The sequence below is a fragment of the Nonomuraea rosea genome, from assembly GCF_039539705.1.
Classification (GTDB): Bacteria; Actinomycetota; Actinomycetes; order Streptosporangiales; family Streptosporangiaceae; genus Nonomuraea; species Nonomuraea rosea.
In genome coordinates, this window is the sequence record NZ_BAABDQ010000007.1 from 1 (window position 1) to 54,755 (window position 54,755).

Here is a 54,755-nt window from a genome sequence, read left to right on the forward strand (position 1 = left end):
TGCCTGACCTGATGAGCGACCGGCCGCCGAGGGCATAGGCACACGACCCTCCCCGGCCCTACACGCATTCTCCCAGGTCAACATCCAAATCCGGGCTCACGTGTGACTACCAGCTGCGGAACCCCGGAGACATGCTGCATCAGTTTTGGCACCGGACAGGGTCGGCGAGGTGGGCAGCGAGGCGACTTACGCGCAGATCGCCGCCCACGCGTTCGGCTTGGAGGCGGGAGGGCAGGACTGATGCCCCGTAGAGGAGCGTTCACCAGGGATTGTCCGACCGTTGAAGCGGAGCCGGCCACGCTGGCTGGGACGATCGGTGAACGCGTCGTGCGCAGCCCTGGAGTTCGTAAGTGCAACAACAACACGTGCCGGCGTCACCCACTGCAAGGCTGCAGCCGACGCGGCTCACCAGGAACGGGACGGGATCGCTGCCGGCCCCTACGATCGGATCGTGTCCATGACGGGCGTCCGTCCGATACCGAATTCGTGGCTGGCGGCACTGCGGCCTGGCAGCCGGTTGGCGACCACGATCGCCGCGACGCCGCTCATTCTTTCGCGGTCAAGAACGCCAACGGCGGAGCGTGCGGCCAGATCGGATTCGATTGTGGAATGTTCACCGCGACCGAGGTGCCCGGCGAGGAACCGCACGGGCCGGTGCCGGCCGTCGCCGGGGATGCTGGTGGTGGAGAGGAGAGCGTGAGTCGCTACCCGGCGGCGCGCATTCGGCCGTTCAGCGACGTCGCTGCCATCCTGGAACTCGCTGCGCCAGGCATCCGGCACCCGTCTGAAGAACATCCGACGGGCGGGCCACCACGCACCTGATGCATCCGGACGGCTCATGATCTCGCGCCACCACCTGCGGCGATAAGCCGCCGCAGGTCATTCAGGGCAGCCCTCGATCGCCGCGCTCCATTTCGACGGCCGGGCGTGGACGATGAAAGGGAAAATGTCGCCTACCACAATTGCGCCCTCCATCGAGATCGCAAAGTTGTGAATCGAGGCATTGCCTCGACAATGATCTCCACTGTTTAATGTGGAGGCCCTGACGAAGTGACGGCCCAAGTTGGGCCGTTTTCGCATGCACTGGAGTGGATGTGCAGTTAGGATCATCGGGATTCCGGCTTTACCACCGCCAGCTATCCCGCACCGCGTCGGCCGGTCTCGTCGGCGTTATGCTTTTAGGTCTGATGGCGTCGCCATCGGCGGCGGAGCCGCCGGCGAAGTCGGCATCGGCGCCAATTCCCGCGAAGTTATCGGCCGAACCCCGGCCGGTGGTCGATCCGGCTCTGAAGGCCGCTTCCGAGAAGGCGCAGAAGACCGGCCAGCGAGTGGAAGTGCCTTCACGGTTCACCGAGACCATGAAGGTCTAGGCCAAACCAGATAGCGACCGGCTGCAAGCCGAAATCTACACCCAGCCCGTTCAGTTGAAGAACAAGGCCAGCGGCGCGTGGGAAGCCGTCGACACCAACATCGTCCTCCGCAACGGCGCACCTCAGGCGTCCCGCGTCAAGACACCACTCACCTTCGGCCACCGCGGCGACAAAGTCCTGGTCGCGGCCAGGAGCGAGCAGGGCGAAGCCGCGCTCGGCACCGTCAACGAGTTGCCTGAGCCGCGCATCTCCGGCAACACCATCACCTACCCGGACGCCATCGCCCCTGGAGCCGACCTGGTAGTGATCGCCCTGGCGGACGGGTTCGTCCAGCAGGCGGTCTTCCGGCAGCGGCCCGTCGGACCGGTTACCGTGCGACTGCCGGTCACCCTGCCCAAGGGGTACTCGTTCGGCAAGTCCTCCAAGGGCCTGCCGCAGCTCAAGAGCGCCGATGGTGCGGCGGCGTCCGCACCGATCGTGCTGACCGCGATGGACGCCAAGGTCGAGGTCTCTCCCGAGCAGGGGAAGACCAGCCCGGTGAGCGCCCGCATTGAGACCTCGGGCAAGAATTCCTCGCTGGTGTTCACTCCCGACGCGAAGTTCCTCGCTGACCCGGCCGTGACCTACCCGGTGACGGTCGCGGCCTCCTCCTGGTTCGGCGGCGGCAAGCCCGACGACGCCTGGGTGAACAGGAACGACCCCGCCGCCAATCACGCCTCGGCCGGGTGGCTGCGGGCGGGCACCACGCAGACCAGCGCCGACATCGCCCGTGTGTATCTGCGCTTCGATACCACGGCCGGAACTGGAAGGCGCGACGGTCCACCAAGCGGACCTGATCGTCTGGAACTACAAGTCCGGCGGTCCGAACGGCGATCTGTGCGGCGACCCGCTGGGGTCGGGCATCGTCGCTGAGCAGGTAACCTCCTCATGGAACACGACGACCCTCGACTGGGACACTCAGCCCTCCGCCGCCGGCTCCGAGGGACGCAACGTCGCGGGCTACAACTATGAGGCCACCGGCTGGTGCGGCAAGGAAGAGCAGCTCTGGCACCGGGTGACCACCATGGCCCGGGGCTGGATCGAAGGCGGTAAGTCCAACCACGGCATGCGGCTGCGCGCCTACAGCGAGACGGCGGCGATCAACTGGCGCCAGTACTACGCCACCGAATACGGCGGCACCTACCCCGGCTACCAGCATCCGCCCGCGCTGATGGTGGAGTACACCCCGGCGGAGGAGTTCGATCTCGCCTACGAGCGGGACGGGGTTCCCGACGACAGCCTGCCGACCTACGAGGAGGTGCTCGCCAACCAGATTCCGCTGAGCGACTTCCCGCCGTCCTACCAGGCGCGGACGCTCAACGAGGTGGCGGCGCTGGCCGAGGCGACCACACAGACGTACGACGTCGATCAGGACGACCTGCCCCCCGACATCGTGCCTCCCGACAACAGCGAGCCGGACACCGGCCCGCCCACGACCGTGGCGACGGCGCCGGTCGAGGACGCCCAGAACGTGTCGGGCATGTCCAAGGTCATGGCGTTCCTCGACGAGCCCGTCACCGGCGCGCAGGTGACGGTCCGGGACGCCTCGGGGCAGGTCGTCCCCGGCGTCACGACCGCGAACCCGCAAGGTGACATCCTCACCTTCAGCCCCGCCCAGCAACTGCCCACGGCCGCCACCTTCACCGCGGAGGTCAGCGGCGGCACGGACGCGGCCGGCAACACGATGGCCGCCCATACGTGGTCGTTCGCCACGGACGGGGCTCCGCCGGCAGTCACGAGCACGAGCCCGGCCAAGAACGCCACCAACGTGGCACTCGACTCCACGGTCAAGGCCGCCTTCAGCGAGAAGGTGTCCAGCGTCCAGCTCACGTTGAAGGACGGAGCCGATACTACGGTGGCGGGCACCGGGGTCCTCGACGGCACCGGCAAGGCGTGGACGTTCACGCCCGCCCAGCGCCTGGAGTGGAACGCCTCGTACACCGCGGAACTGACCGCCAAGGACACCTCCGGCAACACGATGGAGCCGCATACCTGGTCGTTCGCGACGGTGACGGACCACGAGGAGCCCATGGTCGCCTCGACCGTTCCCACCAAGGACGCCGTGGACGTGAAGGTGACCCAGACGGTCAACGCCACGTTCAGCGAGCCGGTCTCCGACGTGAAGGTGACCGTGACGGACGCCGCGGGCAAGGCGGTCGCCGGGGGTCTCACGCTGGGAGCCGACGGCAAGGGATTCACCTTCACGCCTGCCGCGCCACTGGCCGCCCTGACCGCCTACACGGTGACGGTCACGGATGCCAAGGACCAGGCGGGGAATGTGATGAGCGCCCACTCCTGGGTCTTCACCACCAAGCCGCCGGACGTCGTCCCGCCGACGGTCGGCTCCACGGTGCCGGTGAGCGACGCGACCGGCGTGCCGCCCACGGACGTCATCAAGGTCACCTTCAGCGAGGCCGTGACGGCCACGCAGCTCACCGTCGCGGATGCGGCGGGCGCCCAGGCGGCCGGGACGCTGAGCGTGGACTCGGCCACCGCGCTGTCCTGGCGGCCGACGGGTTCTCTGGCGGGGGAGACCCGCTACACGGTGACGGTCTCGGGGGCCAAGGACGAGGCCGGCAACACGATGGCCGCCCCCTACTCGTGGTCGTTCACCAGCGGCAGCCTCCCGCCGCCGCCCGACGCTCCCACGATCAGCAGCGAGTACGTGACGCCCACCAACAGCGCGGACGCCGCCACCTCGCTCACCCCCACCTTCCGGGGCTGGGTCACCGACCCCAACGCCGGCCAGAGCTCCATGACGGTGCAGGTGGAGCATGACCCGACGGCCACCGGGCAGGGCACCGGCCTGATCTGGTCGGGCACCGGTTCCAGTGTCGCCACCGACACCTATGCCTCGGTGGCCATGGCGAGCGGTAAGCTCACCGACGGCTGGAAGGTCCGCTGGCGCGCCCGCGCCGTCACCACCACCGGTATCACTGGCGCATGGACCGGCTGGAACACCCTCACCATCACCCTCAACAAACCATCGGTCAGCGACCAATACGTCACACCCACGAACGCGGCAGACGCCGCGACCTCCCTCACCCCCACCTTCCGAGGCTGGGTGACCGACCCCGAAAGCCGCTCCTCCTTCCTCGCCGTAGAGGTCGAACACGACCCCACCAGCACCGGGCAGGGCACCGGCCTGATCTGGTCGGCAACCGGCACCACCAGCGCCGCCTCCAGCGCCTATGCCTCGGTGGCCATGGCGAGCGGCAAGCTCACCGACGGCTGGAAGGTCCGCTGGCGCGCCCGCGCCGTCACCACCACTGGTATCACTGGCGCATGGACCGGCTGGAACACCCTCACCATCACCCTCAACAAACCATCGGTCAGCGACCAATACGTCACACCCACGAACACCACCGGTGTCATCACATCACTCACTCCGACGTTCCGAGGCTGGGTGACCGACCCCGAAAATCGCTCCTCCTTCCTGAGCGTGGAGGTGGAGCACGACCCCACGGCCACGGGACAGGGCACCGGCCTGATCTGGTCGGGCACCGGCACCACCAGCGCCGCCTCCAGCACCTACGCTGGCGTGGCCATACCGAGTGGCCGGCTGTCTCTCGGCTGGAAGCTCCGCTGGCGCGCCCGCGCCGTCACCAACAGCGGCATTATCGGCGCATGGACCGGCTGGAACAGCGAGACCCTGCACAATCCGGCCGCCGGGAGCCCAAGCAGCCGCGCGACCACAGGCGCCCAGGCCGCCGCGGCGGCGAACGGGAAGGGCTGGCCATGGGTCACCAAGCCCGACAAGCGTGTCGCGTTCTCCGACTGCTGGTCGAACTCGATGGCCAACAGCAAGCGCACCTATCCGCTCGGCTGGGTGCGGGACTCCTACAACTGGTGCGCGGTCCGCACGGTCGGCAAGACGCGCGTCAGGAAGCTGAAGGATCCGTGCGGTTGTAAGTACACGGTCCGCGGAAAGCTGGAATTCCTGTTCAGCGTCGCGGGGCACACCTTCACCGGAGACACGAAGATCGACGACAGCGGCAACCTCAACCCCATGCGCGAGAAGGCGATCGACAGCGGCAACAAAACCATCGACAGCCGTACGACCCAGGTCTGGGCACGGGTGGACAAGATCAAGGTCACCGGTACGTCCGGGTCCCTCCTGTGGCCGGAAACGTCCAGGCTGGACGTGGACATGGGGTTCTACGGCAACGGCTGCCGGCAGACCCAGGGAGGCAGCGCCCGTGGCAGCCTGGCCTACTGGAGAGCCAACCCGCAGGTCTACTTCGAGTACTTCTCGGACAAGAACGCCAGCAGGGGACCGCACAAACTGGCCACCTGCGACCTCAGCCCGATGATCGTCGCCGGTGACGGGCCGCTGCCGTACGTGCTGTCCAAAATGGCCAACATGACGGTGCGCTGCGACACCTCGGAGACGCTGACGCTCAGCTACGGCGGATGCGTCTTCGCCGATCACGTCCCCACCTTCAGTGTGCGGCCGGTGTGGGAGCACAACAACGGCAACCCCACGCCGAACCACTCGGCCATGCTCATCCAGAGCGCGCTCGACGACCCCGACGACACCTATCCCCGCACACCGAACGGAGCATCGAAGGTCATTCCCGGATCGTGTGCGAAGGGGCCGCTCTATCGCTCCAGCAACGCGACGCGGAACACGAAGAACCGCACCCAGTCGAAGAAGTTCTGCGCGCAACTGGTCAACGAGCCCGACTATCCATGGGACAAAGGCGCGGACGAGGACTGCGACGAGTATCCCTTCGCCGCAACCCATCAGGGCTCGGCCGGTCCGCAGGCGAATTCGATCAACTACAACGTGGCGGTCAACCTGATCCCGTACAGCCCGAACCGGAGCGTAGGCAGCCTCATGAACTGGTTCTGTCAGCACTACCGGGTTCTGGGCTCACATCCGGACACGGGAGCCGACACCCAGCACGCCTTCGGAAAGTTCTACATAAAGGTGGAAAATAGTTAATAGTTCATCAGAGACAGTCGATCGCCGCGAAGCGCCTGCTTCGCGGCGGTCGGCCGTGTCGAGACACGCAATACCGACGGAAGGGCCGGAGCGGTGCTCACTGACATCGAAACGCACCACAAGGACCTGGTCGAGCGGAATATCTTTCTCGGCGAGCTCTGTATGACGTGGTGCCGGGCGGGCTCGGCCGATGAGGTGATCCGGGCTCTCGATGTCGAAGTGCTCGACATCACCACGAGCGGCTTGAAAGGGCTGTATGCCGAATCGTACGAGGAGCAGAATGACGGCAAATTCGGCGGATTCCTGCTGCTGGGGAAAGAGCCCCCTTGGTTTCTCGCAATGGAGTACACCGGCGATCGGGCGTTCCGTGCGCTCGAACGGCTGTCCTCCGGCGGCGAGGCGATCTGCCTGATCGGGAGCGCGACCCTTTGCCGATTCTCGTTGTTCTACGCGCGCGATGGCCGGAAACTCTGCAGATTGGACTACGCGGGCGATGTCCGGGGCGAGACGGCGGTTATCGAGGAGCACCTCGCGGGCCTGTTCCATCTGCACGAGCGATACGCTGACGTCGAGGCGGGCCGTGTCCCGGGTGAAGGGCTGCTGGACGACTGGCGGATGCACGCGTTCGTGCTGATGGAGCGGATCACCGGTGTCCGCCTGTCCTTCGACTGGCTGGCACGCGGGCACGCCCTCCATCATTTCCGGGTCTGACGCTCAGGAAGAAGGCGGGCCGTCCCGAACCGCGCCCGGTTCGTCGACGCGTTCAGGCCGTAGTGGGCTGGCCCAGCATTTAAGGCGCAGGGCGGCCGCGACGACAAGGCAGGCCACGGCTGAGCTGGGCCGGCTTCCGGCCGTCGGCGTCACCCGCCGGCGTTCGCCCCGGCGAGATCGATCGCCAAGGGGCGGCAACGGCAAGGACCCTTCCCCCGGGGATCCGGGAGTCGGGACGTAGCCGGAGGCTGTTGATCGCGTGGTCGCGGAGCATTGCGCCTGCCGATAATTACATCCGTGCAGGTCATGACTCTGCAAGGGCTTCGCGTGGCATGCGCGAGTTCCGGTCACCAGGGAGGCGGAAGCGGTTACGGCAGGATGATCCGCTGCGCTCCTTCGCCTGGCCTACCTCACCGTTACGAATGCCTTCGCCGCGCTGCGGTTGCTCCCCATGAGCGATCGGGACAAGGACGTGGAGATTCTCGTCCTGCGTCACCAGATCGCCATCCTTGAACGCCAACTCGGCGCTGACACCAAAGTGCGATTCGCGCCCGAGGACCGGGCCTTCCTTGCTGCTCTCCTGACCTCGCTGCCGCGCAAGGTCCTGCGCCGGTTGCGGCTTCTCGTCCGGCCGGACACTGTCCTGCGCTGGCACCGCGACCCAATGCGACGGCGTCACGCCCGTATCTGCCGGCCGAAGCGCCCCGGGCGCCCACCCACCGTCCGCTCCATCCGCGCCCTCATTCGGCGCCTGGTTCGGGAGAAACCCCGGCTGGGGCTACCGGCGGATCCATGGAGAGCTCACCACGCTCGGCATTAAGGTCGCGCCGTCCACGGTCTGGGAGATCCTCAAGCAGGAGGGCCTTGACCCGGCACCCGAACGGGCGTCCACCACGTGGGCCGACTTCCTGCGCTCGCAAGCAGACGCCCTACTGGCCTGCGACTTCATCGAGACCGTCACTCTCAGCGGACAACGCCAGTACGTCCTGGCGGTCATCGAGCACGCCACCAGGCGCGTCCGTGTGCTCGGCACCACCGCTCACCCGAGCGCGAACTGGGTCATCCAGGCGATCAGGAATCTAGTGATGGACCTGGACGGTGCGGGTTGCCGGGCACGCTTTCTGCTCCGGGATCGGGATGGGAGTTCCCGGCCCTCATGGACGAGGTCTTCGCCGAGGCCGGCATCAAGACGGTGCTCACTGGAATTCGGATGCCGCGTATGAACTCGATCATGGAGCGGTGGGTGCAGTCGTGCCGCCACGAGCTTCTCGACCGCTGCCTCGTCTGGAACGAACACCACCTTCGGCACGCCCTGCGCGAGTACGAACACTTCTACAACCAGCACCGAGCCCATCAAGCCCTGAACCAAGCAGCGTCGCTGTGTACCGTCCCCGATCCGATCACGGAGTCAGAGCGAATCATCGACCTGAAGATACGCCGACGAGATCGGCTCGGCGGTGTCCTCCACGAGTACTCACACGCGGCTTGAACTGTACGGACATAATTTTCGGCAGGCGCAGAGTCCGCCATGGCCGTCAGCAAGGCCATACCACCACCTCCGGATCCGGTCGGCTGGGTCCTTGAGCCATATCCGGAAACGAGTACCCGTTCGGCGTCGGCCGACGGAGCCGCTCAAAGTTACATCGAGCGGGTGAAGGCTTACGACCATGCGCAGGACGCTGTCCTGGAAGGCCGGGCGAACACGATCTGGGACGCGCCCGGTGTCAACTCCGACGCGCCAAGCGCGGCCAAGCTCTCGCTGCTCAACGCCGCTCTGATCGAGGAACGGCAGGCGGAACAGCAGCTCGGTGTCCCACGCAGCGCGTCCGCCATCGAGATGACCGACTCCGTCGTGCAGGCGATGCCTGACGGGACCGTCCGCGTCACCAGCAAGGTGAAACGCACCTGGACGGTACCAACTCGGGCGGCCGCCGCATTTGGCCGGACAAGCGCGACGGCGACGGAGGGAATGATCGATCCCATCGAATCGACAATCTCCATATTCGTCTTCGACCGCTGTGGCGATATCACCATCATCGAAGCCGCGATGCCCAGGTATTCGGATTCCGGTGACCACGCCGACCCCTGCTCCGGATTCGTGAACCCCGACGGCGCGGTCGAAGAGGTCTGCGGCGTCTCAGCCGGCGGGAGTGCCGGAGGCAAGTGTGAGTGGTTTACTCCTCCCACGGGTTGCTGGGCGACCGAAAAGCCGGGATACAAGGTCTCCCGGGACTTTATGGCGAGCGAATATTCCCCGACCGGGCGAAACGTAAAGGTTGGGGCGTGACCGTGGACGCACGTTCCACATGGTTCATACATGCGGACAAGATGGGAGGCATAAGCGGAGTCGACGTCTGGGATCTAGCCGAGAACCGGGCCTTCCCTGCCGCCGATCCGGGAACATTCATAAATTACGTGAACGTCTGGTCGCGAAACGCCGAAACGAGCACCCAGGAGGCGAAGTACATAAAGAACAACCTCAGCATCAAGTCGACGGGAGAGGCCTGCTTCGTCAATGACCGAACCAGCGCTTCGGCCGGGGTCCAACTCGAGATCGACAACCAGAAGAACGGCACCGGAGGAGTTTCCGGTGGCATACAGGGCAGCGTGGAGACCGCGTGCAAGTCCTACGAGGCCACCGGCCCCGCCAAACCGCCGAACCCGGATCCGGGTGACGACTTCACCTTGTCTCCGGTGTGGAACAAGCGGCGGGTGAAGGCCGAATGCTTCCACGGATTCCCTGGCACCTGTAACATCAAGGCGTATAGCCACAGGTTCCGGGCAGAAGTGACCTTCTGTTACCATGTGGCCAAGTCAAAGACCACCTGTATTCCATGAGCCTCCAACGATTATCAGAGTTGGTGGCAAGAATACAACGGACGACGATACGGAACCTCTTAGGCGTCCGCATGCCGACGCTGTCGCCCGCGCCAACGCCGATTAGTGTCGAGCGGCAGCGTCGATATTGCCAGAACCACCTTGAGGAAACATGAATTCGAACAGTTGGCTGGATGGGCTTTTCGGTCTCGCGGAAATTTTTCTGCTCGCACCCAATACCCTCGTCGTGGCATTCCTTGCCGTGCCTGTGGTCACCGTGGTGACCTTATGGCTTCGCGGCGCGAGAGCGCACCTCGCACTGAAGACCGCACGCATCTCGCTCATCTCCGTGGGGACCCTGTTGCTCATGTACGCCGCCTATATCGCGTTGCGGCACGGAGGAGTCGCCCCGGTGCTGCAGATCGAGACCTTGGCGGGAGTAGGCCTAATGATCGGCGGGCTGGCCTGTTCGGTGGTGGAGCATGCGAGGCAGGAGCAGTCGCGTGGGCAGAGCGCGGGCGAGCACGTGACGCGGACCAGCCCTTAAGCGCAAGGACCTCACGACGGCATCTTTTAGGAGAGCCTGCGGAAACCGGCTCTTTTGAAGTTAGGAGTGTCCTGAAGATCTTAATGGGAGCTTCAGGCCGGGACGGGGGTTAAACCGCCTTCCTTGAGCCCGATCTGGACCTTGCGATGAAGCCCTTCGTTCCGGCAGGTCACGGTGAACGCGTAGCCTGTTCGTTTGATCATCTGCCTGGCGAGGGTGACGTGTGGGGCGAACAGCCACTCGACCCTCTTTCGGCGTCGATCGAGCTCCTGGTCGCGTTGTAGCCAGTAAGCCTTCGGGTTCCTCCGCAGAGCGTCGCGGAGAGCGACCGCGATCAGCAGACCCGCGGTGGTCTCGATGGTCATGCCTGTGCAGGTCCCGCCCTGGCGGGGCATCGTTCCTTCCAGCGTCACCGCCTTGACTCGATGACCGTGCCGTCTCAGCCATTCCATGAGTGCGCGCCTGATATAAAGATGATCCGCGCTCGCGTCGTCGTTGCTGGAGCGCCTGCAGTTGACGGGACCGTCTGAACCTTCTCGATGATGAGCGAAGTGGGGCATCCGCGTGGACCCGATCCGGGTGTAGAGCTCTCTTCCGCAACCTCCTAGCCATTCGCCGCAGAAGAACCGGCGTGTGCTGTAGTTCGACCGGAGAAGGATCGCGTCAGCCCGTTCGAAGGGCATCAGGATGGGCTCATGCGAATCGGGCGAGCCGAGCACAGCGGTTTGGACCTTGCGTTTATCCGTCATAAACACCAGCCCGGAGGAAGCCCTAACCTCGGGCTTTCGCGGTGAATTTCGCGAGGGTTGATCAACTACATGAGAAAAGTGCTTCTGAGCTGGGAGGATGGGGCTTGTCTAGAGTCCTGTCCGCGCCAGATCGAGAAGCACTTTCCACGTGAAGACTATCGCCTCCCACCGCACCATCACCGCCTCCGCTGATGGCATCGGGCTGCTGTCCCATGCCGGGAGCCTGCTGCTGCTCAAGACCCTGCACGTCACCGGCCTGGACCGGGCGCTGTCCACCCAGCTGGAGCGCTGGCGACCGGCCCGCGCGGTGCACGACCCCGGCAAGATCGTGGCTGATCTGGCCGTCGCCCTCGCCCTCGGCGGCGACTGCCTGGCCGACATCGCCCTGCTGCGCGCTCAGCCCGACCTGTTCGGACCCGTCGCCTCCGACCCGACCGTCTCCCGCCTGATCAACCACCTCGCCCGCGACGAGGCCAAGGCGCTCAAGGCCCTGCGTGCGGCGCGGGCCCTGGCCCGCGAGCGTGCCTGGGGCCTGGCCGGGCACGCGGCGCCGGGCAGCGACGGCGAGCTGATCCCGCTCGACCTCGACGCCACCATCGTCATCGCCCACTCCGACAAACAGCACGCCGCGCCGACCTGGAAACACACCTTCGGCTTCCACCCGATGACCGTCTTCGCCGACCACGGCGCCGGCGGGTCCGGTGAACCGCTGGCCATCGTGCTCAGGCCGGGCAACGCCGGCTCCAACACCGCCGCCGGCTCCAACACCGCCGCCGGCTCCAACACCGCCGCCGGCTCCAACACCGCCGCCGGCTCCAACACCGCCGCCGACCACATCGAAGCCACCCGGCTGGCCCTGGCCCAGCTGCCCCAGCACCGCAGGCGGCAGGTGCTGATCCGCACCGACTCCGGCGGCGGCACCCACGAGTTCCTGACCTGGCTCACCAAGCCCGGCCGCCGGCTGTCGTACTCGATCGGGTTCACCCTCACCGAGCAGATTCGGCAGGCCGTGCTGCGCCTGCCCAAGAGCGCTTGGACGCCCGCCTACAACGCTGACCGGCAGGTCCGGCCCGGCGCCTGGGTCGCCGAGCTGACCGGCCTGCTGGACCTGACCGGCTGTGCGCCTGCCGACAATTACATCCGCCCAGGTCATGGCTCTGAGATGGCTTCGAGTGCCGTACGCGAGTTCCGGTCACCCGGAGACGGAAACGCGTACGGCAGGATGATCCGCTGTGCTGCTTCGCCTGGCCTACCTGACCGTCACGAACGCTTTCGCCGCGCTGCGATTGCTACCCATGGGCGATCGGGACAAGGACGTGGAGATTCTCGTCCTGCGTCACCAGATCACCGTCCTTGAACGCCAGCTCGGCGCTGACATCAGGGTGAGATTCGCACCCGAGGATCGGGCCTTTCCCGCCGCGCTCCTGACCTCGCTGCCCCGCGAGGTCCTGCGCCGGCTGCGGCTTCTCATCCGGCCGGACACCGTCCTGCGCTGGTACCGCGATCTGATGAAACGACGTCACGCCCGTACCTGCAGGCCGAAGCGGGCCGACCGCCCGCCCACGGTCCGCTCCATCCGCACTCTCATCCTGCGCCTGGTTCGGGAGAACCCGAGCTGGGGCTACCGGAGGGTCCACGGCGAGCTCACCACGCTGGGTATCAAGGTGGCACCCTCCACGGTATGGGAGATCCTCAAGCAGGCAGGTCTTGATCCGGCACCCGAGCGGGCGTCCACCACCTGGGGCGACTTCCTGCACTCGCAAGCCGACGCCCTGCTGGCCGGCGATTTCATCGAGACCATCACCCTGAGCGGCCAGCGCCAGTACATCCTGGCCGTCATCGAGCACGCCGCCAGGCGCGTCCGTGTGCTCGGCGCCACCGCGCACCCCACCGCAAATTGGGTCACCCAGGCGATAAGGAACCTGGTGATGGACCTGGACGATGCGGGTTGTCGGGCGCGCTTTCTGCTCCGAGATCGGGATGGGAAGTTCCCAGCCCTCATGGACGAGATCCTCGCCGAGGCCGGCATCAAGACGGTGCTCACCGGTATCCGGATACCGCGGATGAACTCGATCATGGAGCGGTGGGTGCAGTCCTGCCGCCGTGAACTCCTCGACCGCTGCCTCGTATGGAACGAACACCACCTGCGACACGCCCTACGCGAGTACGAACGCTTCTACAACCACCACCGCGCCCATCAAGCCCTGGACCAAGCCGCGCCGCTGCGTTCCGTGCCGGACCCGATCACGGATCCAGAGCGAATCATCAACCTGAACGTACGCCGACGAGACCGGCTCGGCGGCGTCCTCCACGAGTACTCACATGCCGCTTGACCTGCATGGATGGAATTTTCGGCATGCGCAGACTTGACCGCACGCGAGGCCACCGTTGACCGGCGACGCCGCGCACACCTTCTGGCTTGATCTTCTGATGGGTGTCACCGGGGTCTGAACTGACGATGGCGGCCTAAATGATCTACCGTCGTACACGGTCCGTACACAAGAGTAACCATCGAGCAACCAACCATGATCAACATCGAGCTCAGAGACCGGCGAGAACTGAGAAACCCCAGGTCGAACGCGGTATTGAAGAGTAGGGCGGGTGGGACTTGAACCCACGACCCACGGATTATGAGTCCGATGCTCTGACCGTCTGAGCTACCGCCCCTGGATGAAGTTGTACGGCGGACGGCGGGCGTGGAGGGGATCATGCCGAGCCTTCGCGCATGCTAAGGCTAGAGCATCGGATCCGGTCGTGGCGCCCGGCCGAACGGGAGACGGGTCTCCGCGGACATCGTTCCATGCCTGGCGTGGTTGGTGGAGTCCAAGTGGATCATATTCGGGTCTCGGTTGGAGAGGGTGGAAAAGGAGGTGTGGACGGGGGAGGGGCGGGTTAGGGTGTGCGCAGGTGAGTGGGCTGTCGGGTCTGGTGTCGGCACGGGTCGAAGCGTGTCGGTTATCCACTTCTCATGGGGAGGTCGCGGGTTCGAATCCCGCCGCAGCTTCGGCTGTGTAGCTCAGTGGCCAGAGCGCCGAATGCCGGTATGCGGTCCCATATCCGTGTCGGCTCCAGACCTGGCAGATCCCTGCGGTGACGGGCACTCGCGGCGGTGATGGGCGGGGTAGCGTCTTGGCGTGGCCGTCAAACTGGTCTACGAGACCCACTCCATCACCGTGGACAACGAAACGGGTGTCGCCACCGGGTGGTTGCCCGGTGAGCTGTCCGCACGCGGGCGTGCCGCGGCCGTCGAGCTCGGCGTACGACGGCGCAAAGTGGATGTCGTCTACTCCTCCGACCTGCGGCGGGCTGTGCAGACGGCCGAGACCGCCTTCGGGGACGGCAAGGAGATCCGGCTCGATCGGCGGCTCAGGGAATGTGACTACGGGATCTACAACGGGCGGCCGGTCAGTGAGGTGGCGGCCCTGCGGAGCAGGCACATCGATACGCCGTGGCCGGGCGGGCAGAGCTATCGGCAGGTCGTGGCGGAGATGGCGGCGTTTCTCAAGGATGTGATGGAGGAGTGGCAGGGGTGCACCGTGCTGCTGGTGGGGCATTCGGCCAATCGGTGGGCGTTGCAGAATCTGCTTGATGGGGCGGTTCTGGAGGAGCTGGTCGACGCGCCGTTCGATTGGCGGCCGGGGTGGGAGTACGACCTCGCGTGATCCGTCGCCTGATCGGTGCGACGCCGGATGGATGAGGGTCAGCGAACGGAGGGGCTGCTCGGCATTCGCTGACCCTCGGGTCATCGGAGGTCAGGGGATCACGGGCGGTTCAGGCCCAGCGTGTAGGCGCCGGAGCCGCTGTACGCGTGCACGCGATACCGGTAATATCCCGCCGTCCCGTTGTAGCTGAGCGTCTCGTCGGGGTTCGGGGTGGTGGCGCTGGCGACGACGGCCCAGGCGGAGCCGTTCCAGCGCTGCAGGTAGACGTCGAAGTCCGTCCCGTTGGGCCCGTCCAGGCAGACGGCGTGCGTGCCCGACACCGTGGCCTGGTAGTAGGAGCCGTTCGGCTGGTACACGCTCTGGTTGGAGGTCAGCGACCCCGAGTAGGTCTCCTCGTAGTTCTGGCAGCCGGTCGGCGGCGGGTCCGTGCCGCCCGAGGTCACCAGCGTCAGGCCGCCGGCCGAGAGGATCTCGCCGAGTGGCTGGAAGAAGGTGACGCCGCCGCTGGTGCAGTTGCCCGAGCCGCCCGAGGTCATGCCCTGGGCCTGGTCGCCCGAGATGAACGAGCCGCCCGAGTCCCCGCCCTCCGCGCACACCGTGGTACGCGTCAGGCCCGAAACCGTGCCCTCCGGGTAGTTGACGGTCGCGTTGAGCGCGGTGACCGTGCCGCAGTGCCACTGGGTGGTCGAGCCGGAGCGGCAGACCGAGCCCTGGGGCTGCGTGACGGTCGCGCCGCGGACCGGGAGGATGCCGGCGCTGTAGCCGTTCACCACGCCGGGCGCGGTCCAGTTGGCGTTGGTGGCGACCCACGAGTAGTCGTTGCCGGGGAACGACGAGATCTGGAAGGTTCCCTGCGCGACCTGGTTGTAGCCGGTCGTGGTGACGCCCGTGGTGCCGCAGTGGCCGGCGCTGGTGAAGCCGAGCTGGGTGCCGCGCCTGGCCGCGAAGCCGACCGAGCAGCGGAAGCCCTGCGAGGTGTAGTACGCGTCGCCGCCGCGGATGTCGTAGAAGAGGCGGGGGCGTTCCGCGGACTGTTCGAGCTTCACGGCGGAGGCGTCCACGCCGCTGGAGGCGACCCACGACTGCGCCGCCGCGGTGTCGTCCGCCTGGACGACGACGGAGTTGTCCTGGGGCGAGATGGCCCAGCTGTGCACGGAGGCGGGCGGCGCCATCCGGTCCAGGCCGTTCTTGACGGTGGTGAGCTGGGCGAACGTACGGGGCACGACACGGGCCCTGGCGCCCGCGCGGGTGATCTCGGCGGTGTCGGCGGCGTCGACGGTGCCCACGACGAGGGCGGATTCGGCGCCTTCGTACCAGACTCCGGCATAGCGGTCGCCTAGCCTCTTGCGCAGGCCCGGTGCGGCGGTGTTGCCGCGGGCCTCGTTCGCCAGGCGGTTGGTCGCCTGGTCCTTGGTGATGCCGAGGTCGCGCTGCAGGGCGTCGACCACACCTGACGGTGGTTTGGCGGCGACGGCCGGGGTCGCCGTCATGACTAATGCGCCGATCGCGACCGCGATCAGCGCCGGGGTGCGGAGCATCGTCGTCTCCCTGCTGCTGGGGGTGCCGTCACGGTAACGGCGGGCCCAGAAGCGGAGGAGTACTACTTTGCCCCTATCACGATGTTATGGTGCGGTGCCATAACCGGGGTTTCGTACCAGCCAGTCGTAGTAGACCTGACTCCGGCGTACGGCCTCCTCGTGTGCCTGTTTGGCCTGTCCGACCACCCAGCCGGCGTCGGGTGCGGTGGGATGGCGGCCGAGCAGCTGCCGCCAGCGCAGCGGCGCGCCGGCCAGCGGCACCATGACCAGGCCCTGCGCGGCCTGGTGGGTGGCCTGGCAGAGCACGACCGCGCGGCCGACCTGGGCGAGGTGCGTGCAGGTCGGGACGTCCGTCTCGTAGATCGTTCCGGGGGTGAAGCCGGCCCGCGCGCACGCCATCGCGAAACAGTCCGCGAAGCAGCCGTCGCCCGGTGTGACCGCCCACTGCTCCTCCGCCAGGTCGGACAGCGTCACCTCCTTCTCCCTGGCGGCCGGGTGCTCGTCCCCGACGAGGCAGAAGACGGGATCGAGGCTGATCGTCTCCCACAGCAGAGTGCCGGTGGGGGTGCCGGAGTCGCCGCAGGCGCCGGTCAGCACGTAGTCGAGCCTGCCGAGCTCGACCATGCTGGTCAGCTCGTGCGTCGACCAGGACGTGTACGTGCTGACCGAGCGTTCGGCGGCCAGCCGGTCGACGAGGCCGCCGAGTATCGGGCCGTTGGTGGCGCCGATGCGGAATCCTGGTGAGGGGGCGTGGGCGAATCGTACGGCTTCGTCCTGCAGTTCCTTGGCCGCGGGGAGTAATACCCGGGCGCGGGCGAGCACCAGCTCTCCGAGGCGCGTTGGTCTGGCGCCGTGTCGGTCGCGTTCGAACAGGGCGCCGCCGAGCACCCTCTCGATACGCTTGAGCTGCGCGGTGAGGGCCGGTTGTGCCAGCCCGAGCAGGGACGCGGCCTTGCTCACACTTCCCGCGTCCGCGACTGCGCGGACGATCCTGAGGTGCCTGAGCTCGAGGTCCATAACGGGAAGGTAAGGCGGCGATCTCTTCCAAACAATGCCTATATGTCAGGAATTGTGACAGATATTGTCGGGGGTCTCTGGGGTAGGGGGAGCCCATGACGACGATGGGAATAGATCCTGCCCAGCTCAGCGACGATGATCTGGTACGCGAGCTGCGGCAACTGCACACCACCCGCAGCGACACATTCTTCCACGGATCGGATGATGCGCTAGCCCGTCACACTTCCCGCACCAATGAGCTAGAGGCCGAATACCTCCGCCGCGTCCCGGATCGCGAAGTGGACCCGCTGCGGCTCCGCGAGGGAGCAAGGGAACGCCGATGAGCGAGGGCCATGATGTGCAGGCGCTGTCGGACGTCGACATCCACGTGTACGAGGCGGTGGCGTCCCAGACCGTGGAGACGGGCGGCGCGGGGCTCGGCGGCCTGATCAGGGCGACCGGGCTGACCGAGGACGAGGTACGCCGGAGCCTCACGAAGCTGGTCGAGCACGGGTACGTCGTCCCGCAGGGCGACGGTTACGCGCTGGGGCCGCACACGTTCGAGGTCGAATACTGACATCCCCACGCCCCGGCGCGCCGCCCGGACGGTGACGGCGCGCGAGGCGGATCTTCAGGGCTCCAGTACGAGCTTGCCGACGAAGTCGCCGCTCTCCATCAGCGCGTGCGCGGCGGCGGCGTCCGCCAGCGGGAAGACCCGGTCCACGTGCGCCGCCAGCTTCCCGGCCGCCGCCAGCCGGGCGATCTCCTCCAGCGCCGCGTGATCGGGCTCCACGCTGAACCGTCCCCACCGCACCCCGGCCCGCTCGAAGGCGGCCTCGTCGGCGGGCGTCGCCCCGGCGCCCGCGATGAACGTGCCGCCGGGCTTGAGCACGGGGATCGACCGGATCGGGTAGTCCCCGCCCACCATGTCCAGGACGAGGTCCACGCCGGAGACGGCCTCGGCGAAGTCCACGCCGGTGTAGTCGATCACCTCGTCGGCCCCCAGCTTCCTGACGAACTCGTGCTTGGCCGCCCGGGTGGTGCCGATCACGTACGCGCCGCGCAGCTTGGCGAGCTGCACGGCCAGGTGCCCGATCCCGCCGGCGGCCGCGTGGACCAGCACCCGCTGCCCGGGTGAGACGCCGGCGATGTCGGAGAAGGCCTGCCAGGCGGTCAGCGCGGCCATGGGCAGCGCCGCGGCCTGCACGTGATCGACGCCGTCCGGCTTGCGGGCGAACTGCCGCGGCCTGGCCACCACATAGTCGGCGTAGGCACGGGCGGCGTACGGGAAGTTGAGCATGCCGAAGACCTCGTCGCCGGGCTTGAAGCGGCCGGTGTACTCGCCGATCTCCTCCACGACGCCCGACACGTCCCAGCCGGGGGTCAGCGGCAGCTCGGTGTAGTCCGGCGGGAACGGGGTGCGCCGCAGCTTCCAGTCGGGCGGGTTGACGCCCGCGGCCCGCACCCGCACCAGCACCTCGTGCCGCTGCGGAACCGGCCGCGGGACCTCGGCGAGCTCCAGCACCTCGGGGTCGCCGAAGGCACGGTAAACGATTGCGCGCATGTTTTCTGACATGCCTCATATGCTGGTCAACTCAGGTATCTCTTGTGAAGAAGGCACCTGTTTGGTATTCAGGTACCTGATGGATACCAACTTTCCCGATCTCAGAGCCTACGGCGGCGCCGACGCGTTCCTGCAGGCGTGCAAGCCCCGCACCGTGCTCGGCATGTTCACCAACAAGTGGACGGGCCTGGTCATGGGCGCGCTCCTCGACGGGCCCAGGCGGTTCGGCGAGCTGCGCAGGATGCTCGACGGCATCACCCAGAAGATGCTGTCGCAGACCCTGCGCACCCTCGAACGCGACGGCCTGGCCACCCGCACCGTCTACCCGACGATCCCGCCACGGGTCGAGTACGAGCTCACCGGCCTCGGCCACAGCGCGATCGGCGTCCTGCGCTCCATCGGCGAGTGGGCGAGCGTGTACGCCGACGACGTGATCGCCGCCCGCGACGCCTACGACGAGAAGGCCAAGGAACCGGTCAGATCCGTTTGACCCGGGCCCACACCAGGAAGGCGCCGCCGAAGACGGCCATGGCCAGGCCGGTCCACAGATTGACGGGCTCGCCGAAGACGCCGGCGACGATCAGGATCACGCCGTACACCAGGAAGAGCCCGCCGATCACCATGCGGATGTCACTCACAGGATCACTCCGTACATCAGTGCGGCCAGGATGATCGCGCCGGTGCCGAGCACCACGGGCGAGCGGTACCACTTCGCGTCACCGGCCAGCGCGTCGTCCTCCAGGTCCACGGCGCTGAGCCCCCACACCAGCCCGCGCAGCTCCTCGGCGGGCTTGGCGGTGGTGACCAGCGTGACGACCACGGTCACGATCGCGTCCACGACGAAGGCCACGCCCGCGCCCCAGAAGCTGGCGTTCAGCTCGGTGCCGAAGTCCAGCAGACCGGCCTTGAACCCGATGTAGGAGGCGAAGCCGGACAGCGTGCCGGCCAGCAGCCCCCAGAACCCGGCCCACGGCGTCATCCGCCGCCAGAACAGGCCGATGATGAACGTCGCGAAGAGCGGCGCGTTGAAGAACGAGAACAGCGCCTGCAGGTAGTTCATGATGTTGGAGTAACCGGCCGCGATGAACGCGGTCCCGACCCCCATCGCCACGCCCGCCACGGTCGCGATCCGGCCCACCCGCACGTAGTAGCCGTCCTCGCGGTCCTTGCGCACGTGCGACTGCCAGATGTCGTTCGTGAACACGGTGTTGAACCCGCTGATGTTCGCCGCCATCCCCGCCATGAACGAGGCCAGCAGCCCGGTCACCGCGACCCCCAGCACGCCGTTCGGCAGCAGCTCGCGCATGAGCAGCGGGATCGCGTTGTTGTAGTCCTGGCCCTCGCCCCAGCCGCCGAACAGCACGAGCGCGATCATCCCCGGCAGCACCGTGATCAGCGGGATGAACAGCTTCGGGTACGCGGCGATGATCGGCGTGAGCCTGGACGCGTTCGTGTTCCTGGCCGACAGGGCGCGCTGGACCTCGGCGAAGTTGGTGGTCCAGTAGCCGAACGACAGCACGAAACCGAGCCCGAACACGATCCCGATCCAGTGGGCGTGCATCGGGTTGTCGCCCGCCGAGTTCACCCAGGTGTGCAGGCCGCCCTCGCCGAGCGTGCTCTGCCGGACCTTGTCGGCCAGGCCGGAGACCCCGCCCACCCGCATCAGCCCGAGCACGGTCAGCGGGATCAGCCCGGCGAGGATCACGAAGAACTGCAGGACCTCGTTGTAGATCGCGGAGGACAGGCCGCCGAGCGTGATGTACGACAGCACGATCACCGCCGACACCACCACCGAGACCGGCAGCGGCCAGCCCAGCAGCGCCTCCATGACCAGGGCCAGCGCGTACAGGTTCACACCGGCGATGAGGATCTGCGCCACCGCGAAGGTGATCGCGTTCAGCAGCTGCGTGGCCCCGTTGAAGCGCCTGCGCAGGAACTCGGGAACGGTGCGGACCTTCGAGCGGTAGTAGAACGGCATCATCACGATGCCGAGGAAGACCATCGCGGGAACCGCGCCGATCCAGTAGTAGTGCACGGTCATCGCGCCGTACTGGACGCCGTTGGCCGCCATGCCGAGGATCTCGATCGCGCCCAGGTTCGCCGAGACGAACGCCAGCCCGGTGATCCACGCGGGCAGCCCGCGTCCGGCCAGGAAGAAGTCGAGGCTGGAGCTGATGTGTTTTCGGGCGGCGAACCCGATCGCGAGCACGGTGGCGAAGTAGATCGCGATGAGAACGTAGTCGAGGAGGTTCACGTCGAGACGCACGGCGCTCCCGCTACCCCGTAAAACCAGGACATCACGCGCCGATCCGACGCGGCCCGGCGAGCCGGTGGTGGACCGCTGAACGCCGGCCGCCCTACTGTCAAGGGGTGGACGTCGCCGATCTGAGCCCCGCGCAGGCGCGGGAGCGCTTCCGCGCCGGCGAACGCGTGCCCACCGCCGGCTGGTGCCGGGGCTGGGCGCAGGCCAATCTGATCGCCGTCCCCAAGGGGCTGCGCTATGACCTGCTGCTGTTCGCCCATCACAACCCCCAGGCGTGCCCCGTGCTCGACGTGGGGGAGCCCGGTGCCTGGTCGACCGCGCTGTTCGCCGGTGACCTGCGTACGGACCTGCCCGGATACCGGCTCTACCGCGACGGCGCGCCGGTCGCCGACCTCAACGAGGTGGTGGCTGACTGGCGGGCGGACCTCGTGCCGTTCCTCATCGGCTGCAGCTTCACCTTCGAACGGGCGCTGCTGGCCGCCGGGGTGCCGGTCCGGCATCTGGAGCTGGGGACGAACGTGCCGATGTACGTCACGAACGTCCCCTGCGCCACGGCCGGGAGCTTGTCGGGGCCGCTGGTGGTGTCGATGCGGCCGGTCCCCGAGGAGCTGGTGGCGACGGCCGTCGCGGTGAGCGGCCGCTATCCGCTGGTGCACGGCGCGCCGGTGCAGGTCGGCGACCCCGGGGCGATCGGCGTCCGCGACCTGGCGCGGCCCGACTTCGGTGACCCGGTGGAGGTGCGGGAGGGGGAGGTGCCGCTGTTCTGGGCCTGCGGGGTGACGCCGCAGGCGGTGATCATGGCCAGCGGCGTCGAGTACGCGATCGGCCACCTGCCGGGTCACATGGCGATCATGGACGCGCGCGATGACGACTATCTAGTGACTTAACGAGATATTTCGCCGTATAGGTCGAAGCTTCCGTCATGTCGGCCGGCGTGCCCTCGAAGATCACCCGGCCTCCGTGCTGCCCCGCCTCCGGCCCCAGGTCGATGACCCAGTCGGCGTGCTTGACCACGTCCAGGTCGTGCTCCACGACGACGACCGTGTTGCCGTCGTCCACCAGCCGGTCGAGCAGCGCCAGCAGCGTGTCCACGTCCGCCATGTGCAGCCCGGTGGTCGGCTCGTCGAAGACGTACAGCTTGCCGTGCTCGCGCAGCCGATGCGCCAGCTTGAGCCGCTGCCGCTCCCCGCCGGACAGCGTGCTCAGCGGCTGCCCGAGCGTCAGGTAGCCGAGCCCCAGCCCGCCCAGCCGGGCGATGCCCGGCAGCTCGAACGCGCCCGCCGCCTCGTCCGCCGTCATCGCCAGCACGTCCGCGATCGTCCGGCCCGCCACCGTGTACGACAACGCCTCGTCGCTGTACCTGCTGCCCCCGCACGCGTCGCACACCCTGGTCACCGGGTCCATGAACGCCAGGTCGGTCGTGATCTCGCCGCGCCCCTTGCACACCGGGCACGCGCCGGCCGAGTTGAAGCTGAACAGCCCGGCCGCCACCCCGGCGGCCCCGGCGAACAGCTTCCGCAGCGGATCCATGGCGTTCAGGTACGTGGCCGGCGTCGAGCGGACGGAGGCGGCGATGGCCGACTGGTCGATGAGGATCGCCTCGGGGTGCTGGGCGACGAGCTCCCGCCGCATGAGCGTGCTCTTGCCCGACCCCGCCACCCCGGTGACGGCGCTCAGCACGCCGAGCGGGAGGCGTACCGTGACGTTCTTGAGGTTGTGGGCGTTCGCGTCCGCGACGGTCAGCCAGCCGGACGGCTCGCGCACGCGGTCCTTGAGCCCGGTCGTGCGCCTGAGCATGCGCCCGGTGGGCGTGTCACCGGCGGTCAGCCCGGCCACCGTGCCCTCGAACACCACGTGCCCGCCCGCCGCGCCCGCGCCCGGCCCCAGGTCCACGACATGGTCGGCGAGCGCGATCAGGTCGCGGTCGTGCTCGACCACGAGCACCGTGTTGCCCTTGTCGCGCAGGTCGGCCAGCAGGTCGCCGAGCCGGTGCACGTCACGCGGGTGCAGGCCCACGCTGGGCTCGTCGAAGATGTAGGTCATGCCGGTCAGGCTGCTGCCCAGGTTGCGCACGGTCTTGAGCCGCTGCGCCTCGCCGCCCGACAGCGTCGGCGTCTCGCGGTCGAGGCTGAGGTAGCCGAGCCCGATGGCCTCGATCCTGCGCAGCGACTCCACGGCCGCGTCGGCGACCGGGTCGGCCAGGCGGCCGAGCACGTCGATGAGGTCGGTGACCTCCATCGCGGCGTAGTCGGCGAGGTTGCGGCCGCCGATCCTGGAGGCCAGCGCGGCGGCGTTGAGCCTGGCCCCGCCGCACGCCGGGCAGGTGCTCTCGCGCACGTACGGCTGGGCCTCCGGATCGATCCGATCGCGGGCGCGCTTGAGGTAGAGGCGGTCGAAGCGGACCACCACGCCTTCGTAGGTGTTGTCGTACTTGCCGCGCTTGACCTTGAATCCGCTGCCGTACAGCAGCAGCTCGCGCTCCTTCGCGGTGAAGTCGCGCAGCGGCTTGTCCGGGTCGAACAGGCCCGAGGTCGCGTAGATCTGCCAGGGCGCGGTGTCGATCGGGTGCAGGGCCAGCGCGCCCTCGTTGAGCGTCAGGTCCGGGTCGATGATCCGGTCGAGGTCCAGCTCGATCCGCTTGCCCAGGCCGTCGCACTGCGGGCACATGCCCTGCGGGTCGTTGAAGCTGTAGGCGGTGGCGGGCCCGGCCGACGGCTCGCCGCGCCGCGAGAACAGCACCCGCAGCATGGGATGGACCTCGGTCATCGTGCCCACGGTCGAGCGCGCGCCGCCGCCGACCGGCTTCTGGTCGACGACGACGGCGGCCGTCAGGTTCGACATGCGCTCGGCTTTGGGGCGCTCGTGCTTGGGCAGCCGGTTCCTCACGAACGCGCTGAAGGTCTCGTTGAGCTGGCGCTGCGACTCCGTGGCGATGGTGCCGAACACGATCGACGACTTGCCCGATCCGGACACGCCGGTGAACACGGTCAGCCGCTCCTTGGGCAGGCGCAGCGAGACGTTCTTGAGGTTGTTCTGCCGCAGGCCGGTCAGTTCGATGTCGCCCGGCATCGTCTCCTCCTAGCTTTAGCTAACACCTATAGCATAAGCTACATGGCGTGAAAGATATTCCCGACCGCCGGGCCCGCAGGAGGGCCGAGACGCAGGCCGAGATCCTCGGCATCGCGCTCGGCGTGATGGCGGAGGAGGGGGTCGCGGGGCTGAGCCTGGCGGCCGTGGCCAGGCGGCTGGGCATCCGGCCGCCCTCGCTGTACAAGTACTTCCCGTCCAGGAACGCGGTCTACGACGCGCTGTTCAAGCTGGGGCAGGAGGGATATCTGGCCGCCGTCACGGGCCCCTCCACCCCGGGGCTGGCGGGCATGGGGGCGGCGCTGGAGGCGGGGGCCCGCTGGATCATGGGCAACCAGGTGCTGGCGCAGCTGCTGTTCTGGCGGCCGGTGCCGGGGTTCGCGCCGTCGCCCGGGTCGTACGCGCCCGCGCTGGCCGTCCACGAGCACTTCGCCACGCTGATCGGGCAGGCCGTCGGACGCGGCGAGCTGCATCCGGACGCGGCGAGCGAGGAAGGGCTCGACCTGGCCGCCGCCCTGATCGCCGGGCTGATCTCCCAGCAGCTCAGCAACCAGCCCGAGGCCGGCTACGAGGACGGGCGCTTCACCCGGTGGGTGCCGCGCCTGCCGGAGGTGTTCGCGGGAGTATACCCGCCGCCGTGAGCTGCTCCGCGACAGGCGGCGCGCCGCACCGGTTGTCGATCTCCAGATACGGTACGGCCGGCGGCTCGTCCACCCGGATGTTCCGCAGATAGTCCTCGAACGCCGCCAGCTTGCCCGCGTCCCTCCCCAGCCCCCTGGCCCGGAGGCGCTCGCGCAGCGTCGGGCTGTCGGAGCGGACCCACAGCAGGCGCACCGGCGGGCCGCCCAGCTCCGCCGCCCACCGCGCCCACCTGGCCGGGTCGTGCACCTGGGCGGTGAACGGGCCGTCGAGCAGCACCGGGCAGCCGTGCGCGCGGATCTGCCCGGCGAGCCTGGTCAGGCCGGCGTATTCGTGCCGTTTGACGTGTTCGTCGTACCAGGGGCCCTCGCGCTCGCCCGGCGGCCTGCCGTGCGCGTCCAGGACCGCCGCCACGAAGTCGCCGTACACGGTGTCCTTGTCCAGCAGGGCCGGCGCGGGGGAGAGGCGGGCGAGCAGGGCCGCCGCGACCGTGGACTTGCCCGCGCCCGGCGGACCGCTGATCACCCACACTGTGCTCACGCGCTCCACCCTAGGGAGCGTGTACGCGGATCTGCGTACACGGGTGCCTCGTCTGAGCGGACGACCCGCGCGCCGCCGGCGGCCAGACTCCTGCCCATGCTGACCGTGTTGACCAGGGCGTTCCGGGTGCCGGAGCTCCGCAGGAAATTGCTGTTCACGCTGGGCATGATCGGCCTGTTCCGGCTGGGGCAGGTCATGCCCGCGCCCGGGGTGGACGTCGTGGCGGTACGGGAGTGCGTCGGCTCGGCCAGCGGCGGGCTGTTCGACATGGCGCAGATGCTCAGCGGCGGCGCGATGCTGCAGCTGTCGGTGTTCGCGCTGGGCGTCATGCCGTACATCACGGCGAGCATCGTCATGCAGCTCCTCGCCGTGACGGTGCCCCGGCTGGAGCGGCTCAGGAAGGAGGGCCAGGAGGGCCAGGCGAAGATCACCCAGTACACGCGCTATCTGACCGTCGGGCTCTCCCTGCTCAACGCCGGCACGGTCGTCGCGCTGGCCCGCGCCGGCCAGCTGCTGCCGGGGTGCGCCCGGCCGCTGCTGCGCGACGACGGCCTGCTGGCCGTGACGGTGATCGTGGTGACCATGGTCGCGGGGGCGTGCGTGGTCATGTGGCTGGGGGAGCAGATCACCGACCGGGGGATCGGGAACGGCATGTCGATCCTGATGTTCACGCAGGTCGTGGCCGTCTTTCCGTCGTACATGTCCAAGATTTTCGTGCTGAGTCCGGCCAGTTTCGTGGTGATGCTCGTGGCCGGGCTGTTCCTGGTGGCGGCCGTGGTGTTCGTGGAGCAGGCGCAGCGGCGCATCCCCGTGCAGTACGCCAAGCGGATGGTGGGCGGGCGGACGTACGGAAGCAGCACGTACATCCCGCTGAAGGTGAACCAGGCGGGGATCGTGCCGGTCATCTTCACCAGCTCGCTGCTCTACCTGCCGACGGTGGTGTCGCCGATGCTCGGGGACGAGGCAGGGGGATGGGTCGCGCGCAACCTCACCACGGGGACGCATCCGCTCTACATGACGGTGTACGTGCTCATGATCGTCGCCTTCGCCTACTTCTACGTGTCGATCACCTTCAATCCGGTGGAGGTGGCGGACGGCCTGCGGCGTTACGGCGGGTTCGTCCCGGGGATGCGGCCTGGGCGGGCCACGGCTGCCTACCTGGCGTTCGTGCTGTCCCGGCTGACCGCTTCCGGGGCCCTCTACCTGGGGGCGCTGGCGCTGCTGCCGCTGGTGGCGTTCGCGATCCTGCGTGATCCCGGCACCCAGCAGAACTTCCCGTTCGGGGGGACCAGCGTGCTGATCATGGTGGGGGTCGGGCTCGACACCGTGAAGCAGATCGAGGCCCAGCTGCAGCAGCGCAACTACGAGGGGTTCCTCAAGTAGGCGCGCTCAAAGGGTGTCTCGATCCCCTTGGCGAACTTGCGGGGACGTCAGGACGGGACGCCGAGCGCCGCGCCGAAGACCCGCCGCGGACCTCGGGCAGGCGCGGTCAGGAGGGCACGCTCAGCCCGGCTCTCATGGCGAACACCACGAGCTGGGCCCGGTCCCTGGCACGCAGCTTGACCATGGCGCGGCTGACGTGGGTGCGCACCGTGTCGGGGCTGATCACCAGCTCTTTGGCGATCTCCTCGTTGGACCTGCCGGTGGCCACCCACGCCACCAGCTCCCGCTCGCGCGGGGTGAGGGTCTCGATGCCCTCGACCGGCTCGGTGCCGTGCCGGCCGAACATCCCGATGACCTTCCTGGTGATCGACGGCGACAGCAGGGCCTCGCCCGCGGCCACCACGCGCACGGCGTTGACCAGCTCGTCGGGGGCGCTGTCCTTGAGCACGAAGCCGCTGGCCCCGGCTTGGAGGGCGGCGAAGACGTACTCGTCCACGGCGAATGTCGTCACCACGACGATGCGGGTGCCGCGCAGCCCGGAGTCGTCGGCGATGGCCCGCAGCGTGGCCAGGCCGTCCATGCCGGGCATGCGGATGTCGAGCAGGAGCACGTCGGGGCGGGTGCGGCGGATCAACGCGAGCGCCGCCGCGCCGTCGGCCGCCTCGCCGACGCACTCCATGCCCCGCTCCCGCTCCAGCAACGCCCGCAGCCCCATCCGCACGACCGCCTGATCGTCGGCGATGGCCACCCTGATCGCACCTTCCGCCGACAGCCCACCGTCGGATGGAGCCGGCTCATCGCCGGGCACGTCCGGCCTGCGGGCACCGGTCGCGACTGTGCCAGGATCGCCGAGGGTGCTGGGCCTGCGGGTGCCGGACGCGGCCGGGCCGGGGTCACCGGGCGCGGTCACGCCGGGGCCTGCGGGAATGTGGCCACCACCCGGAAGCCGCCGCCTTCGCGTGGCCCGGCGGTGAGGTGGCCGCCGGCTTCGGTGACTCGGGCGCGCATCCCGGTCAGGCCGCGCCCTTCGCCGGCGCCCGTCCAGCCCGCGCCGCGGTCGGCGATCTCCAGCACGAACGCGCGGGGATCGCCGCCCACGCGTACGAGGGCTCGCGTCGGGCCGGCATGCCGCAGCACATTGGTGAGCGACTCGCGCACCACGCGGTAGACGGCGCCCTGGAGATGGGCGGGCACGACGAGGGCGGGGGGCTCGACGTCCACCGGCAGGCCGGCCGCCCGCACGCCGTCGATGAGGCTCGGCAGGTCGCCGCCCGGCGGGTCGATGCCGTCGAGCGCCGCCCTGAGGTGGGCGAGCGCCGTCGTGCTGGTCTCCCTGATCGCCCGCAGCGAGGCCCGCGTCTGCTCGGGGTCGTCGTCGAAGGTGACCAGCGCGATCCCGGCCTGCATGGCGATGGCCGCCAGCCCATGCCCGGCCGCGTCGTGCACCTCACCGGCGATCCTGGCCCGCTCCACCGCGACCACGTCCACCGCAACCGGACCCGGCCGCGACGCGACGGCGTCTGCGGCGATCGGCTCCCACCGCGGTGCGACGGCGTCTGCGGTGACGGGGTCCACTCGCGGTGCGTCCGCGTCTGTGGCCCCGAGGTCCCGCGAAGCTGGGGCCGGGTCGAGGGTCGGGGTGGGGTGGTGGGCGGTGTCCGGGTGTGCGGGGCGGACGGTCGTGAGCCGGGCGGGCCGGCCGGCCGGGATGCCCCAGGCTGCGGGCGGTGCCCAGCGCGCACCGGGATCAGCGGACTCCGCCGGGAGGCGCGCAGCCGGTGCCGGGAAGCCCGTGGATTCCGCGGAGCGGCCTGCAGGCGGTGCCAGGAAGGCCGTGGATTCGGCTGAGCGGCTCGCAGGCGGAGCCAGGAGGCTTGCGGACTCGGCGGCGACGGCGACCTGTGGGGGCTCGGCGTCCGCGGCGGCCGCTGCCGCGGCGGCGCGGGCCTGGGCGAGGCCGTTGAACGACCACGGGACGGCCAGCCAGCCGGCCCAGGCCAGCATCAGGACGACGGGTACGTCGCCCAGCCGGGTCAGGCGCGTCAGCGTGGCGCGCGACCGGCGCAGGCGACCGCGGGGAGACGTGTCCCCATGAGGGTGCCCATGACGGTCCTCATGCATCTCTCCATGACCGTGCCCATGCGCATGAAGGTGCCCATGCGTGTCCCCGGGTGTTTCCCGGCGCGTGTGCTGCGTGCCCATCCCTACCCGCTCAGGCTCGTGTAGCCCCGATCCTAGCGAGCTTTCACACGCTGCGGCTCGACCGCGTCCCGTCCAGTCCCCAAGAGATGATCTTGGAAGGCGTGACGATCTCTCTTGAGAAGAACGGCACCGGCGGCTCGGCGTCGGTCAGGGCCACCGCAGTGCCGCGGATCTCGATCCCCCGCGCGACCCAGGGATCGACCGAGGCCAGGTCGTCCACGACGAACGAGACCGTGCTCCCCGCCTGGACGTTCCGGAACTTCTTCGACGCGCCCATGGCGTGCCCGCCGATGGTGAGCACGCCGGTGTCCGCGTCGACGAAGAAGGCGGTCGGGTTGTTCTGCGCCTGCCCGTCGGGCGAGACCGTGGCCAGGCGCCCGAGGCGTTGCGTAGCCAGATAGTCCAGTTCGGCCGCTGTGAAGGTCATGCGCCCGATTCTGCAACCTCGACCGCGGTTGAGGTCAAGCGAGACCGGCGGTCAGCCAGCGCAGCGGGTTGCCGTTCGTGAGCAGGCGGATCACGTCCTCGCCGGTGCCCGCCTCGCGCAGGCGCGGCAGCAGCGCGTGGAAGAGCCGGGCGTAGCCGGGCCCGCCGTACCGCTGGACCTGCGCCACCCGGCTCAGCCCCGTGCTGATCAGCAGGCGCTCGGCGTGGCCGTCCTCGATGAGTCCGAGCGCGAGCTTGGCCGCCTGCTCGGCGCCGAGGCCGAGGACGTTCAGGTTCACGTACGCGCCCGCTTCGGCGATCTTCCTGGCGGCGCCCAGGTCGGTGCCCGCGTAGCTGACGGCCACCCGGGAGCCCGGCAGGTTCTCGCCGAGCACGATCTCCAGGACGGCCAGGGCGTTCGCGCCGTGGGTGGCGACGGGCAGACGGGAGCTCAGGCCGGCGCGGGCGGCGGCGACCAGGCAGCGCTCCTCGCGTGCCGTGGGCTCGGCGCCCCAGCAGCCGACCTCGCCGATCACACCGGGGAACACCCCCGTGCCGTCCACGCCGCTGAGGATCTCCTCCATCAGCCGGGCGGTGAGGGTGTCGGCGTCCTCGTCGCCGAGGTTCGTGAACGGCTCGGCGTACAGGCCGGTCGAGGCCATCACCGGCACCCGGCTGCCCGCGGCGATGCGGGCCAGGGCGGCGGCGTCACGGCCCATGCCGAGACAGGTCAGATCGACCACCAGGCCGAGCTCGTCGGACTTGCGGAGCTCACGCAGCTCGGCGGCGACGGTGAATTCCTCGTCGAGCCACCGGTACGGGTCGGAGTCGATGCCGACCGCCCAGCGCATGTCGGTGCGCAGGTGCTCGTGGGGGAGAATGGCACCGGTGATGGCGGCCGCGCGTACGGGACCGGTTACGGTGCGGAGCAGGACCTCGGGCATAACAGACATTAACCGATGTTTGCCGGAAGAAGCCTACTCCAGCGTTAAATTTTACCGTTTGGGCGGTTTGGTGATTTGCTAGTCGTCTGCAAGTGAGCGCAGAGAGCTGCGCCGTATCCTGGGTGGCACACCGACTGCCGGGGGGAATTGTGCAGGTTCAGAGCTCCGACACCGGCGACGCCGACATGATCAAGGGGGAGGCCGCCGGGCGCTCCGACATGCCCGAGCGCCGCACGGGCATCCATGGCTGGCTCGACGGCATCAGGTCCACGCGCACGGGCGCGCTCACCTTGAAGATCGTGATCGGCGCGATCGGCGCCATCATGGTCGTGGGCGGCCTGATCATGGTGCCGTTCCCGGGTCCCGGGTGGCTGGTGGTGTTCGCGGGGCTGGCGGTGCTGGCCACGGAGTTCCACTGGGCGCGCAGGGCGCTGGAGTTCGGCAAGCAGACGCTGCACGCCTGGACGGAGTGGTACAAGCGGCAGGGCTGGACCGTCCGCATCATCGTGCTCGTCGTGACCGTGGCCGCCGCGGCCGTGATCGTCTACTTCGGGCTGCGCACGCTCGGCGTGGACGTCATCGAGATCGTCCAGCGGTTCATCTAGACCTGGTCGGTATCGCGGCCGGAATTTCGCGTTTTACTTGTCTATTCTGCGGGGCGTGATCGCCGAAATCGTCATCGCGCTGTCCTTAACGCTCTCCGCTCCGGCGGCGGTCCTCTCCACCTCGGCCGCCGCCCCGGTGGACCTGGTCCTGCCCGGCATCGGTGGCGTGAAATATCACGAGAACACCGGCGATCCGGTACGCCTAGCCGCCTACGGCCTCGGCACCAAGCGCACCTACCTGCGCTCCGCGACCGGCAACGCCTTCGCCTGGGAGAAAACGCTGTCCGAAGTGTCCGTCGCGCCGGGCAACCGGCTGACCGCGGGCGTGCCGGCGTCGTACAAGTCGGGGTATGACACCCTCGTCGTCACCGACCGCACCACCGGCAAGTCCACGAGCATCCGCACGGTGAAGAAGCCGCTGGCCGCCTCCTACGCCTCGTGGTCGCGCGACGGCAAGCAGGTCGCGCTCACCGTCGAGCAGAAGGTGAGCGGCGCCTGGCGGGTGGCCGGCTTCACCGTCGTGGACGTGGCCGCCAAGCGTGCGCGCACGGTCAAGATCTCCGGACTGAGCAGGAACGCGGGCTTCTGGTGGAGCCCGGGCGGCAACCTCGTCTCCATGTACGGCACCGGCCTGCGCGCCTACCGGGCGACCGACGGCGCGGTCGTGCGCACGTACAAGGACGTCGGCCTGCCCACGGGGCCTGAAGACTCCTTCTCCCCGTCGGGCAAGAGCCTGGCCACGTGGTGCCCGTCGCGCTTCAAGGAGCAGCTCTGCGTCGTCGACGCGGCCGGCGGCAAGATCACCCGGCGGGTGAACGTCCGGCCGGAGGCGTTGTTCGGCTGGTGGGACGAAAGCCACGTCATCGCCGTCATGCCGCGCGGCACCGCCTACCGGCTGTCGGTGCTGGACCTCACGGGCAAGGTGACGCGCGTGCTCGCGGACCTGCCCGCCAAGACGTGGGCCGCCGAGCTCTGGGTCTCCTTCACCCGGACCGCGTCATAGGTAGAGGCCGGTGCCGTGGTCGGTCTCCTGGGTGGCCACGGCGTGCAGGTCGCGCTCGCGCATCACCAGATAGACCTGCGTGTGCAGCTCCACCTCGAACTGGTCCTCCGGGTTGAACAGCACCTTGTCGCCCACCTTGACCGAGCGCACGTTCGTGCCGACGCCGCAGACCTCGCCCCACGCCAGCCGGTTGGCCAGCTTGACCGTGGCCGGGATGACGATGCCGGAGCCGCTGCGCCGCTCCTCCGCCTCCTGCTCCAACCTGATCATGACCCGGTCGTGCAGCATCTGAATCTCGAACTTGGGCTCTACCACAGGCCCAAGTTTACGAGTAGCCAGACCCTCGTGACCCGCTTACCTCCGCGGGCCGGGCGTGACAGGATAAATCCATGATCATGGCTTTCGGCGAGACGGGCTGGCAGTGGCTGAACGCTCCCCGGGAGTGGACCGCCGACGACGGCCTGAGCCTGTTCTGCGACGCCGCCACCGACCTGTGGTGCACGACGCACTACGGCTACGACAAGGACTCCGCCCACCAGTTCGGCCGGACGCTGCCCGGCGACCTGCGGCTCACGGTCACCTTCTCCGGCGACTACGCCGAGCAGTACGACCAGGCCGGGGCCATCCTCAGGATCGACGAGGCGAACTGGATCAAGGCCGGGATCGAGTACGTCGACGGCGGCTACCACCTGAGCACGGTCGTGACCAGGGGGTTCTCGGACTGGTCGGTGCTGCCGCTGGGGCGGGTCGCCGAGCGGGTGACGATCGACCTGGAGCGCGCGGGCGACGCGGTCACCGTGCGTTACGGCCTGGACGGCGAGCCGCCGCAGACCCTGCTGCGCCTGGCCTACTTCCCGCCCGGCGGGGCCGCGCTGGCCGGCGCCATGGCCGCCGCCCCCGTCGGCAAGGGCTTCGCCGTGCGCTTCAGCGACGTACGCGTCTGCGAGCTCTGAGCCGGGCGTACGCGTCTGCGAGCCGTGAGCCGGGCGGTCACGGCAGTCTGAGCTCGGCGAACACCGGCCGGTGGTCGGTGCGCCCGAGCGAGAGCACCTCGAACCTGCGCACCGCCATCCGCGAGTCCGCCAGCACGTGGTCGATCGCCACGCCGGGCAGGTTCGTCTGCGAGCCCTCCTGCGGCCAGGTGGCCAGGTAGCCGAGCCCCCGCACGTCGGCCGCGTCCCGGTAGCCGGCCGCCAGCAGGTCGCGGATCGGCAGGTGGTCGAGCGTCGCGTTGAAGTCCCCCGCCAGCACCCGCAGCGCCTTGCCGCCGCGCGGCAGCGCCTCCAGCCCGGACTGCCAGCACGGCTGCCGCCCGATCCGCTTGGGCGCGCACGGGTGCACCGAGACGATCTCGACCCGCGCCCCGCCCGGATGCTTGAGCCAGGCCCTGGCCTGCCCGAACCCGCCGATGTTGATCGTCTCGCCGGCCGTGAGCGGATGCCGCGCGTACACGGCGGATCCGCCGACCCCCGGCAACGGCCGCGACACGGCGTACGGCAGCACCTTGGAAAGGCCCGCCTCGACCAGCCGTTCCTCGGCGTCCGGGGTGAACTCCTGCAGTGTCAGCACGTCCGGCCGCAGCTTCGTGACCAGGGCCATCAGCTCCGTCGTGCCCGCCCGCCCCACCAGTAGGTTCGCCGCGAGCACCCGCAGCACCGGCCCCCCGGCGTCGGGGTTGCCGTCGGTCAGCGCGCGGGGGAGCAGCGCGGGCACCAGCGCCAGCACCGACACGAGCGCCACGGTGCCCGCCGCCCACCGCTTCAGCAGCACGGCCAGCAACACCCCCAGAACGGCCCCGAACCCCGCGTACGGCGTGTACGCCACCATCGGCACCCACGGCCAGTCCGGCTCGAACCCGCTCAGCCGCACGACCGCCCACCCGGCGAACGGCACCACCACGATCCAGCTCATCCATGTGCGCACGCCCATGTATCACCACGAAGACCGATTCGAGTTCATGAGCCCGATTCGAGTTCATGAGAAGGTGTGCACCATGCACGACGCGGAAGCCAGAGTCCTCAACGCCATCGACGCGGCGGACACCGTGCGCCTGCTGGCCGAGACCGTCAGGACTCCCAGCGTCACGGGCACCGACGCCGAGTCCGAGCTGCAGCACCGGTTCGCCGGCCTGCTCACCGAGGCGGGCATGGACGTGGACGTCTGGCAGCTCGACCTGGCCGACCTGACCGCCCGTCCCGGCTTTCCCGGCTCCGAGGCGCCCAGGGTCGAGGGGTACGGCGTCGTGGCCGTGACCCCCGGCGAAGGGCCGCCCGCGCTGGCGCTCCAAGGGCACGTGGACGTGGTGCCGACCGGCGACCTGGCCAAATGGGCGGGCAGCGACCCGTTCGCCGCCCGGATCACCGGCGACGTGCTGCGCGGCGTCCTGCACGGCAGGGGCGCCTGCGACATGAAGGCCGGGCTCGTCGCGAACCTGGCCGTGGCCAGGGCGCTGCGCGTGTCCGGGGTGCGGCTGGCCAGGCCGCTGGCCGTGCACTGCGTGATCAGCGAGGAGGACGGCGGGCTCGGCGCGTTCGCGACCCTGGCCAGGGGGCATACGGCGGAGGCCGCGGTGATCACCGAGCCCACCAGCGGCACGGTCATCACGGCCAACGCGGGGGCGCTGACGTTCCGGCTGGAGATCGCCGGGCGGGCCGCCCACGGCGCGACGCGGCACGAGGGGGTCAACGCCGTCGAGGTGTTCTGGCCGGTGTTCGAGGCGATCAGGCGGCTGGAGGCCGGCCGCAACAGGGACGTCCCCGGGCTCTTCGGGCTCGCGACGCCGTACCCGATCGAGTTCGGGACCGTGCGCGCGGGGGACTGGGCCAGCACCGTGCCCGACCTGCTGATCGCCGAGGGGCGGCTGGGGGTGCGGCTGGATGAGGACCCGGCGGCGGCGCGGGCGGCGTTCGAGGAGGCGGTGGCGGACGTCGCGGATCCCTGGCTGCGCGCGAACCCGCCGGTGGTGACGTGGCCGGGCGGTCAGTTCGCCAGCGGCCGGCTGCCCGCTGGACACGCGCTGCTGTCCGAGGTCACCGGGGCGGTCGCCGACACGACCGGCCGGCGGCCCGCGGAGTCGGCGGCGCCGTACGGGAGCGACCTGCGGCTGTACGCGGCCGGCGGGATCCCGACGCTGCACTACGGCCCGGGAGACGTGCGGTTCGCGCACGCCCCCAGGGAGCAGGTCGAGCTGGCGGAGCTGCACGAGGTCACGCGGGCACTGGCTCTGCTCGCTGTGCGCCGCTGCGGAGCACTCTGAGCAGTGAGCCGGGGCTCATCAGCGACGGCGGCGGGTCGTACAGGTTCGCCACCCGCAGGAAGCGCATCGCCAGCTCGGGATCGTGCGCCGCGGCGGCGTGGAAGCGCTCCATGTACGCGTTCACCAGGCGGATCTTCGGCGTCAGGTTGCCCTTCACACCGGGCATCCGCAGATCGCCGCCGACGGTGATCTCCCACGGCGCGTCCACCACCTTCGCGATCCTCTTGAAGAACGGCAGTGCTCCGAGGTCCGTATCGAGCAGGTTGTGGGCCTCCAGCGCGGCGACGGTCATGCCCTGGCCGTACAGGGGGTTGAACGCGCAGACGGCGTCCCCCGTCACGAGCAGGCCCTCGGGGAAGCGGGTCAGCCGCTCGTAGTGCCGCCTGATGGCGGCCGGATTGCGGTACGTGCGCGGCTCCCCGATCGGCTCGGCGAACCTGACCAGGCCGTACAGGTCGGGGGCCGGGAGCGTGGCCGCGAAGTGGGCGAACTCGGACAGGCCCAGGCCGGGAGCCTCGCCGTACCCGGCCAGGGTGACGATCCAGCGGTCGTCCTCCAGCGCGAGCGCGACCCCGCCGCGCGGCGACTCGGGCGTGGGCGCGATGATGACGATCAGGTCCCCGTCGAGGTCTTCCGGCTTGCGGCGGAACTCGCGCGTGCCGTACCGCAGGTCGATCACCACCCGCTCCTCCTCCGGCTGCGGGTAGCCCAGCTCGCCGAGCCAGAACGGGGTGCGCGAGCCCCGTCCGCTCGCGTCCACGACGAGGTCGGCCGGAACGGGCTCTCCGTCGGCGAGCCGGATCCCCGTGACGCGGCCCTCCTGGGACAGCAGGCCGGTGGCGATCCTGTTCTGCATCAGCCGCACGCCGGGCAGGGCGCCGACCCGGCGCCGCACCTGGCCTTCGAGCAGCGGCCGGCTGACGAGCAGCCCGGCCAGGCCGCTTTCGCCGCGGGCCAGGCGCTGCCCGGCGTGGATGTGGCGGGCGTACCGCTGCATGTCGCCCCTGATCGCCCCCTGCGCGACCAGCTCGGCGGAGATGCCGGGCAGCAGCTCGTCCATGATCTCGCGGCCCTTGGCGAGCAGCCCGTGCGCGTGTCGGCTCTGCGCCACGCCCCTCCGATGGGCGTCCACGCTGGGCAGTGTGTCGCGGTCGAGCACCGTGACCCGGGCGAACCGGCGGTGCAGGGCGGCGGCGGACAACAGCCCGGACATGCTCGCGCCGATGATGACGGCGTGGTCCATGATGAATTTCCCCCTGTGAAGACGCTGTGAAGACGCTGTGAAGACGCTGTGCTGACCCCTGTGAAAAGTGACTCTTCGGCAGAGGGTCGCTGGGGGGCCGGGTTCCTTCCACGTCCTTTGGCACGCATCGCCCGCAGGGAATTGGACTATAGTCCGGATAATGCTGGAATCGCCGCTGGAGCTGCTGGTCGGACGCCCGGTGCAGGAGCGCGCCGACGCGGCGCGCAACAGGGAGAAGGTGCTGGCCGCCGCCGCCCGCCTGTTCGCGGAGAAGGGCGTGGAGGGGGTCTCGATGGACGCCATCGCCGCCGAGGCGGGCGTCGGCAAGGGCACGCTCTTCCGAAGATTCGGCGATAAATCAGGACTCGCGGTGGCGCTCCTGGACGCGCGCGAAAGCGAGCTGCAGCAGCGCATCCTGTCCGGCCCGCCGCCGCTCGGCCCGGGGGCCCCCGCGGCCGGGCGCCTGGCCGCGTTCACCGCCGCCTACCTGGACTACCTGTTCGCCCACCTCGACCTGGTACGCCTGTCGGAGACGGCCAGCCCGGGCGCCCGCTACCGCATCGGGGCCTACCGCTTCTGGCATCGGCACGTGGCCATCCTGCTCGCCGAGTCCTGCCCGGGCCGCGACGCCGACGTTCTCGCCCACACCCTGCTGGCCGCCATGGGGGCGGAGGCGGCGGGCGTGCTGAAGGAGCAGTACGGCCAGGCCAGAGCCGCCGCGGGCATCACGGCCCTGGTCGCCGCCCTGACGGGCTAGGCGGAGGCCGGCACGCGGCGGCGGGCCTCCGGGACGATGAGCGGCGTGCCCGACTGCGGATCCTGGATGATCTCGCAGCGCAGGTCGAACACCTGGCGCACCAGATCAGGGGTGACGATCTCGGTCGGGTCGCCCTCCGCCACGATCTCGCCGTCCCGCATCACGATCAGGTGGGTGGCGTACCTGCACGCCTGGTTCAGGTCGTGCAGCACGGCCACCATGGTCCGGCCGGCCTCGTGCAGGTCGGCGCAGAGGTCCAGCACCTCGATCTGGTGGGAGATGTCCAGGAACGTGGTCGGCTCGTCGAGCAGCAGGATCGGCGTCTCCTGCGCCAGCGCCATGGCCAGCCACACCCGCTGCCGCTGCCCTCCCGACAGCTCGTCCACGATCCGGTCGGCCAGCTCCGCCACGTCGGTCGCCCGCATGGCCTCGTCCACCGCCGCCTCGTCGGTCTTCGACCACTGCCGCATCAGCCGCTGGTGCGGGTAGCGGCCGCGGGCCACCAGGTCGGCCACGGTGATCCCGTCGGGCACGATCGAGCTCTGCGGGAGCAGGCCCAGCCGGCGCGCGACCTCCTTCGACGGCAGCGCGGTGATCACGCTGCCGTCCAGGTGCACGGCCCCCGTTCTGGGCTTGAGCATCCTGGCCAGGGCGCGCAGCAGGGTGGACTTGCCGCAGGCGTTCGGGCCGATGATCACGGTGAAGGACTCGTCCGGGATCGCCACGCTGAGGTCGGTGGCCACGACGCGCTGGTCGTAGGCGAGGGTCAGGTCGGTGCCTGACAGTCGGGCGGTGGCCATCAAAAGGGTCCTTTCACGGAGTTCTGGTCGTCAGTGTGGTCTGTGTCATCAGTGGCGGTCTTTCCTCAGCAGCAGGGCGAGGTACGTGCCGCCGATCGCGGCGGTCAGCACGCCGACGGGCAGCTGGGTGGGCGCGAGCAGCCGCTGCGCCGCCAGGTCGGCCCCGGTCAGCAGCACCGCGCCCATCAGCGCCGAGGCGCCCAGCGTCACGCCGGGCGAGCGGGTGAGCCGCCGCGCGAGCTGCGGCGCGGCCAGCGCGACGAAGACGACGGGCCCCGCGGCGGCCGTGGCCACCCCGGCCAGCAGCACACCGGCCGTGATGGCCGTCGCGCGCACGACCTCGACCTTGATGCCCATGGCCTTGGCCGAGTCGTTGCCCATCTCGATCATCCGCATCGGCCGCGCCACGTACGCGCACATCGGCAGCAGCACGGCCAGCGCCAGCCCGACGGGGATCGCGTGATCCCAGCCGCGCCCGCTGAGGCTGCCGGTGAGCCAGGCGCCCGCGGTGGCCGCGTCGTTGATGTTGGCCCTGGTCAGCAGGTACGAGTTGACCGCCAGCAGCAGCGCGTTCGCGCCGATGCCGACCAGGACCAGCCGGTAGCCCTGCACGCCGCCGCGGAAGGCCAGCGCGTAGACCAGCACGGCCGTGACGACGCACCCGGTCAGTGCGCCGCCGGCGATCATCATGGCCGAGCCGCCCGAGACCACGGCGATGATGCCGCCCGTCGAGGCGCCGGCGGTGAAGCCGATGAAGTCGGGGCTGCCCAGCGGGTTCCTCGTCAGGCTCTGGAAGATCGCGCCGCTCACCCCGAACGCGGCCCCGACCAGCAGCCCGGTGACCACGCGCGGGGCGCGGAGCTTGGTCACGATCAGCTCGGCGACCGGCGTGCCCTGGCCGAAGATGGCGGTGACGATGTCGGGCACGGGCACGGTCAGCTCGCCCGTGGACAGCGCCGCGACCGTCACCAGGCAGGCGGCCACGACGAGGACGGCGCCGATGAGCAGGGTGCGGGGCGCGAGGCGTACGGACCAGGAGCCGACCCGGATGGTCACAGCGCCGCCACCCGCTTCCGCCGCGCCAGCATGATGAAGACCGGCGCGCCGATCACCGCCCACACGATGCCCACCTGCACCTCTCCCGGCCGGGCGATGAGCCGCCCGGCGACGTCGGCGGCGAGCAGCAGCACCGGCGCGATCAGCGCCGAGTACGGCAGGACCCACCGCTGGTCCGGCCCCACGAGAGCGCGGACGGCGTGCGGCACGATCAGCCCGACGAACCACAGCGGCCCGGCGGCGGCGGTGGCCGCGCCGCACAGCAGCGTGACCGCCACCCCGGTGAGCAAGCGCGTGCGGTTGACGGCCACGCCGAGCGCCTTGCCCGCGTCGTCGCCGAGCGCGAGCATGTTGAGCGGCCTGGCCAGCAGCAGGCCGAGCACGAGCCCCGCCACCATGAACGGCGCCAGCCGCACGAGCGTGTCCGCCGTCTGCCCGGCCAGCGAGCCGGTCAGCCAGAACCGCATCCGGTCGAACGTCTGCGTGTCCATGCGCAGGATGGCCGAGGCCACCGCCGTGCACACCATGCCGAGGGCGACGCCGGCCAGCGCGAGGCGTACCGGGCTGGAGCCCGAGCGGCCCGCCGAGGCCAGCGCGTAGACCACGACGGAGGCCAGCGCCGCCCCGCCGAACGCGAACCACACGTAGACCGCCGGGTCGGAGAGCCCGAAGACGCCCAGCGCCAGCGTGACGCCCAGCGCGGCCCCCTCGTTGATGCCCAGCAGCCCCGGGTCGGCGAGCGGGTTACGGGTCAGGCTCTGCATGAGCGCGCCCGCCAGCCCCAGCGCGGCGCCCACGCCGAGGCCGAGCAGCGTGCGCGGGACGCGCAGCTCGCGGATGACCGTGTGGTCGCTGGAGCCGTCCGGCATGAGGAAGGCGTCGATCACCGTGGAGAAGGGCACGGACCGCGCGCCCAATGCCACGCTGGCCATCGCGGTCAGCACCAGCACGGCCAGCGCCACGACCAGCCCCGCGGCCAGCAGCGCGGCCCGGCTCCTGGGCGTCCGCTCGCTCGCCTCCGCACTCTCACCGGCGACTTCTGCGGCCAGGCGCACTCCGCCCCCTCTCCTAGCGGTCAAACTTAGGCAAGGCTAATCTAATGACCTAAGAATCAGGCAAGCCTAACCTTGGGAGACGGACATGTCGGGATCGCCACTGGCTCGTAGAGGGTTCCTGTCGGCGGCGGCAGGCCTCGCGGCGACCCTGACACTGGCGTCCTGCGGCGGCGGAGGCTCCGAGACGGCCCCCGCCGCCGCAGGCTCATCCGCGGCGACGGCCCAGAGCTGGACCTTCACCGACGACCGCGGCAGGAAGCTCGACCAGGCCAAGCGCCCGTCCAGGATCGTCGCCCAGGTCGGAGCCGCCGCCGCGCTCTGGGACTTCGGCGTGCGGCCCATCGCGGTCTTCGGCCCGCACAAGCTCAAGGACGGCGCCAAGGACCCGCAGGTGGGCAACGTGGACATCACCAAGGTGGAGTCCCTGGGCAACGTGTGGGACGAGTTCAACGTCGAGAAGTACATCTCACTGCAGCCGGACCTCCTGGTCAGCGGCATGTACACCAAGGAAGCCCTCTGGTACGTGCCCGAGAAGTCCAAGGACACCATCGAGCAGGTCGCCCCGACCGCGGGCATCATGCTGCTCGGCCGCAGCGCCACCGAGGTGCTCAGCAAGTACGAGGAGCTGGCGAAATCCCTCGGCGCGGACATGCGGGGCGTCCCCGAGGCCAAGGCCCGCATGGAGGCCGCCACCAAGGAGCTGGCGCGGTTCAAGGACCTCAAGATCCTCGTGATGTCCGGCAGCCCCGAGTCGATGTGGGTGTCGAACCCGCCGGACCACCCGGACCTCAAGCACGTCGCCGCCGCCGGACTGAACCTCGTCACGCCGTCAAAGGTGGACGAACAGGGCTTTTTCCAAACCCTGAGCTGGGAGAACGCGGACGAGTACGAGGCCGACGTGATTCTCTACGACACCCGCACCCAGTCGATCAAACCCGAGGAGATGCTGAAGATGCCCACCTTCGCCAAGCTCCCCGCGGTCAAGGCCGGCCAGCTCTACCCGTGGCGCGCGGAGATCCCGTTCAGCTATCAGACGTACGCGGCCTTCCTGGAGGAGCTGGTGGCCAACCTCGGGAAGGCTAATAAGCTCCCCTGACCTCCACGATCTCGGCGAGCGGGAACTCCAGGTAGTCGCCCGCCTCCTCGCACCAGGCGTCCAGCGCGCAGCCCTTGAGCTCGCCGTGGCTGATGGTGGCGGTCAGCCCGCCGGTCAGCGTGATGCCCGCGCGCACGCCGCGGTCGACCACGAAGCCGAGCAGCGACTGCTGCGCGGTCGGCAGCCTGGTCGCCATCCTGCCGATGATCGCCCAGGTGCGTCCGCTCTTGCCGTCTTCGGCCCGGTTGTCGGTGAGCAGGCGGCGGGCGTGCTCGTACGGGTCGGGTGTGGGCTCGGCCAGGATGTAGGGGGGCGCCTCCAGCTCCGCGATGTCCGGAAACTCGGCCAGCTCGGCCACCTGCCCGCCGGGCAGCAGGACCAGCTTGCCGTTGTGCGGCTCCTCGGCCCTGACCCGGTGGATGGTGATCTGGCCGGTGTCGGAGACGGGCACGGGGGAGTAGCCGTTCTCGCGCAGCAGGGCCAGGGTGCGTTCGGCGCCGGCCGCGCTGACCAGCACCGTGGGGGCGAGCAGCCGCAGGCCGAGCCGGCTCAGCCGCCGGTGCGCGGCGATCTCGGCCAGCAGCCCGGGGTCGCCGGCCTGGATGACGCAGCCGACCGTCGTCACGGTCACCTCGCCGTGCCTGCGGGCGGTGTCGCGGACGAGGTATTCGAGCGGCTGCGGGATCGTGCCGACGCCGGCCAGCTCGTCGAGCAGCGCGTCGGCCTCGTAGCCGTGGTCGAGGGCGCGGCGCACGCTCTCGGTGGTGAACCGCCACACCGAGGCCGCGCCGCGGGACTCGCGCTCGGCGGCCCGGTCGAGCAGCGCCGCCAGCTCCGCCGACGGGGGCCCCGTCACCACCGCGGTCAGGTCGGGCCCGAACAGGGCGCTCCTGCGCACGCTCGCCAGCGCCCGGGTGGACGCCGCGGCCAGCACGGGGTCGTGCTCGACCAGGGGAACGGAGTCGTCGTTCTCGTCGCCCGGCTTGGCGGTGAGCCCGGACAGCGCCCGGCCGAGGTCGGTGAGCGCGTCGTTGGCCAGCAGGCCCAGCAGCGTCGCCTCGGCCAGCACCGCGGGCGCGCACTCCCGCAGCAGCTCCTGGTCGAGCAGCGGCGCGTGCCAGTGCACGTTGGCCACCAGGCTGTCGCGGTCGGCGAAGCCCGTGCCCGCGGGTAGGTGGGCCAGCACCGCCAGCACGGCCCTGCGCACCCGGGCCACGGCGCTGCCGGCGGGGTCGTCGCCCAGCACGGTGCCGTACTTGCCGTCGATCTTGCGCAGCGAGGAGCGCTCCATGCGCCACCACGCCGACAGCAGCACCCGCAGCCTGGCCGAGCCCTCGTCGAGCCGCCACCGGTCGAAGCGCTCGGTGGGGATCATGCCGCCCGACTGCTCGTCCCAGGCCAGCAGCCTGGCCACCGCGCAGACCTCCAGCAGCAGCCGCGTCTCGTCCTCGTCGCAGCCGGTCTCCTTGGCCATCCTGCGGACCTCGCGCACGCCCACGCCGCCCGTCTTGAGCAGCGGCAGCGGCGTCTTGGAGGTGTTGTCCAGCAGGGCCGCGCAGCGCTCGACCACATGCGGCGCGGCCAGCGTCATCAGATGATCGACCTCTTCTGGATCGACCGGGATCGTCGCCACCTCGGGCGCCACGGGCCGGAAGGCCGGATGGTAGCCGGGGCCGCGCAGGCAGATCGCCACCTCGCGGGGGATCTCGGCGACGTGCCAGCTCGGGCGGAAAAGCAGGCCGTGGTCGGCGCACCACTTCTCCGGCGTGCCGGGCGTGACGAACCTGCCGCCGTCGATGTCGCGTGAAGGCCCGTCCCAGGCGAACCGGTCGAGCAGCGGCGCCGTGCCCTCGGGCGCGCCGCGCAGCAGCGCCTGCATCCGGCCGGCGTCGCTGAGCGCCTCGGTGACACGGGCGATCGTGCGGCGCTTGTTGCCCTGCGCGGGCAGGCCGACGTTACGGGCGAGCGCGTGCAGCGCGTCGTTGCTGATCGTCCAGGAGTTGAGGTAGTGGCCGAGCGGCTCGCCCAGGCCGAGCGGCGCGGCCCACCAGCGTGAGACGCCTTCCGCGAGCCGGATCACGCCGTCGTCGCCCGGCCAGGCCAGCGCGTGGTCATAGAGGTGCTCAAGCCAGGGGGTCACCTCGCCGGCCTGGGTGTCGACGAAGTCCGCCAGCCGCTCGGCCGTGGGGCGGCTCATGGCCAGCGCCGCCTCGGCCAGCTGCAGGCAGGGCAGCGGCAGGTCCCGCAGGGTCTCCATCACGGCGAACCCGTTGCCCAGCCGCTGGGCGAGGGTGTCGAGCCGGCGCGGCCAGGGCGCGGCGATGGCGTCAGGCCTGTTCGCGAGGATGCGGCCAAGCCTGTCTTCTTCTAGTGTTCGCAGCCAGCCGAGCAGGTGATCTTCCATCTGTCAGCACTCTCATGGGGTCGCGCGCGGGACTCACCGTGAGCCATGACCATCCACGGTAATGCAGATCACCCCCGGTCAGGAGAGGACTGCCCAGACGATCTTTCCGTGTGGTGCGAGTGCTGACCAGCCCCAGCGGAGGCTGAGCGATTCGACGATGTGGAGTCCGAGGCCACCGGTGTCAAGGGGGCCAGGGTATCGCAGCACGGGCACCGAGGAGCCGGGATCGGTGAAGGCGCTGGTGACGAGTGACCCCCGGCGCACCAGCGACATGTGGACAGGCCGCGCGCAGTGCGGCTCGGCCAGGTGCAGGCCGTGGCGCAGCGCGTTGGTGGCGAGCTCGGAGACCACGAGCTCCATGTTCTCGATCAGCTCGGCGAGCCCCCATCCCGACAGGGCGCCGGCCGCCAGGCTGCGGGCCGAGTGGGCCGAGGACGCGTTGGGCGGGAGCACGAACGTGGCACTCGCGGAGGGGCCGGGGGCCAGCAGATCGCGAGCCGCCTCCGGCCACCAGCCGACCGGAGGCCACCAGTCGAACGTGGTCCATTGGCCGTGCGCCGTGGTGGATTGCACGTAGATCATTCTGCGGCAAACTCTCGTGCAGGTGCAAGAGCGAATGCACGTGCAGACAAACCGTGCACGCGCTACGGTTGCCATCAAATGGTCAATATGGGGGAAAGGGGATCTTGTCCGCGGCCCATGATCTTTCGGCCGTGAAGTGACAGACTGTGTCGCAAGGAAACGACCAAGGAGCAGCACGTGTCGATTGATCCGCCCGGTTCCGGTTCGACCGTTCGGCGCATCATGCTTGGGGCGAGTCTCAGGCGCCTGCGTGAAGCCAGCGGGCTCGACCGTGGACAGGCCGGATTTCACATCCGGGCGTCCGAGTCCAAGATCAGCCGTATGGAGCTCGGTCGTGTCGGATTCAAGACACGTGACGTGGAAGACCTGCTGACCCTGTACGGCGTCGTCGACGATGCCGAGCGCCGTGCCCTGCTGGAGATGGTTCGCGAGGCCAACACCCCCGGGTGGTGGCACAAGTATTCATCCGAGTTGCCCACGTGGTTCACCACGTACGTGGGCCTGGAAGAGGCTGCCAGCGTGATCCGCACCTATGAGGTGCAGTTCGTGCCCGGCCTGTTGCAGACAGCCTCGTATGCGCGATCGGTCTATCAGCTTGGCAACCCCGATGCGAGTCCCGAGAAGATTGAGCGGCGCGTGCATATGCGCATGCAGCGCCAGGAGCGCTTCACCCAGAAAGATGGACCCCGGTTGTGGGCCGTCATCGACGAGGCGGCGCTCAAGCGGACCATCGGCGGGCGGGAGGTCATGTCCGAGCAGCTCCAGCATCTGCTGGAAGTCGCGGCTCTTCCCAACATCACCATCCAGGTGATGCCCTTCAAGTTCGGCAAGCATGCCGCTGAAGGGGGCGCGTTCAGCATCTTGCGGTTTCCCGAGTCCGACTTGTCGGACGTTGTCTACGTCGAGCAGCTCTGGGGTGCCCTGTACCTGGACAAGCGTGAGGACATCGACCCGTACCTCACCGCCATGGAGCAACTGTGCGTGGAAAGCACCACGCCAGGGGGCACCGTCGAGCTCATCGGCGGTCTTCTCAGAAAGATGTAGATGAACCAGACCTACAACGGCATGCCCGCGGCGGACCTGACGCAGGTCGCGTGGCGCAAGAGCCGCTACAGCAACTCGCAGGGCAACTGCGTGGAGCTCGCGCAGCTTCCCGACGGCGGCGTCGCGGTGCGCAACTCGCGCTTCCCCGACGGCCCTGCCCTCATCTATACCCGCGACGAGATCCGGGCTCTGGTGCTCGGGGTGAAGGACGGAGAGTTCGACGGCCTTCTCGTGTAACAGCGTGTTTACCTCCGGCGCGCCCGCTTAACGAGGGCGCGCCGGAGGCGTAACCGTCCGGCCTCCTCCCACCGCCATGATCAGGGACATGCTCGACCAGATGACCCTGTATCCGATCGCCGACGACGTGCTGTTCGCACCCGGCGGCAAGGTCGTGATCCGCACATACGGCGTGGCGCCCGCCACCACGGGGGCCTCGGTCTCCTACCGGACCTGGGTGACCGGCATCCGCGACCAGCCGCGGTACTGGCACTGGGGCCACTTCGAGGACGCCACCTCTGGCCACCGCAGGGTCCTGGAATGGCTCACCGGGCGCGGCCCGCAACCTTCCCAAGCGCTGACCTGATCGCTATCCTCAAGCCGAGCAACCGCTTGGTAGAGGAGGCGTGGTGCGGCGCGCGATCCACCTGCTCGAAGAGGTCGACTTCAGGCCGATGAACTCCAGGCGTCCGCTGGAGTACCTCACCTGGCTGACCAGGTACAAACGCGAGGACGAGAGCCGCACCGCGCCCTCGCTCACCTCCGGCATGTCCATCAGGTCCCGCGAGATCGACCTGGTCGGCGCCTTCTACGCCGTCGGCATCACCGGCCACCCGCAGTTCAAGGCCGTCACGCTGTGGGACTGCCACGGCGGCTGGGAGGGCGGCTGGCGGCAGATGATGGAGATCTACCAGGGCGTGGACGAGCGCCTGTTCCTGTCCGACATCGACGACCTGCGCTTCTCCGCCTACTCCCGGCCGCTCGGCGCCGTGGCGGGCTGCCCGCCGCTGTCCGAGGCGCCCGCCGCCGAGCTCTACCTCTTCGAGAGCGCCCGCGTCCGCCCGGGAGCCGCGCTCGACTACCTCGAAGCCGTACGCACGGAACGCGCCCCCGTGCTCGCCGAGCACGGTCACACCCTGGCCGGCCTGTACGAGGTGCTGTTCTGCGACACCGAGGCGGTCACGATCTGGGCCGTCTCGCTCGACGACCACCTGGCCACGCAGCGCGCCCGCGACGCGGCCCTGGGCCTGGACGACGAGGTGGCGCCCGACCCCCGCCTGCTGGACTGGGGCAAACGGGCCCGCGACTACCTAGAAGGCCGCTGGCGTGAGACGCTGCTGGCACCGTTCCCCGGTTGCCGCCTGGCTCTCGGGAGCCCGCCGGGTTAGCTTCGGCTGCGGAGGTAGTCATGACGGACTCGTACCTCTACAACGGGCAGAGCCCCGACGACCACGTCGCCTCGTGCCCCGACTGCGGCGCGGCCATCGCGCTGCTCGACCAGCCGGAGACGGCGGTGCGACCGCCGCCGACGCTGCGCGAGGCGGTCCTGTCGCTGGCGCGCCGCCGCCGCACCCCGGCCGCGCTGGACGTGGCCTCCGTCGCGACCCCGTACGCCGAGCAGGTCGCGCTCATGGACGACCTGCTGGCGGAGCTGAGCGGGCCCCAGTGGGACGCCCCGGTCGCCAAGCACGGCACCGTCAGAGGCCTGCTGGAGCATCTGGCGGCCAACGACGCCACCGTGGCCGAGTTCATGGGCGCCAAGCCCAGGGGCGCGCCCGGCCTGCGGCCCGTGCCCGTGCCCGTGCACCGGCGCTGGCGCGAGCAGGCCGGATCGCTGCTCGAACGGGTCTCGGCCGGCAGCGAGGTGCTGCTCGGCGTCGAGGTGGCGCTGGCGGGCCCGCGGCCGGCCCGCGCGCCGCTGCGCCAGGCCATGATCCAGCGGACGTTCGAGACGTGGACGCACGCCGACGACATCAGGGCCGCCACGGAGCGGTCGCGGGCCGCGCCGCGCGACGTGCACGTGCACATGATCGCGGAGTTCGGGCTGGCGCTGCTGCCGCGCGCGATGAAGGGGTCGCGCCGCGACCTCTCGGTCACCGTGGTGCTGACCGGTCCGGGCGGCGGCACCTGGACGATCCCGTTCTCGCGGGCCTCCGACCACGTCGCCGTGTTCCTGTCGGCGGACGCGGTGGACTTCTGCCGGCTGCTGGCCAACCGATGGCCGCCCGGCGCCTTCCCCTACGCCGCCGAGGGCGACCCCGCGCTCGCCCGTGAACTGATCCGCGCCGCCGCCACGCTGGGATGCGACTGATGAGCGACATGGACCTGTGCGCACGCCTGACGGCCGGCGACCTCGACGCGCTGGCCGACGCCTACGACGAGCACGGCTCGTACGTCTACGGGGTCGCGGTCAAGGTCACCGGGAGCCAGGCGTTCGCCGAAGAGGTCACCCAGAGCGTGTTCGTGGCCCTGTGGGAGCAACCCCTGTCCTACGATCCCGGCCTCGGCTCGCTGCGCGGCTGGCTGGTCAGCAGGGCGCTGCACGAGTCGGCGCTGCGCGCCAAGGTGGGCTGAGCGCTCAGCTCACGGGGGCGTTCCAGGCGACCAGCACCGGCTCCTCGTGCTCGAAGCCGAGCCGCGAGTAGGTGCCGGTGTCGAGCTTCAGCAGCCGGCCACCCTCCGGCTCCAGGCCCAGCCAGCGGGCGGCCAGGACCCGCAGGAAGTGGCCGTGCGCGACCAGCGCCACCCGCCCGTCGGCCTGCTTCGCCCGCGCGATGACGCGGTCGGCGCGGGCGGCAACGTCGGCGGCGCTCTCGCCGGGATGCTCGGCGTCGCCGGGGGTCACGCCGTCACGCCACAGGTACCAGCCCGGCCTGCCCTCGCGGATCTCCGGGGTGGTGATCCCCTCGTAGCCGCCGTAGTCCCACTCCCACATGTCCTCGTCCACCTGGTATCCGGCCAGCCCGGCCAGCTCCGCCGTCCGCCGGGCGCGCTGGGCGGGCGAGACCAGCACCAGGTCGAACCGCTGGCCCTTCACCAGCGGCGCCAGCGCCCTGGCCTGGTCCTCGCCGTGCTCCGTCAAAGGCAGGTCGGTACGGCCCGTGTGCCTGCCCGCCTTGCTCCACTCGGTCTCACCGTGCCGGAGCAGCAGCATCTCGTTCATGAGGTCCATCATCCGGCACGCTTGACCTCAACCAAACTTCAGGTAGCAGGCTGGGCTCATGGACGCGATCAGACTGCACTCGTACGGGCCCGCCGCGAACCTCCGCCTGGAGACCGTGCCGGACCCGGTTCCGCAGGCCGGGCAGGTGCGCATCGCGGTGCGCGCCGCCGGAGTGCACTTCATCGACACCGTGCTGCGGCAGGGCCGGCCCGTCGGGCCGCACCCCGCGCCCGATCTGCCGGCCATCCTCGGCGGGGAGGTCGCCGGCGTGGTGGAGTCGGCGGGCGAGGGGGTGCCCGCCGATCTCACCGGGCGGCGGGTGCTGACCTCCGATGTGATCTCCGGCGGGTACGCCTCGCTCGCCGTGGCCGGCGCCGCGTCGCTGACCGTCCTGCCGGACCACCTGGACGACGGCACGGCGCTCGCCGTGGGCGCCACGGGGGCCACCACGTTCGGGCTGCTGGAGCTGGCTCCGCCGGGCCCGTCCGACGTGGTGCTGGTCATGGCGGCCGCCGGCGGGATCGGGACGCTGCTCGTGCAGTACGCCCGCCGCGCCGGCGCCCGGGTGGTCGGGGCGGCCGGCGGGCCGGAGAAGGCCGGGCGGGTCGCGGAGCTCGGGGCCGACCTGGCGGTCGACTACCGGCTGCCGGGATGGGACAAGGTGGTGCGGGAGGCGTTCGGGGAGGTGAGCGTGGTCTTCGACGGGGTCGGCGGCGAGCTGGGGCGTTCGGCGTACGGGCTGGTGGGGCGGGGTGGGCGGCACCTGGTGTTCGGGTCGGCGGCGGGGGAGTGGTTCTTCCCCGGCAAGGCGGAGGCCGCGGCGCGCGGCGTGACGGTGGTCGACGGGATCGGCCGGTTGCTCGGGCGTCCAGGGGGCTTCGGCGATCTGCAGGCCAGGGCGCTCGCGGCCGCCGCCGACGGGTCGCTGACGCCGGCCGTCCAGGCGTTCCCGCTGGCCGGGGCGGTCGCGGCGCACGAGGCCATGGAGGGCAGGACCACGATGGGCAAGGTCATCCTGGTGCCGTAGCCAGCTCCTCGACGATGGGGGCGAAGACGGGGAGGTCGCGCTCATGATGCACCACGAAATACGAAATATCGTGCTCATCTCGCCAATAACGGATCTTGTCGGCTATGTCGTGACGGGTCCCTAGGAGGACCTGCGGCGTCTCGTTCAGCCCCGAGCTGTCGGCGGCGCTCCACGACTCCTCCGCCTTCCGCTCGCCCACCTGGACCACGCTCGTGCCCAGCTCCAGGCGGGCATAGCGGTCACCGGCCGCCGCGCGCACGATCTGCAGCTTGCCCAGGAACGCCTCCAGCCCGCCGTCCCGCGCGTCGGGCCCGCTGCCGTCGCCTTTCACCCGCATCCCGATGTTGACGACGTCCGCCTCCTCGGCGGCCAGGCGCAGCACCCGTGGGCCGCCGCCGCCGAGCACCAGGGGCGGATGCGGCCTGCGTACGGGCTTGGGCCGCTGGTCGAGCCGGTCGATCCGGTAGTGCGTGCCGGTGAAGCTGAACGGCTCGTCCCGCCAGAGTCCCTTCAGCACGGTGATCGCCTCCGCCAGCCGCGCCACCCGCACGCCCGGGGGGTCCAGCGGCAGCCCGGCGCCCGCGTAGTCGCCGGCCATCCAGCCGGTCCCGATCCCGACCTCCAGCCGCCCGCCGGACAGGACGTCGAGCGTGGCCGCCTCCTTGGCGAGCACGGCCGGATGCCGGAAGTCGTTGGCGAACACGAGCGTCCCCACCCGCAGCCGCTCGGTGGCGCAGGCGGCCGCCGTGAGGGCGGCGATCGGCGCGAACCTGGGCCCGACCAGGTGATCGGGCACCAGCAACACGTCGAACCCGGCCCCTTCGAGCCGCCTGGCCTTCTCGGCCCACTCCTTGGCCGAACCGGCCTCGCGTACCACCGCCCCGAACCTGATCCGCCGCACGGTGCCTCCCGCTTCTGTTGACCAAGCGCTTGGCCACAACCATACGCGCGCCCCGCTCGGCGGGAGGAGGGCGCATGAGGAGGGGCTGCTCAAATGACGGGTCTTACCAAGCGCTTGCTTTAGGTGCGAGACTGGGCGCATGGAGATCCCCGTGCGTCAAGCGACGGACGACGAGGTGGCGTTCTTCGGCACCCACGGCTGGGTGCGGCTCGGCCGGCTGATCGACCCCGAGAGCGTGGCGGCCCTGCGCGAGCGCGCCATCGGCCATCTCAGAGCGCGGAGCAGGAGCCGGACGACGCTCGTGGACCAGGCGTTCGGGCAGTCGAGGGACGTCGCGGAGAGCGATGAGATGTTCGCCGGGCTGACCTCGAACGCCCAGATGGGCCGCAACGCCGTCCGCCTGCTGCGCGGCGTGCGGGCCGTCCGCGTGCAGGTCACCAACCTGCTGGTCAAGGAGCCGGGTGAGCACGGCGCCACCGAGTTCCACCAGGACTTCCCCTGGATGCCGATGGACCGCTCGGCGATGCTGACCGTCTGGCTCGCGCTGGCCGACGTGCCCGCCGACATGGGGTCGCTGCGCTTCTACGACGGCTCCCACCGGTGCGGGCTGCTCGGGCGCAGCTTCACCCGCCCGGGGGACGACCAGCTCAGCCAGCATCCCTGGCTCAAGGAGCTGGAGCTGTCGCCGCCGCTCGACCTCAAGGCCGGTGACGCGACCGTGCACCACGCGCTGACCGTGCACGGCGCGCCCGCCAACCGCCGTGACCGGCCGCGCCTGTCGTTCACGGTCACCTACTTCGACGCCGACGCCCTCTACACCGGCCTGCCGTACGGGCAGACCGACGGGCTCGGGCTCGAGGTGAACCGCCCGTTCGAGCACGAGAGGTTCCCGTGCCTGAAACCGTGAACGGCCCGGTCGCCGACCTCGGGGCGACGCTGATGCACGAGCACGTCTTCGGGCTGAGCCCGGAGATCCTGTGGAACTGGCCGGACATCCCCGAGACGTGGAACCTGGACGCGCGGGCGCGCGAGGCGGCGGCCAAGCTCGACGCGCTGAAGGACGAGGGCATCGACACGATCGTGGACCTGACCGTGGTCGGGCTCGGCCGCTACGTGCCGGCCGTGCAGCGGGTGGCCGCGCTGACCAGGGTGAACATCGTGGCCGCCACCGGCCTTTACACCTACGACACGCTGCCGCCGTACTTCGCCAACCGGGGTCCCGGGTCGCTGTTCGGCGGGCCCGACCGGCTGGCGGAGTTTTTCGTCCGCGACATCACGGACGGGATCGGGCGGACCGGCGTCAAGGCGGCCATGCTGAAGTGCGCCTCCGACCATCTGGGGATGACCAAGGGCTGCGAGCGGGTGTTCAGGGCGGTGGCCGAGGCGCATCTGGCGACCGGCGTGCCGATCACCACGCACTCCCACAGCGCCTCCCAGGGCGGGCTCGAACAGCAGCGCCTGCTCGCCTCCCTGGGCGTGGACCTGAGCAAGGTCGTCATCGGGCACGCGGGCGACTCGACCGACGTCGCCTATCTCGAAGAGCTCGTCGCGAACGGCTCCTACCTGGGCATGGACCGCTTCGGCATCGAGACGATCAGCCCGTTCGAGGACCGTGTGGCGACGGTGGCGACGATGTGCGAGCGCGGCCACGCCGAAAAAATGGTGTTAAGTCACGATTCTTACTGTTTTAACGACCGATTCGACGCCGGTGTCGTGCGGCAGCGCCACCCCAACTACCACCTCCTGCACATCTCCCAGGATGTCCTGCCGGAGCTCCGCAAGCGGGGTGTCACGGACGAACAGCTCCGCCAGATGCTCGCCGACAACCCGCGGAGGATCTTCGCATGACCGAGGACTTCGACGTCAGCTCCGACTGGCACGTCACCGCGCCGTACGCGTTCCTGCGCGGGCTGCGCGAGCACTCGCCGGTGTTCCGCAGCGAGCACCTCGGCGCGTACGTCCTGACCCGCCACGCCGACGTGCGCGCGGCCTACGGCGACCCCGGGCGCTTCTCCTCGGCGGGCTCACTGACGATCTCGCGCAGCCTGACCGCGCGGACCAGGGAGAAGCTGGGCGAGCACGGCTCGTTCCTGGCCAGCTTCGTGGCGAACGTGGACCCGCCCGACCACACCCGGCTGCGCCGCTCGGTGTCCAGGGCGTTCACGCCGAGGGCGGTGGCGGCCATGGAGGAGACCTTCAGGCGGCTCAACGAGGACCTCCTGGACCGGCTCGCCCCGCGCGGCGCGGCCGACTTCGTCACCGAGATCGGACACGAGCCGTCGGTCAAACTGACCGCCCGCTTCATCGGGGTGCCGGAAGCGGACGAGGCGTTCGTACAGGCGCACGTCAAGGACTGGTTCCAGCTCTTCCTGTCGCCGCAGCAGCCGGAACGCCAGCTCGAACTCGCCGACAGTTTCCTGACATATCTGGATTACGTGGATCGCCTGGTGGCCGCCAGGGCCAAGGACCCCCGGGACGACTTCACCTCCCTGATGACCGCGCTGATCGGCGCGGAGCTGAGCCACCGCGAAGTCGTCGAGCTGATCTCCACGATCCTGCTCGGCGGCAACGACACCGTGCCCAACCAGCTCGGCAACACCGTCCTGCGGCTGCTGCGCGAGGGCGTCTGGCCGGTGCCGCCGGACCTCGTCGCCAACGCCTCCGAGGAGTGCATGCGCATCGACGGGGCGTCGCTGGGCTCGTTCAGGTACGCGGCCACGGACATCACCCTGCACGGCGTCAAGATCCCGGCCGGCGAGCTCGTCCTGCTGTCCACCGACTCGGCCGCCCACGACGAGAGCGTCTTCCCCGACCCCGACCGGTTCCGCATCGACCGGCCGAACGCCGCCGAGCACCTGGTCTTCGGCTACGGCATCCACTTCTGCGTCGGGGCCGCGCTCGGGCGGCTGCAGCTGCGTACGGCGCTGGAGGTGCTCGGCAGCCGCCTGCCGGGGCTGCGGCTCGTGCCCGGCGAGCCGGTCGCCTACCGCAAGTCGCTCGTCGGCCGCGGGCTGACGTCGCTGCCGGTGACCTGGTGAGCGGCCGCTTCGACGGCCGCGTCGCCCTGGTGACCGGCGCGGGCGCGGGCATCGGCGCGGCCTGCGCGGCCCGCCTGGCCGCGGAGGGCTCCTTCGTGGGCGTGCTCGACCTGCGCGCCGCCGCGGCCAAGGCCACCGCCGCCGCGATCCGCGCCCACGGCGGCACCGCCGTGGCGCTCACCTGCGACGTCTCCGACGAGAAACAGGTGCGGGAGGCGGTGACGGAGCTGGTCACGTCGTTCGGCCGGGTGGACGTCCTGCACTCCAACGCCGCCGTGCTCGATGCCGACGTCTACGGGCGCGACCGCGACCTCGACGGCCTGGACGTCGCCGTCTGGGACCGCACCATGGAGGTCAATCTGCGCGGGGCCATGCTCATGGTCAAGCACACCGTCCCCGTCATGCCGGACGGCGGCGCCATCGTCCTCACGTCCTCGGTGTCCGCCCTGGTCGGAGACACGGTGCACGCCGCGTACGGGTCCTCGAAGTCGGCCCTGATCGGCTTCACCCGCTACGTCGCCACCATGTACGGCTCCCGCGGCGTCCGCTGCAACGCCGTCGCCCCCGCCCTCGTGCTGACCGAGACCGCGCGGCGCGCCATGACGCCCGCCCAGCTCGCCGACAAGGCCGCGGAACGCCTCCTCCCGTGGGCCTGCTCCGTGGACGACGTGGCCGGTCTGGTGTCCTTCCTGCTCAGCGACGAGGCCAGATGCATCACCGGCCAGACCGTCGCCATCGACTCCGGCACCCTCGCCCACCGGCCGCAGCACGCCGTGCACCAGTGGCGCGACGGCCAGTGACACCGCTGGGCGGGCACCGCGCGGGGCGCCCGCCCACCGGTCACCCCGCCCGGCCTCCGGCTCGCCGAGACCTGTCCCATAAAGTGAGGTTGGAGCTGATCTAGGAGGTCTCATGGAGCCGGTGGCGGTCGGGCTGGTCGGAGCGGGGCCGTGGGCCGAGATGGCGCACGCGCCGATGCTGGCCAGAGGGCCGCACACGCGCCTGGCCGGGGTGTGGGCGCGCAGGCCGGAGGCGGCCGCCAGGCTCGGCGCGCCGGTGTACGAGCGGGTCGAGGAGCTGTTCGACGCCTGCGAGGCGGTGGCCTTCTGCGTGCCGCCCGCCGTACAGGCCGAGCTCGGCATCCTGGCCGCCCGCGCGGGCAAGGCGCTGCTGCTGGAGAAGCCGCTCGCCGACTCGCTGGAGAACGCCGAACGCCTGGCCGGCGCGATCGCCGAGGCGGGCGTGGCCTCCCAGATGGTGCTCACGCTGCGTTACGCGCCCCAGACCCGCACGTTCCTGGCCC

Annotated in this window: 59 protein-coding genes and 1 tRNA gene (1 of these 60 running past the window's edge); 35 read left to right on the forward strand and 25 right to left on the reverse strand. The window is 69.9% G+C overall.

Annotated elements, in window-relative coordinates; genetic code table 11:
• Positions 1-438: 438 nt before the first annotated feature.
• The gene (locus ABEA43_RS18310; RefSeq protein ID WP_345563240.1) at positions 439-795 is read right to left on the reverse strand and encodes a hypothetical protein; all 357 of its coding nucleotides are present in this window, start codon (positions 793-795) and stop codon (positions 439-441) included.
• 293 nt (positions 796-1,088) lie between these two features.
• On the opposite strand from ABEA43_RS18310, the gene ABEA43_RS18315 reads away from it, so the two are divergent.
• The 4 genes from ABEA43_RS18315 (at position 1,089) to ABEA43_RS18330 (ending at position 7,068) form a co-directional block, all read left to right on the forward strand.
• Positions 1,089-1,370, forward strand: a complete 282-nt coding sequence (locus ABEA43_RS18315; RefSeq protein ID WP_345563242.1) for a hypothetical protein — start codon at positions 1,089-1,091, stop codon at positions 1,368-1,370.
• Between the two features lie 54 nt (positions 1,371-1,424).
• The gene (locus ABEA43_RS18320) at positions 1,425-2,282 is read left to right on the forward strand and encodes a hypothetical protein (protein ID WP_345563245.1); all 858 of its coding nucleotides are present in this window, start codon (positions 1,425-1,427) and stop codon (positions 2,280-2,282) included.
• Positions 2,206-6,357 (forward strand): Ig-like domain-containing protein, encoded by a 4,152-nt coding sequence (locus ABEA43_RS18325; RefSeq protein ID WP_345563831.1) that lies wholly within the window; start codon positions 2,206-2,208, stop codon positions 6,355-6,357. The genes ABEA43_RS18320 and ABEA43_RS18325 overlap by 77 nt, the downstream gene beginning before the upstream one ends.
• A gap of 93 nt (positions 6,358-6,450) precedes the next feature.
• Entirely contained in the window at positions 6,451-7,068 is a 618-nt protein-coding gene (locus ABEA43_RS18330) for a DUF6461 domain-containing protein (RefSeq protein WP_345563247.1), read from the forward strand.
• A gap of 304 nt (positions 7,069-7,372) precedes the next feature.
• Here the strand turns inward: ABEA43_RS18330 and ABEA43_RS18335 are convergent, their stop codons facing one another.
• Positions 7,373-7,747: a hypothetical protein gene (locus tag ABEA43_RS18335; RefSeq protein WP_345563249.1), complete on the reverse strand. Its 375-nt coding sequence runs from the start codon at positions 7,745-7,747 to the stop codon at positions 7,373-7,375.
• A gap of 477 nt (positions 7,748-8,224) precedes the next feature.
• On the opposite strand from ABEA43_RS18335, the gene ABEA43_RS18340 reads away from it, so the two are divergent.
• From ABEA43_RS18340 to ABEA43_RS18355, 4 genes are all read left to right on the forward strand, one after another.
• Positions 8,225-8,557: an integrase core domain-containing protein gene (locus ABEA43_RS18340; protein ID WP_345563251.1), complete on the forward strand. Its 333-nt coding sequence runs from the start codon at positions 8,225-8,227 to the stop codon at positions 8,555-8,557.
• A gap of 39 nt (positions 8,558-8,596) precedes the next feature.
• Positions 8,597-9,355, forward strand: a complete 759-nt coding sequence (locus ABEA43_RS18345) for a hypothetical protein (RefSeq protein ID WP_345563253.1) — start codon at positions 8,597-8,599, stop codon at positions 9,353-9,355.
• Positions 9,352-9,906, forward strand: coding sequence for a hypothetical protein (locus ABEA43_RS18350; protein ID WP_345563254.1), 555 nt, complete (start codon positions 9,352-9,354; stop codon positions 9,904-9,906). Before ABEA43_RS18345 ends, ABEA43_RS18350 begins: the two co-directional genes overlap by 4 nt.
• 151 nt (positions 9,907-10,057) lie before the next feature.
• On the forward strand, positions 10,058-10,432 hold the full coding sequence (locus ABEA43_RS18355; RefSeq protein WP_345563256.1) for a hypothetical protein: 375 nt from the start codon (positions 10,058-10,060) through the stop codon (positions 10,430-10,432).
• 92 nt (positions 10,433-10,524) lie between these two features.
• On the opposite strand, the gene ABEA43_RS68675 is transcribed toward ABEA43_RS18355, so the two are convergent.
• The gene (locus ABEA43_RS68675) at positions 10,525-10,884 is read right to left on the reverse strand and encodes a hypothetical protein (RefSeq protein WP_486348723.1); all 360 of its coding nucleotides are present in this window, start codon (positions 10,882-10,884) and stop codon (positions 10,525-10,527) included.
• A 445-nt stretch (positions 10,885-11,329) separates the two neighbouring features.
• Here ABEA43_RS68675 and ABEA43_RS18365 point away from each other — a divergent pair, with 445 nt between their 5' ends.
• The gene (locus ABEA43_RS18365; RefSeq protein WP_345563260.1) at positions 11,330-12,538 is read left to right on the forward strand and encodes a transposase; all 1,209 of its coding nucleotides are present in this window, start codon (positions 11,330-11,332) and stop codon (positions 12,536-12,538) included.
• On the forward strand, positions 12,477-13,514 hold the full coding sequence (locus tag ABEA43_RS18370) for an integrase core domain-containing protein (RefSeq protein WP_345563262.1): 1,038 nt from the start codon (positions 12,477-12,479) through the stop codon (positions 13,512-13,514). Before ABEA43_RS18365 ends, ABEA43_RS18370 begins: the two co-directional genes overlap by 62 nt.
• 260 nt (positions 13,515-13,774) lie before the next feature.
• Here ABEA43_RS18370 and ABEA43_RS18375 read toward each other — a convergent pair.
• Positions 13,775-13,848 (reverse strand) — tRNA-Ile (locus tag ABEA43_RS18375).
• A gap of 467 nt (positions 13,849-14,315) precedes the next feature.
• On the opposite strand from ABEA43_RS18375, the gene ABEA43_RS18380 reads away from it, so the two are divergent.
• Positions 14,316-14,843, forward strand: a complete 528-nt coding sequence (locus ABEA43_RS18380) for a histidine phosphatase family protein (protein WP_345563263.1) — start codon at positions 14,316-14,318, stop codon at positions 14,841-14,843.
• Between the two features lie 98 nt (positions 14,844-14,941).
• Here the strand turns inward: ABEA43_RS18380 and ABEA43_RS18385 are convergent, their stop codons facing one another.
• Together ABEA43_RS18385 and ABEA43_RS18390 are read right to left on the reverse strand one after the other, a co-directional pair.
• Complete coding sequence (locus tag ABEA43_RS18385; protein ID WP_345563265.1) at positions 14,942-16,381, reverse strand: S1 family peptidase; 1,440 nt, start codon at positions 16,379-16,381, stop codon at positions 14,942-14,944.
• A gap of 84 nt (positions 16,382-16,465) precedes the next feature.
• On the reverse strand, positions 16,466-17,398 hold the full coding sequence (locus ABEA43_RS18390; protein ID WP_345563267.1) for a LysR family transcriptional regulator: 933 nt from the start codon (positions 17,396-17,398) through the stop codon (positions 16,466-16,468).
• Between the two features lie 95 nt (positions 17,399-17,493).
• Here ABEA43_RS18390 and ABEA43_RS18395 point away from each other — a divergent pair, with 95 nt between their 5' ends.
• Both ABEA43_RS18395 and ABEA43_RS18400 read left to right on the forward strand, forming a co-directional pair.
• A complete protein-coding gene (locus tag ABEA43_RS18395; protein WP_345563269.1) occupies positions 17,494-17,721 on the forward strand; it encodes a DUF6158 family protein in 228 nt (75 codons plus the stop codon).
• On the forward strand, positions 17,718-17,954 hold the full coding sequence (locus ABEA43_RS18400) for a hypothetical protein (RefSeq protein ID WP_345563271.1): 237 nt from the start codon (positions 17,718-17,720) through the stop codon (positions 17,952-17,954). The genes ABEA43_RS18395 and ABEA43_RS18400 overlap by 4 nt, the downstream gene beginning before the upstream one ends.
• Before the next feature lie 54 nt (positions 17,955-18,008).
• Here ABEA43_RS18400 and ABEA43_RS18405 read toward each other — a convergent pair whose 3' ends face one another.
• Positions 18,009-18,941 (reverse strand): NADP-dependent oxidoreductase, encoded by a 933-nt coding sequence (locus ABEA43_RS18405; RefSeq protein WP_345563272.1) that lies wholly within the window; start codon positions 18,939-18,941, stop codon positions 18,009-18,011.
• A 79-nt stretch (positions 18,942-19,020) separates the two neighbouring features.
• Here ABEA43_RS18405 and ABEA43_RS18410 point away from each other — a divergent pair, with 79 nt between their 5' ends.
• Complete coding sequence (locus ABEA43_RS18410; protein ID WP_345563274.1) at positions 19,021-19,431, forward strand: winged helix-turn-helix transcriptional regulator; 411 nt, start codon at positions 19,021-19,023, stop codon at positions 19,429-19,431.
• Here the strand turns inward: ABEA43_RS18410 and ABEA43_RS18415 are convergent.
• On the reverse strand, positions 19,418-19,579 hold the full coding sequence (locus ABEA43_RS18415) for a hypothetical protein (RefSeq protein WP_345563276.1): 162 nt from the start codon (positions 19,577-19,579) through the stop codon (positions 19,418-19,420). The two genes, ABEA43_RS18410 and ABEA43_RS18415, sit on opposite strands and share 14 nt — an antisense overlap.
• The gene (locus ABEA43_RS18420) at positions 19,576-21,207 is read right to left on the reverse strand and encodes a sodium:solute symporter family protein (RefSeq protein WP_345563278.1); all 1,632 of its coding nucleotides are present in this window, start codon (positions 21,205-21,207) and stop codon (positions 19,576-19,578) included. Before ABEA43_RS18420 ends, ABEA43_RS18415 begins: the two co-directional genes overlap by 4 nt.
• Before the next feature lie 104 nt (positions 21,208-21,311).
• Between ABEA43_RS18420 and ABEA43_RS18425 the strand changes: the two genes are divergently transcribed.
• Positions 21,312-22,091 (forward strand): putative hydro-lyase, encoded by a 780-nt coding sequence (locus tag ABEA43_RS18425; RefSeq protein WP_345563280.1) that lies wholly within the window; start codon positions 21,312-21,314, stop codon positions 22,089-22,091.
• Here the strand turns inward: ABEA43_RS18425 and ABEA43_RS18430 are convergent.
• Positions 22,054-24,273, reverse strand: a complete 2,220-nt coding sequence (locus ABEA43_RS18430; RefSeq protein WP_345563281.1) for an ATP-binding cassette domain-containing protein — start codon at positions 24,271-24,273, stop codon at positions 22,054-22,056. The genes ABEA43_RS18425 and ABEA43_RS18430 overlap by 38 nt on opposite strands.
• A 47-nt stretch (positions 24,274-24,320) precedes the next feature.
• Here ABEA43_RS18430 and ABEA43_RS18435 point away from each other — a divergent pair, with 47 nt between their 5' ends.
• The gene (locus ABEA43_RS18435; RefSeq protein ID WP_345563283.1) at positions 24,321-24,932 is read left to right on the forward strand and encodes a TetR/AcrR family transcriptional regulator; all 612 of its coding nucleotides are present in this window, start codon (positions 24,321-24,323) and stop codon (positions 24,930-24,932) included.
• Here ABEA43_RS18435 and ABEA43_RS18440 read toward each other — a convergent pair.
• Positions 24,874-25,470 carry a P-loop nucleotide/nucleoside kinase family protein gene (locus ABEA43_RS18440; protein WP_345563284.1) on the reverse strand — a complete coding sequence of 199 codons (597 nt, stop codon included), beginning with the start codon at positions 25,468-25,470 and terminating at the stop codon, positions 24,874-24,876. The two genes, ABEA43_RS18435 and ABEA43_RS18440, sit on opposite strands and share 59 nt — an antisense overlap.
• A gap of 96 nt (positions 25,471-25,566) precedes the next feature.
• Here ABEA43_RS18440 and secY point away from each other — a divergent pair, with 96 nt between their 5' ends.
• Positions 25,567-26,853, forward strand: a complete 1,287-nt coding sequence (secY, locus tag ABEA43_RS18445) for a preprotein translocase subunit SecY (RefSeq protein ID WP_345563285.1) — start codon at positions 25,567-25,569, stop codon at positions 26,851-26,853.
• A gap of 106 nt (positions 26,854-26,959) precedes the next feature.
• Here secY and ABEA43_RS18450 read toward each other — a convergent pair whose 3' ends face one another.
• The 4 genes from ABEA43_RS18450 to ABEA43_RS18465 all read right to left on the reverse strand — a co-directional run bounded on the left by ABEA43_RS18450 (position 26,960) and on the right by ABEA43_RS18465 (position 30,434).
• Complete coding sequence (locus ABEA43_RS18450) at positions 26,960-27,607, reverse strand: response regulator (protein WP_345563832.1); 648 nt, start codon at positions 27,605-27,607, stop codon at positions 26,960-26,962.
• Positions 27,608-27,759: 152 nt separating this feature from the next.
• Positions 27,760-28,974 (reverse strand): histidine kinase, encoded by a 1,215-nt coding sequence (locus tag ABEA43_RS18455; protein WP_345563286.1) that lies wholly within the window; start codon positions 28,972-28,974, stop codon positions 27,760-27,762.
• A 124-nt stretch (positions 28,975-29,098) separates the two neighbouring features.
• Complete coding sequence (locus ABEA43_RS18460; protein WP_345563288.1) at positions 29,099-29,482, reverse strand: PPOX class F420-dependent oxidoreductase; 384 nt, start codon at positions 29,480-29,482, stop codon at positions 29,099-29,101.
• A gap of 34 nt (positions 29,483-29,516) precedes the next feature.
• Complete coding sequence (locus ABEA43_RS18465) at positions 29,517-30,434, reverse strand: phosphotriesterase family protein (protein ID WP_345563289.1); 918 nt, start codon at positions 30,432-30,434, stop codon at positions 29,517-29,519.
• A 140-nt stretch (positions 30,435-30,574) separates the two neighbouring features.
• On the opposite strand from ABEA43_RS18465, the gene ABEA43_RS18470 reads away from it, so the two are divergent.
• Positions 30,575-31,030: a TIGR02611 family protein gene (locus ABEA43_RS18470; RefSeq protein ID WP_345563290.1), complete on the forward strand. Its 456-nt coding sequence runs from the start codon at positions 30,575-30,577 to the stop codon at positions 31,028-31,030.
• A 55-nt stretch (positions 31,031-31,085) separates the two neighbouring features.
• Positions 31,086-32,033, forward strand: coding sequence for a TolB-like translocation protein (locus ABEA43_RS18475; protein ID WP_345563292.1), 948 nt, complete (start codon positions 31,086-31,088; stop codon positions 32,031-32,033).
• Here the strand turns inward: ABEA43_RS18475 and ABEA43_RS18480 are convergent.
• Positions 32,028-32,348, reverse strand: coding sequence for a GroES family chaperonin (locus ABEA43_RS18480; protein WP_345563294.1), 321 nt, complete (start codon positions 32,346-32,348; stop codon positions 32,028-32,030). The two genes, ABEA43_RS18475 and ABEA43_RS18480, sit on opposite strands and share 6 nt — an antisense overlap.
• A gap of 74 nt (positions 32,349-32,422) precedes the next feature.
• Here ABEA43_RS18480 and ABEA43_RS18485 point away from each other — a divergent pair, with 74 nt between their 5' ends.
• Positions 32,423-32,986, forward strand: a complete 564-nt coding sequence (locus ABEA43_RS18485) for a DUF1349 domain-containing protein (protein ID WP_345563295.1) — start codon at positions 32,423-32,425, stop codon at positions 32,984-32,986.
• Between the two features lie 37 nt (positions 32,987-33,023).
• Here the strand turns inward: ABEA43_RS18485 and ABEA43_RS18490 are convergent, their stop codons facing one another.
• Positions 33,024-33,962 carry an endonuclease/exonuclease/phosphatase family protein gene (locus ABEA43_RS18490; protein WP_345563297.1) on the reverse strand — a complete coding sequence of 313 codons (939 nt, stop codon included), beginning with the start codon at positions 33,960-33,962 and terminating at the stop codon, positions 33,024-33,026.
• A 64-nt stretch (positions 33,963-34,026) separates the two neighbouring features.
• Here ABEA43_RS18490 and ABEA43_RS18495 point away from each other — a divergent pair, with 64 nt between their 5' ends.
• Positions 34,027-35,289, forward strand: coding sequence for a M20/M25/M40 family metallo-hydrolase (locus ABEA43_RS18495; RefSeq protein ID WP_345563299.1), 1,263 nt, complete (start codon positions 34,027-34,029; stop codon positions 35,287-35,289).
• Here ABEA43_RS18495 and ABEA43_RS18500 read toward each other — a convergent pair.
• The gene (locus ABEA43_RS18500; RefSeq protein ID WP_345563300.1) at positions 35,240-36,532 is read right to left on the reverse strand and encodes an FAD-dependent oxidoreductase; all 1,293 of its coding nucleotides are present in this window, start codon (positions 36,530-36,532) and stop codon (positions 35,240-35,242) included. The genes ABEA43_RS18495 and ABEA43_RS18500 overlap by 50 nt on opposite strands.
• A gap of 160 nt (positions 36,533-36,692) precedes the next feature.
• Between ABEA43_RS18500 and ABEA43_RS18505 the strand changes: the two genes are divergently transcribed.
• Entirely contained in the window at positions 36,693-37,289 is a 597-nt protein-coding gene (locus tag ABEA43_RS18505; protein ID WP_345563301.1) for a TetR/AcrR family transcriptional regulator, read from the forward strand.
• Here ABEA43_RS18505 and ABEA43_RS18510 read toward each other — a convergent pair.
• The 3 genes from ABEA43_RS18510 to ABEA43_RS18520 are packed head-to-tail and all read right to left on the reverse strand — an operon-like array spanning position 37,286 to position 40,200.
• Positions 37,286-38,089 (reverse strand): ABC transporter ATP-binding protein, encoded by an 804-nt coding sequence (locus ABEA43_RS18510; RefSeq protein ID WP_345563302.1) that lies wholly within the window; start codon positions 38,087-38,089, stop codon positions 37,286-37,288. The two genes, ABEA43_RS18505 and ABEA43_RS18510, sit on opposite strands and share 4 nt — an antisense overlap.
• A 48-nt stretch (positions 38,090-38,137) precedes the next feature.
• Positions 38,138-39,145: a FecCD family ABC transporter permease gene (locus ABEA43_RS18515; RefSeq protein WP_345563303.1), complete on the reverse strand. Its 1,008-nt coding sequence runs from the start codon at positions 39,143-39,145 to the stop codon at positions 38,138-38,140.
• Positions 39,142-40,200: a FecCD family ABC transporter permease gene (locus tag ABEA43_RS18520; protein ID WP_345563305.1), complete on the reverse strand. Its 1,059-nt coding sequence runs from the start codon at positions 40,198-40,200 to the stop codon at positions 39,142-39,144. The genes ABEA43_RS18515 and ABEA43_RS18520 overlap by 4 nt, the downstream gene beginning before the upstream one ends.
• A gap of 85 nt (positions 40,201-40,285) precedes the next feature.
• Here ABEA43_RS18520 and ABEA43_RS18525 point away from each other — a divergent pair, with 85 nt between their 5' ends.
• The gene (locus ABEA43_RS18525; RefSeq protein WP_345563306.1) at positions 40,286-41,296 is read left to right on the forward strand and encodes an ABC transporter substrate-binding protein; all 1,011 of its coding nucleotides are present in this window, start codon (positions 40,286-40,288) and stop codon (positions 41,294-41,296) included.
• On the opposite strand, the gene ABEA43_RS18530 is transcribed toward ABEA43_RS18525, so the two are convergent.
• Both ABEA43_RS18530 and ABEA43_RS18535 read right to left on the reverse strand, forming a co-directional pair.
• Positions 41,280-43,700, reverse strand: coding sequence for a helicase-associated domain-containing protein (locus ABEA43_RS18530; RefSeq protein ID WP_345563307.1), 2,421 nt, complete (start codon positions 43,698-43,700; stop codon positions 41,280-41,282). The genes ABEA43_RS18525 and ABEA43_RS18530 overlap by 17 nt on opposite strands.
• A 78-nt stretch (positions 43,701-43,778) precedes the next feature.
• Positions 43,779-44,282: an ATP-binding protein gene (locus ABEA43_RS18535; protein ID WP_345563308.1), complete on the reverse strand. Its 504-nt coding sequence runs from the start codon at positions 44,280-44,282 to the stop codon at positions 43,779-43,781.
• 222 nt (positions 44,283-44,504) lie between these two features.
• Between ABEA43_RS18535 and ABEA43_RS18540 the strand changes: the two genes are divergently transcribed.
• The 6 genes from ABEA43_RS18540 (at position 44,505) to ABEA43_RS18565 (ending at position 47,897) form a co-directional block, all read left to right on the forward strand.
• Entirely contained in the window at positions 44,505-45,326 is an 822-nt protein-coding gene (locus ABEA43_RS18540; RefSeq protein WP_345563833.1) for a helix-turn-helix domain-containing protein, read from the forward strand.
• Positions 45,327-45,563, forward strand: a complete 237-nt coding sequence (locus tag ABEA43_RS18545; protein ID WP_345563310.1) for a DUF397 domain-containing protein — start codon at positions 45,327-45,329, stop codon at positions 45,561-45,563.
• Between the two features lie 88 nt (positions 45,564-45,651).
• Positions 45,652-45,909 carry a 3'-5' exonuclease family protein gene (locus tag ABEA43_RS18550; RefSeq protein WP_138717555.1) on the forward strand — a complete coding sequence of 86 codons (258 nt, stop codon included), beginning with the start codon at positions 45,652-45,654 and terminating at the stop codon, positions 45,907-45,909.
• Positions 45,910-45,952: 43 nt separating this feature from the next.
• Complete coding sequence (locus ABEA43_RS18555) at positions 45,953-46,711, forward strand: hypothetical protein (RefSeq protein WP_345563315.1); 759 nt, start codon at positions 45,953-45,955, stop codon at positions 46,709-46,711.
• 20 nt (positions 46,712-46,731) lie between these two features.
• Positions 46,732-47,634, forward strand: coding sequence for a maleylpyruvate isomerase family mycothiol-dependent enzyme (locus ABEA43_RS18560; RefSeq protein ID WP_345563317.1), 903 nt, complete (start codon positions 46,732-46,734; stop codon positions 47,632-47,634).
• Positions 47,634-47,897 carry a sigma factor gene (locus tag ABEA43_RS18565; protein ID WP_345563318.1) on the forward strand — a complete coding sequence of 88 codons (264 nt, stop codon included), beginning with the start codon at positions 47,634-47,636 and terminating at the stop codon, positions 47,895-47,897. The genes ABEA43_RS18560 and ABEA43_RS18565 overlap by 1 nt, the downstream gene beginning before the upstream one ends.
• Positions 47,898-47,901: 4 nt before the next feature.
• Here the strand turns inward: ABEA43_RS18565 and ABEA43_RS18570 are convergent, their stop codons facing one another.
• A complete protein-coding gene (locus ABEA43_RS18570) occupies positions 47,902-48,486 on the reverse strand; it encodes a histidine phosphatase family protein (protein ID WP_345563320.1) in 585 nt (194 codons plus the stop codon).
• A 58-nt stretch (positions 48,487-48,544) separates the two neighbouring features.
• Here ABEA43_RS18570 and ABEA43_RS18575 point away from each other — a divergent pair, with 58 nt between their 5' ends.
• A complete protein-coding gene (locus ABEA43_RS18575) occupies positions 48,545-49,513 on the forward strand; it encodes a zinc-binding dehydrogenase (protein WP_345563322.1) in 969 nt (322 codons plus the stop codon).
• Here ABEA43_RS18575 and ABEA43_RS18580 read toward each other — a convergent pair.
• Positions 49,497-50,414 (reverse strand): TIGR03621 family F420-dependent LLM class oxidoreductase, encoded by a 918-nt coding sequence (locus ABEA43_RS18580; protein ID WP_345563324.1) that lies wholly within the window; start codon positions 50,412-50,414, stop codon positions 49,497-49,499. The two genes, ABEA43_RS18575 and ABEA43_RS18580, sit on opposite strands and share 17 nt — an antisense overlap.
• Before the next feature lie 151 nt (positions 50,415-50,565).
• Between ABEA43_RS18580 and ABEA43_RS18585 the strand changes: the two genes are divergently transcribed.
• From ABEA43_RS18585 to ABEA43_RS18605, 5 genes are all read left to right on the forward strand, one after another.
• Positions 50,566-51,321, forward strand: a complete 756-nt coding sequence (locus ABEA43_RS18585; RefSeq protein ID WP_345563325.1) for a phytanoyl-CoA dioxygenase family protein — start codon at positions 50,566-50,568, stop codon at positions 51,319-51,321.
• Positions 51,306-52,262, forward strand: a complete 957-nt coding sequence (locus ABEA43_RS18590) for a phosphotriesterase family protein (RefSeq protein ID WP_345563326.1) — start codon at positions 51,306-51,308, stop codon at positions 52,260-52,262. Before ABEA43_RS18585 ends, ABEA43_RS18590 begins: the two co-directional genes overlap by 16 nt.
• Positions 52,259-53,452: a cytochrome P450 gene (locus ABEA43_RS18595; RefSeq protein ID WP_345563327.1), complete on the forward strand. Its 1,194-nt coding sequence runs from the start codon at positions 52,259-52,261 to the stop codon at positions 53,450-53,452. The genes ABEA43_RS18590 and ABEA43_RS18595 overlap by 4 nt, the downstream gene beginning before the upstream one ends.
• A complete protein-coding gene (locus tag ABEA43_RS18600; protein ID WP_345563329.1) occupies positions 53,449-54,252 on the forward strand; it encodes an SDR family oxidoreductase in 804 nt (267 codons plus the stop codon). The genes ABEA43_RS18595 and ABEA43_RS18600 overlap by 4 nt, the downstream gene beginning before the upstream one ends.
• A 112-nt stretch (positions 54,253-54,364) precedes the next feature.
• Positions 54,365-54,755: the 5' portion of a Gfo/Idh/MocA family protein gene (locus tag ABEA43_RS18605; RefSeq protein WP_345563330.1), read on the forward strand. The gene runs 467 nt beyond the window's last position; 391 of the gene's 858 nt are visible here — the first part of the coding sequence; the start codon lies at positions 54,365-54,367; its stop codon lies off the right edge, out of view.

Bases quoted from the DNA above. Each gene is read 5' to 3' on its own strand.
- ABEA43_RS18310 (WP_345563240.1), bottom strand. From the start codon at position 795: ATGTTCTTCAGACGGGTGCCGGATGCCTGGCGCAGCGAGTTCCAGGAT.
- ABEA43_RS18340 (WP_345563251.1), top strand. From the start codon at position 8,225: ATGGACGAGGTCTTCGCCGAGGCCGGCATCAAGACGGTGCTCACTGGA.
- ABEA43_RS18345 (WP_345563253.1), top strand. From the start codon at position 8,597: ATGGCCGTCAGCAAGGCCATACCACCACCTCCGGATCCGGTCGGCTGG.
- ABEA43_RS18355 (WP_345563256.1), top strand. From the start codon at position 10,058: ATGAATTCGAACAGTTGGCTGGATGGGCTTTTCGGTCTCGCGGAAATT.
- ABEA43_RS68675 (WP_486348723.1), bottom strand. From the start codon at position 10,884: ATGGAATGGCTGAGACGGCACGGTCATCGAGTCAAGGCGGTGACGCTG.
- ABEA43_RS18370 (WP_345563262.1), top strand. From the start codon at position 12,477: ATGGGCGATCGGGACAAGGACGTGGAGATTCTCGTCCTGCGTCACCAG.
- ABEA43_RS18385 (WP_345563265.1), bottom strand. From the start codon at position 16,381: ATGCTCCGCACCCCGGCGCTGATCGCGGTCGCGATCGGCGCATTAGTC.
- ABEA43_RS18390 (WP_345563267.1), bottom strand. From the start codon at position 17,398: ATGGACCTCGAGCTCAGGCACCTCAGGATCGTCCGCGCAGTCGCGGAC.
- ABEA43_RS18395 (WP_345563269.1), top strand. From the start codon at position 17,494: ATGACGACGATGGGAATAGATCCTGCCCAGCTCAGCGACGATGATCTG.
- ABEA43_RS18400 (WP_345563271.1), top strand. From the start codon at position 17,718: ATGAGCGAGGGCCATGATGTGCAGGCGCTGTCGGACGTCGACATCCAC.
- ABEA43_RS18405 (WP_345563272.1), bottom strand. From the start codon at position 18,941: ATGCGCGCAATCGTTTACCGTGCCTTCGGCGACCCCGAGGTGCTGGAG.
- ABEA43_RS18410 (WP_345563274.1), top strand. From the start codon at position 19,021: ATGGATACCAACTTTCCCGATCTCAGAGCCTACGGCGGCGCCGACGCG.
- ABEA43_RS18430 (WP_345563281.1), bottom strand. From the start codon at position 24,273: ATGCCGGGCGACATCGAACTGACCGGCCTGCGGCAGAACAACCTCAAG.
- secY (WP_345563285.1), top strand. From the start codon at position 25,567: ATGCTGACCGTGTTGACCAGGGCGTTCCGGGTGCCGGAGCTCCGCAGG.
- ABEA43_RS18455 (WP_345563286.1), bottom strand. From the start codon at position 28,974: ATGCATGAGGACCGTCATGGGCACCCTCATGGGGACACGTCTCCCCGC.
- ABEA43_RS18460 (WP_345563288.1), bottom strand. From the start codon at position 29,482: ATGACCTTCACAGCGGCCGAACTGGACTATCTGGCTACGCAACGCCTC.
- ABEA43_RS18465 (WP_345563289.1), bottom strand. From the start codon at position 30,434: ATGTCTGTTATGCCCGAGGTCCTGCTCCGCACCGTAACCGGTCCCGTA.
- ABEA43_RS18485 (WP_345563295.1), top strand. From the start codon at position 32,423: ATGATCATGGCTTTCGGCGAGACGGGCTGGCAGTGGCTGAACGCTCCC.
- ABEA43_RS18490 (WP_345563297.1), bottom strand. From the start codon at position 33,962: ATGGGCGTGCGCACATGGATGAGCTGGATCGTGGTGGTGCCGTTCGCC.
- ABEA43_RS18495 (WP_345563299.1), top strand. From the start codon at position 34,027: ATGCACGACGCGGAAGCCAGAGTCCTCAACGCCATCGACGCGGCGGAC.
- ABEA43_RS18500 (WP_345563300.1), bottom strand. From the start codon at position 36,532: ATGGACCACGCCGTCATCATCGGCGCGAGCATGTCCGGGCTGTTGTCC.
- ABEA43_RS18505 (WP_345563301.1), top strand. From the start codon at position 36,693: ATGCTGGAATCGCCGCTGGAGCTGCTGGTCGGACGCCCGGTGCAGGAG.
- ABEA43_RS18510 (WP_345563302.1), bottom strand. From the start codon at position 38,089: ATGGCCACCGCCCGACTGTCAGGCACCGACCTGACCCTCGCCTACGAC.
- ABEA43_RS18525 (WP_345563306.1), top strand. From the start codon at position 40,286: ATGTCGGGATCGCCACTGGCTCGTAGAGGGTTCCTGTCGGCGGCGGCA.
- ABEA43_RS18530 (WP_345563307.1), bottom strand. From the start codon at position 43,700: ATGGAAGATCACCTGCTCGGCTGGCTGCGAACACTAGAAGAAGACAGG.
- ABEA43_RS18535 (WP_345563308.1), bottom strand. From the start codon at position 44,282: ATGATCTACGTGCAATCCACCACGGCGCACGGCCAATGGACCACGTTC.
- ABEA43_RS18540 (WP_345563833.1), top strand. From the start codon at position 44,505: ATGCTTGGGGCGAGTCTCAGGCGCCTGCGTGAAGCCAGCGGGCTCGAC.
- ABEA43_RS18545 (WP_345563310.1), top strand. From the start codon at position 45,327: ATGAACCAGACCTACAACGGCATGCCCGCGGCGGACCTGACGCAGGTC.
- ABEA43_RS18550 (WP_138717555.1), top strand. From the start codon at position 45,652: ATGCTCGACCAGATGACCCTGTATCCGATCGCCGACGACGTGCTGTTC.
- ABEA43_RS18560 (WP_345563317.1), top strand. From the start codon at position 46,732: ATGACGGACTCGTACCTCTACAACGGGCAGAGCCCCGACGACCACGTC.
- ABEA43_RS18565 (WP_345563318.1), top strand. From the start codon at position 47,634: ATGAGCGACATGGACCTGTGCGCACGCCTGACGGCCGGCGACCTCGAC.
- ABEA43_RS18570 (WP_345563320.1), bottom strand. From the start codon at position 48,486: ATGAACGAGATGCTGCTGCTCCGGCACGGTGAGACCGAGTGGAGCAAG.
- ABEA43_RS18575 (WP_345563322.1), top strand. From the start codon at position 48,545: ATGGACGCGATCAGACTGCACTCGTACGGGCCCGCCGCGAACCTCCGC.
- ABEA43_RS18595 (WP_345563327.1), top strand. From the start codon at position 52,259: ATGACCGAGGACTTCGACGTCAGCTCCGACTGGCACGTCACCGCGCCG.